Genomic DNA, 57671 nt, shown 5'->3' with positions numbered 1-57671 from the left:
CCGGTAATTTCATTCAATGCATCTTGCCCGAATGTGGTATCTGCCAAGATCCCAGCCTGATTTTGCGGTAATCCTGCTTCTACAGCGGTCTGCTCCATCGCTTTTAACAGAAGCTGCTTGAGCTTCGGAATACGAGCGACATCTGCCCCGACTTTGTTTGCCATATCCACCAACTGTTTACGGTGATCAAAAGCAAAAATACAGAGATTTTCCCACGATTTTTTACGGGTAGTAACACGGTGTAAGTGATTCAAGCGTTCATCTAAATCTGGACGTGGCACACTTTCTGCACGGGTTAAGTAATCATCCAACTCACGTTTGGTCGGCATTGCCGGCGAACAGCCATGACGAGAAACCACCAACGCCCCGCATGCATTTGCATAACGGCAGGCTTGTTCCCAACCTTCATTATTTAAGTAGCCACGAAGTAAGCCCGACATAAACGCATCGCCTGCACCCAGTACATTCAGCACTTCGACACGCACGCCATACACATTCAAACCGCCGTCTAAATCGTTCGGTAGTTCGCCTTCAAACACCGAACAGCCTAATGCCCCACGTTTGCAGACTAAAACCGCATTGGAAACTTTACGCACATTTTTCAGTGCGGTAAGGGTGTCGGTAGAGCCGCCTGCAATATGGAACTCTTCTTCTGTTCCCACAATCACGTCAAAATGGTGCAGCACTTCTTGTAGTGATTTTGTCACTTCTGCACTGTCGATATAACGGGTTTCGCCGTCACCGAGCGAAGTCAGCCCCCACAGCACCGGACGATAGTCAATATCCAATGCGCGTTTTACGTCATTTCTGCCCGCATATTCTAAGGCTGTCAGCACCGCTTCACGGGTTTTAGGGTTAGAAAGGTGCGTGCCGGTAATCGCCAGCGCACGGCTGGAAGCGATATAGGCTTCGCTGAAATCGTCTTTGGTGATCGCCATATCCGCACAGTTATCACGGTAGAAAATCAGTGGGAAAGTCTCTTTATCCTTAATCCCCAAAATCACCAGCGCCGTTAAACGCTCTTTATCGGTAATCAAGTGGCTGGTGTCCACGCCGACACTTTGTAGCTCTTCACGTAGGAAACGTCCCATATGTTCGTCACCCACACGCGCCAACATCGATGAACGCAAGCCTTGCACCGCCGTACCATACGCCACGTTACCGGATGAACCGCCGAGATATTTTGAGAATGTGGTCATCTCTTCTAAACGAGAACCGATCTGTTGCCCGTAGAGATCCACCGCCACACGTCCTAAACAAATAAGATCGAGAGGACGATCTTGATGATTTACAGTAGCCATAACCTGCTCCTTTCAACAAAAATTTATTTCTACTTCACTTATAATACAAAAATGAAATTTTTATTTCAATTTTATTCTATTTAAATTATCATTTCTGTGATCTTGTTCTCACTTTGAACAGCAATATTACTAATTAGCAGAAATGTGAGCTTGCTCACATCTTTTTTTAAATTTTACTGATAAAATAATGGAACAAAATTTTCATTTTGCATATTTTTAAGAAAAAATAACCGCTTGTAGCGGTTGCCACATCAAGGGGGCTTTATGAAAACAACGCGTTTAACCGTTGCACAAGCACTAGTGCAATTCTTAGATAATCAGTATCTAGAAGTAGATGGTAAAGAGATCAAGTTTGTGCACGGTGTTGCTGCGATTTTCGGACACGGCAACGTATTAGGAATGGGGCAAGCACTTGAACAAAACTCAGGAAACTTAACCCTCTATCAAGGGAAAAATGAGCAAGGTATGGCTCATTTAGCAATGGGCTTTGCAAAACAGAATTTACGCCAAAGAATTATTGCCTGTACTTCTTCTGTTGGACCTGGTGCTGCTAATATGATTACAGCTGCCGCCACAGCAACTGCTAACCGAATTCCACTTCTATTATTACCGGGCGATGTGTTTGCTACCCGCCAGCCAGACCCTGTACTGCAACAAATCGAGCAATCTTACGATTTAAGCATCAGCACTAACGATGCATTCCGTGCAGTCAGCAAATACTGGGATCGTGTGCAACGTCCAGAGCAGTTGATGAGCGCCTGTATCAATGCGTTCCGTGTTTTAACTGATCCGGCCGAAACCGGTGCTGTGACCATTGCACTACCACAAGACGTGCAAGCAGAAAGCTTCGACTTCCCGAACAGCTTCCTACAAAAACGCGTTCACCGTTTGGAGCGTAATCTGCCAACCGAAGCGATGCTAAATGATGCCGTGAAATTGATTACCGCCAAGAAAAAACCGCTGATCGTCTGCGGGGGTGGTGTACGCTACTCACAAGCGGGTCAAATCCTGCAAAAATTTGCAAAACAGTTTGGTATTCCATTTGCAGAAACCCAAGCGGGTAAAAGTGCGGTGGTGTCTGACTACGAATTGAATGTCGGCGGCGTCGGTGAAACCGGCTGCTTGGCGGCAAACCGCCTGGCGAAAGAAGCCGATTTAGTCATCGGTATCGGCACACGCTACACCGACTTCACCACTTCTTCGAAATGGATATTCCAAAATCCGGACGTGCAGTTCTTAAATATCAACGTGGCACGTTTCGATGCCTATAAATTAGACGGCGTACAAATTGTGGCTGATGCCAAAGCAACACTCGAAGCCTTGCTGACCAAGCTACCAACAAGCTACCAAGCACAATGGGGCAATGAAATTGCCACCGCCAAAGCGGACTTTGCGGAAGAAATCAAACGCCTGCGTGCGGTGCAATACAGCCCGGATTTCACCCCGGAAATCAACGATAACTTGGAGCACAAAGCGGTTCATAACGAATTTATCAAGCTCACCGGCTCACAATTAACCCAATCCCAAGTACTCGGTATCGTGAACGAAACCATTGAAAACGATGGCATTATCGTCGCTGCCGCCGGTAGCTTGCCGGGCGATTTACAGCGTACTTGGTTGAGCAAAGGCGAAGAAACTTATCACCTTGAATACGGCTACTCCTGTATGGGCTATGAAGTCAGTGCAGCGGTCGGGGTGAAAATCGCCCGTCCTGAGCAAGAAGTTTACGCCTTACTTGGCGACGGCTCTTACTTAATGGCGCACACCGAGTTAGTGACTTCTATCCAAGAAGGTAAAAAAATCAACGTGGTGCTGTTCGACAATATGGCGAACGGTTGTATCAACAACCTGCAAATCGGCAACGGCATGGACAGCTTCGGCACGGAATTCCGCTTCCGCAACACACAAAGCAACCAGCTCAACGGCGGTTTAGTGCCGATTGACTTCGCGAAAAACGCCGAAGCCTATGGTTGTAAAACTTACCGTGTGACCAACGAAGCCGAGCTTCGCGCCGCCCTTCAAGACGCGAAACAGCAAACCGTTTCAACGCTAATTGATATTAAAGTGTTGCCGAAAACCATGGCTCACGGCTACGGCTGTTGGTGGCACGTTGGCGTGGCGGAAGTGTCGGAAAGCGAACGCATTCAACAAGCCCGCCAACGCTCCGAAGAGCAGTTAGCGAAAGCAAGAAAATACTAATTTTGCAAAAAATTCACAAAAAATCACCGCTTGTAGGGGCAAATCATTATTTGCCCCTACGGAAAATAAATTAACTCAATCAAACGAGGTTTCTCAATGAAAGCAGAAAACATTCAATTAGGTATCGCTCCTATCGGCTGGACAAACGATGACTTGCCTGAACTGGGTGCAGAAAATACGTTCGAACAATGCGTGAGCGAAATGGCATTAGCAGGCTACACCGGCTGCGAAGTGGGTAACAAATACCCGCGTGATGTCGAAGTGCTAAAACGCAAATTAGAGGTGCGCGGCATTCAAATCTGTAATGCCTGGTTCAGCACCTTCTTTGTGGACGGCAAACGCGAAGAGACCATCGCCGAGTTCATCAAACACCGCGATTTCTTACACGCGATGGGCGCAAAAGTGATCGGCTGTTCAGAGCAGAGCCGTAGTATTCAAGGCACAACCAAATCGGTCTTCAAAGAAAAACCGGTGTTTGATGATGCCGACTGGAAACGTATGGCAGAAGGCTATAACGAGCTGGCAAAACTGGCCGCGGAAAAAGGCATGAAAGTCTGCTTACATCACCATATGGGTACAGGTATCCAAACCCCGGAAGAAGTCGATCGCTATATGGCAGAAGTGAATGACGATGTCTATCTGTTATTCGATTCAGGCCACCTTTACTACTCCGAAGGCTGCCAAAAAGCGATGCTCGGCGTGTTAGAAAAATACATCGACCGCATTATTCACGTTCACTTAAAAGATGTGCGTGATGAAGTGGTTGCCGAAGTGAAAGCGAAAGATTTGAGCTTCTTAGAAGGCGTGAAAAAAGGCACCTTTACCGTCCCGGGCGATGGCGTAATCGACTTCAAACCAATTTTTGAGATTCTCGAAAAACACGATTACAAAGGCTGGATGGTGGTAGAAGCTGAGCAAGACCCGGCACTCGCTAACCCATTTGAATACGCCCTCAAAGGCAGAAAATATATCCGTGAAACCGCAGGAGTTTAAGATGTTAAAAGTAGGAATTATCGGCGCAGGCCGTATCGGTCGCGTACACTCAGAAAGTATCAGCAAATATGTGAAAGGCGCAGAAATCAAAGCGATTTCAGACGTTCGTATCACCGATGAACTGACCACTTGGGCGAAATCCATGGGCATTCCGCACGTTTATGATGACTACAAACAAATCCTGCAAGATCCAGAAATCGATGCAGTGTTAGTCTGCTCGTCCACCAACACCCACGCACCAATCTCAATCGAAGCAGCACAAGCGGGTAAACACGTCTTCTGTGAAAAACCGGTGGATGCAGATCCGGCAAGAATTCATGAAGTGTTAGCTGCGGTAGAAAAAGCAGGCGTGAAATTCCAAGTAGGTTTCAACCGCCGTTTTGACCACAACTTCAAAGCGATTAAAGATCGCGTTGCCGCCGGCGACATCGGCGAACCGCACGTTATTCGAGTCACCTCTCGTGACCCGGATGCACCACCAATTGAATACGTAAAAGTTTCTGGCGGTATGTTCTTCGATATGACCATTCACGACTTCGATATGATTCGTTACTTATCAGGCAGCGAAGTGGAAGAAGTGTTTGCAGTGGGAACCGTGCTGGTCAATCCTGAAATCGGCAAAGCGGGCGACATCGACACCGCTGTCATCACCTTGAAACTGAAAAACGGCGCAATCGGCGTGATCGATAACAGCCGTAAAGCGGCTTACGGCTACGACCAACGTGCCGAAGTCTTCGGTTCAAAAGGCGCAATCCACATCACCAACGACACCGGCTCAACCGCCGTGTTCTCGGGCGAAAACGGCGTGATTGCAGAAAAACCGAAATACTTCTTCTTAGAGCGTTATATGCAATCTTTCGCAGACGAAATCAGCTGCTTCGTGGATTCAGTCGTGAATGACAAACCAACGCTCGTAAACGGCAACGACGGCTTACAACCGGTGTTAATCGCCTTAGCTGCGAAAAAATCATTGGAAGAAAACCGCCCAGTTAAATTAAGCGAAGTGGCTTAATTTTATTCACTGATAAACAAGCGGTCTGTTTTGCAAATTTTTCTGCAAACACGACCGCTTGTAATTTAATAAATACCTTTCCCTTTCCACATATCCAAATGCGTTTCTAACTCACCATTGAACAACGCAGAACCTGAAACCAACCAATCAATAAGATGGCTGCTGTTTCTAAAGTCCTCTGCTAGTTCAAGTGTCATTGCACCATCAATATTCAGCAATTTCTCAGAAGATTTGTCACCAAGCAGAGTTTTTACCTCGGTAACTCGCTCTAAAATTAGTTTAGATGGATATTTCTCCCCCGTTCTTGGATCAAGTGTCAATAATTGAATGATATCCACGTCATCTAAATAAGGTTGTAATTTGGAAATTGGTGTTTCAGGACATAAACTGATACCGATTAGTAAAGGATATGTTTGATCGACATAAGTTACTCGTTGTCTGGCTAGCCATTCAATAGTAGGGGCTAAGTCATTGCATTGTTCTAACTGCAACGTTACTAAATTTGCCCCATTAGCAACTACTGCTTTTGCTACTTCCAACTGGTTTTGTACCATTAAATGTACATCTTTAAAATAACGTGGAGGGAAGGATTTAAGACCCATTGCACCTACGGTAAATAATGGGCTGAATTGCCCATCGGCAATATCAAAGTGCAATATATTAAGGCGGTATTTTTCCAAACTTGCTAAAGCCTCATTGAGCTGCAACCAGTTTGCTGACAAAATACCGACACTTAATTTCTGCTGTTTCAACTGTTGAATAAGTGCTGATTTAGACATAAGGTTTCGGTAATATCCATTCAAAGATTTTCTTACTTCTTGAGCCGGTCATCAGTGCCTCAAGCTCTTTGACACAGCGGTGATAATGTGAGGTTTGGCGATGAGCCTCTAGAGCCTCCTCATTTTCATAGACTTCATAAGCATAAAAACGGGTGCGTATTTCAGGATCTCGTAATACATCAAACCGCAAGTTTCCCGGTTCTTGGCGAGTACCGATGTGATTACGCTCAAAAACCTCTAGAAACTCTTGCTCTTTACCTTCTTTTACATTGATTTCAACAAGCATCGCAAACATAAGTTTCTCCTTATCATAGAAAGCGTGGAAAAGTAGGTTGGCCTGTTAGCCAACCTGACTAACTTAGCTATTTTTCTCACTTAGATAGAGTTGGTAAGCATCTTTTGCACTTTCCCCACCGTGAACAACTGCTTGTACTGCTTTAATCATCGCAATTGGTGCTTCAGATTGGAAAATATTTCTGCCCATATCTACACCGGCTGCACCTTGATCAATTGCTTGATAGCACATTTCAAGTGCCTCCAATTCCGGTAACTTTTTACCTCCGGCAATCACAATTGGTACAGGGCAGCCTGCTGTGACTCTCTCAAATCCTTTATCAACATAGTAGGTTTTGATAATGTGAGCCCCCATTTCTGCGGCAATACGGGTAGAAAGTGAGAAGTAGCGTTGATCACGAGCCATATCTTTCCCTACACCAGTTACTGCCATCACAGGCATTCCATATCGATTACCTTGATCGACTAATTGAATAATATTTTTAATCGATTGGTGTTCATATTCAGAGCCGATATAAACCTGTGCGGCCATCGCCGATACATTTAATCTCAAAGCATCCTCAATACTGACTGCAACCGCTTCATTAGAAAGCTCTGTTAAAATGGAGTTTGCCCCCGAAGCACGTAGTGCGATCGGCTTTCGGGTATCCGGTGGGACAACGCTTCTTAAAATACCACGGGTACACATCAATACATCGGTATAATCAAAGAGAGGGGCAATATTGAGATCAATTCGCTCCAGCCCTGTTGTCGGACCTTGGAAATAACCGTGATCAAAGGCTAACATAATTGTCTTACCTGTTTTCGGGTTAAAGATATTGGCAAGACGTGATTGCATTCCCCAATCTAATGCTCCAGACCCCTTAACGAAAAAAGGCTTATTGGTTTGAGAAATACCAATCCCAAAATCTTTACCGTCTTTAATATCATCTAAATCTGCCATAGATCGCCTCCTATATCGTTAAAAATCATAGTTATCAATATTGTCTTTGGTGAATACAACACGCTCTGGTAATAACACAATGCCATTCCCCTCAGCTTCAAACTCATAGCCCTGTACTTTATTTGGCGAAACCTCTACTTCACCGATCCCATCGACATTCAGTTTATCACCAACCTTGAGAGACTGCCCTTTTAACAATTCATTGGCAACTGCAACAGATAGTTGTCCTTGCTTCACAACATCCCATAAACCAAATTGATTTACAGTGCCACGTTTTACATAAGGACGCATTACATTCGGCGTACTAAATCCGACAACAACAGTGCCTTGTCGTTTAAGATTTTCCACCGCCTGAGCTGCTGCTGGTAATGCATTGGCATCAGGTGCAATAATCGCATCTAAATCAGGATAGGCTTTTAAAATCCCCTCGGCGGTTTGCAGTGATTTAATTGCATCGTTATAGCCAAATTGTGTCGTCACAATTTCCCACTCAGGCTGCTCTTTTTCAATTTTTGCTTTTGCCTCTTTAACCCATTGGTTTTGGTCGGTTACCGTTGGGCTGGAATAGAAAAATGCAACCTTGGCTTTTGGTTTAGTAATTTGGCTTGATGCCATTTCAACTAACATCGAGCCAAGTTGAACTGGTGTACCTTGATTAATATAGTGGCTACGGCATTCAGGCTGAGTATCAGAGTCCCAAGTTAATACTTTTACACCTTTTTTCATTGCTCTTTTTAAAGTCGAGCATAATCCATCAGGTGATACCGCCGAGACGATAATGGCGTTATAACCTTGATTCACAAAGTTATTAATCATCTGAACTTGGTTCGAGACACTCGGTTCTGCCGGACCGTCATAGGTCACATCCAGACCTAATTTTTTTCCCATTTCGACCGCACCTTGCCCGCCACTAGTAAAGAAACCAACACCAACTAATTTCGGGATAAATGCTACTTTATCCGCAGCCTGTGCTGTACTAAAACCAGCAAGACCTAGTGCAGCGACAAGAACGGTTGTTTTTAAAAGTGAGTGTTTCATAAAACGTCTCCTCAATTGAGTTTGTGATTAAAAACATACTAAAACAGCAAGTATGTGGGGTTTTATTGCAGTCAGTTTTGCAAAAAATCATCATAAACAGACCGCTTGTTTTAGGCTGAACGAGCTCGATTCCACCATTGAATTACTACTGCCCGATGGGTATTGAGCGATTTCCCGATCAGTACGATAATCAGCAATGCTCCAGACAAAGCACTGGATGTTTCATTCGAAATGCCGACCATCTGTAAACCTTGTTGTAAATAGCCGATCAATAATGCTGCTATTGCTGTACCAATCACGGAGCCTGAACCACCATAAATATTCGCTCCACCAAGCACAACTGCAGTTAGTGCGGGCATTAACAACGAGCTTCCTAAGTCCGATCGAGCAGAACCGAAGTAGGACACCAGTAACACACCAACAAAAGCTGCAACCAGACCAATTAACGGATAGATAATAAATAGAGTCTGATTAATCGGTATGGCACTGTATTTAGAGACCCGTAAATTTTGCCCAATTAAAAACGTACTACGGCCAATACGAGTACGGTGCATCAATAGCCAAAACAGCAATGTCATTATTAAGAAATAAATAATAGGAGTGGGGACAATTCCAAGACTGTGGTTTGCAAAATCCAGTAATACATCAGGAAATCCACCAATGCCCTCATAACCTGTTGCACCAGCAAAACCTGATAATAACAATGCTCCACCACCAAACAGATACATTGTGCCAAGCGTAATAACCAATGGATTAACTTGAGTATAGATAATGAGTACCGCATTAATTGCACCACACAATGCTCCAACCACAAATGTCACCGCAATGGCTACACTTAACGGCATTCCTAATTTAAATAATACGCCGAGGGTAATGGCACATAAGCCCACCACTGCTCCAAATGAAATATCCATTCCACCACTGACTATAATCAGTGTTAGAGGCAAGGCCAACATTCCGATGTAAATAAAATCGCTGGTGCTGTTGAATAAAACATTGATGTCCAGTAACCGAGGATTAACCAAACCAAATCCAATAATTTCCAGTATCAGTAGACAAAAGAGGGCTATTTCCCAACTGTATTTCTTAATCATTTTTGATTCTCCTACGGTGAATTACCTTTAAGAAAGCGGGCGTAACGCTGTTGTTTGATATTATTGGCAATCATTACTCGGATTCTTCCGTCAAATACCAATACAGCTAATAACACCACACCAGCTACAAAGTTATTCCAATAGGCAGGTACTTTCATCAGCACTAAAATCGTATCGATTTGAATCAGGAAGTATGCCCCCAATACAGCACCGATAATATTGCCTGCTCCTCCCAGTAAACTGATTCCGCCTAATACGCAAGCTGCTATTGCTTTCATTTCTAATCCATTACCGGTTGAATTTGGTACAAAGCCGATTTGAGAAGCAAAGATAATTCCGGCTAAAGCGGCCATTAGACCGTTTACTGCAAAAGCACTAATGCGGATAGCATTCACCTTTACACCTAATTGCAAGGCACCTTGTAAATTATCACCTACTGCATAAAAGCAGCGACCAAGCTGGGTGTGAGTAAAAAAGTAGTATGTAGCTAAAACGAGGAAGAGAACAGCTAATCCAATAGGTGAGAACCCTAATAAAATCGGTTCTGACAGTGTTTTCAAGGATTGTGGCAAACCCTCAATCCACTTACCGCCAGTTAATACCAACATTAAACCTTTGTATAAACCTAATGTACCTAGTGTCGCAACAATAGCCGGTATTCTAAGTACGGAGACTAATACACCATTTACTCCACCTACAAGAATTCCGCACAGTAAAGTAATTGTGCACGCAAGCGGTAAGGAATAGCCGGAATTTAGCAATAGACCGACAATAACTGCACTTAATCCCATAATTGAGCCAACAGAGACATCAATATTACGAGTTAAGATCACAAAGGTTGCACCGATTGCTAACAAAGCTAATATTTGAGTTGAGTTAAAAATCATCGTGAGAGTTTGTAAACTAAAATCCCCGACTACACTTAGTAATCCAAATAACAATAAAATGGCAGCTAAAATAGTTAATTCACGGTTGTTCTGAATAAATTTCCACATAATACCTCCTAACCACTGAATGCCAATCGCATAATATTGTCGGTATTGATCTCTTCACCTTTCAGCGATTGACTAAGCTTACCGTCGTGCATTACCAAAACCCGGCTAGACATTTGTTCTATCTCCTCCAAGTCAGACGAAATGAACAACACCGCTACATTTTGTTTAGCAATACTTTTTATCAATTGATAAATATCTGCTCTCGCTCCAATATCAACGCCACGAGTGGGCTCATCAACAATCAATAACTTAGGATTGGCCTCTAAGCATTTGGCGATTAGAATTTTCTGCTGATTACCGCCAGATAGGGTACGCACTGCTTGTTCGGAATGATTAAATTTGATTCCGATAGCCCGGTAATAACGCTCTAAAATCGCTTTTTCTTTAGACTCATCAATCCAAAACCCCATATCGTGATAGGTTAATCCACAGGTATTCCAACTTAGTGGTGCATCTAAATGTAATCCTGAGGCTTGACGATCTTCGGGTAAATAGACCAAACCTCGTTCAAGCCGCTGCTTAACAGAAAGTAAATTAATTAGCTCATCACAAAATATCACTTTACCGGACGTAGCTTGACGTAAACCATACAGCGTTTCAGCTAATTCAGTTCTCCCTGAGCCAACTACGCCTGCTAATCCTAAAATCTCACCAGGATAAATTTCAAAGCTGATACCTCTGAATCCTTCACCAGTGAGATTTTCTACTGTCAATAGCGGAAATTCGGTCAATTTCACCCGCTTGTGTCCTGGTAAATCCAGCCACAACTGCTGACTTTCTGTTAATTGTGTATTTTTAGCTCGAGGGGTAATTGCTTGAATAACCTCATCGTGATTGATCTTGTCAATTGACTCACTTAAAGCAATATAACCATCTCGCATTACGCTCACCCAAGCAGCGATTTGCCAGACTTCAGGCAATTTATGTGAAATAAATACAATACCTACACCTTTGGCGAGCAAGGAATCTATCTGCCTAAATAAATTTTCGGTTTCCGCTGGTGTTAGTGACGCTGTGGGTTCATCTAAAATCAGAATCGAAGCATCCCTCATTAAGCCTCGCATAATTTCAACCAATTGCTGATCTGCAACATCCAGCAACCCAGCTTGCATATCTAAATTTAAATGTGAGTTTAGCTCCGCTAACAAGGATGTAAGCTTTAACTGTAAGTCCATTGTTCTTGGTAAACCAAATAGAATATTCTCTTTGACACTCAGATTAGGAAACAGCAAGGGTTCTTGCGGAACAAGGTAAATACCTAATTGATGTGCTTTACTTGGTGTTAAATTAGTCTGGACTTTACCGTGAATTTTTAACATTCCGGTATCTTGTGACTGAATACCAGCAATAATTTTCATCAAAGTTGATTTACCAGCACCATTTCCACCAAGCAAAGCGTGGACTTGTCCAGAATAAAGGGAAAAGTTAATGGCTTTTAGCACTTCAACACCAGAAAAAGCTTTACTTACATCACAAACTTCCAGTAAAGGTGTAGATTTGGATTGTTTCTCTTTCATTGCTACCCTCTTCAAGATGAACAAATGAATAAATAAATAATCACTTGTTCCGAATCATAAAGTAAAAAATATACTTTGTTTGTGATCAACTTCACATTTTTGAGAATTTTCTGCCATTTTTTCAGCGTTAAATGTAAAATGTGATCGAATTCACATTTTATAAATAGAACATTTGATTTAAATAAAAATCAGATGAATAATAAAAATAGGATCAAAAATGATAAATCTAGATAATCACTATGAAGCCGGCTTTAACGAGGAAGAGCTGTTAGCACGCATTGCGTGGTTCTACTACCACGATAATTTGACACAAAATGAAATTGGTGAAAAATTAGGCTTGCCACGTTTAAAAGTGTCACGCCTACTGGAAAAAGGTCGGCAAATCGGCTTAATCAAAGTTCAGATCAACTCTCGTTATAAAGGGTGCTTGGAACTGGAAGAAGCCTTAAAACAGCGATTTCATTTACAACATATTCGTGTGTTACCAGAGTTACAGAATTATGAGGTCAATGCCCGCTTGGGTGTCGGAGCTTCTCAAATGCTGATAGGATTACTTAAACCGAAACAAGTTCTCTCTTTTGGGTTTGGCGACACCGTGATGCATACGGTTAAACACTGCAATGATTTTATTAAACAAAACCAGATTAAATTAATCACATTAACCGGCGGAGTTGGGCCTTATATGCAAAGTATTGGACAGCTTGATAGCAGCTGTTCCGTCAGCATTATTCCTGCCCCTTTACGTGCATCTTCACCTGAAGCCGCACAACTATTCCAAAAAGAGGGGTATGTACGAGATATTATGTTAGCAGCCAGTATGGCTGATGTTGCTGTTGTGGGTATCGGCTCTACTGTTCAGAAAACACGTTCTACTTTGCTTCAAACGGGTTATATCATCAATGAAAAACAACTGGATGAATTTCGCCAAAAAGGAGCTGTAGGAGATATTTTAGGCTATTTCTTACAAGAAAACGGCAATATCCAACCGGATATGCCGATTCACGAAGAGTTAATCAGCGTTTCTTTAGACAATCTCAAGCGAATACCCACTATTATTGGTGTTGCCGGTGGTGAAGATAAGGTTGAGGCAATTATTGCCGCACTTTTAGGACAGCATATCAATTCATTAGTCACAGAGGAAAAAACCGCACGCACTATTTTAGCTAAAGTAGTGTAACGATTTTCCTCAGATAATCGGAGGAAAACAAAATGCAATTATCTCGTTATTTAATGGCATTAGATGCAGGAACAGGTAGTATTCGAGCAGTAATTTTTGACCTAGAGGGCAATCAGATCGCTGCCTCACAGCAAGAATGGACTCACACAACCGAGCAGAATATTCCTGGCTCTATGAATTTTGATCTGCAAACCAACTGGCAACTCGCCTGTTTATGTATTCAAGAAGTATTAGCAGAGTCTCAAATTAGTGCAACACAGATTGCAGCAATATCAACTTGCTCGATGCGTGAAGGCATTGTGTTATACGATGCCGATAAAAAACCTATTTGGGCCTGTGGTAATGTAGATGCAAGAGCTGTAGAAGAAGTCGTCCAATTAAAAGCACTTAATCACGCCCAATTCGAAAAACAGGTCTATCACGCCTCAGGCCAAACTCTGGCGTTAAGTGCCATACCCCGCTTACTTTGGCTAGCACACCATCAACCAGAACTTTATGCCAAAGTCTGTTCTATGTCTATGATTAGCGATTGGCTGGGCTTTATGCTCAGTGGTGAATTAGCCGTTGAGCCGTCAAACGCTGGCACAACCGGTATAATAAACCTAAAAACCCGAAAATGGGATCATGCCTTACTCGAAATAGCCGGGCTTAATCCTTCTATTTTGCCGCAAGTAAAAGAAACAGGTGAAATACTCGGTCAAGTAACTGCCTCTTCTGCACAACAAACAGGGTTAGCCGCTGGTACTCCTGTTATTGTTGGAGGAGGTGATGTGCAATTAGGCTGTATCGGATTGGGGATTACAGAACCAAGTCAAGCCGCCATTATTGGTGGAACATTCTGGCAACAAGTGGTCAATTTACCGCAAGCAATGACTGATCCCGATATGAATATACGGGTTAATCCCCACGTAATTGCACCAATGGTACAAGCCGAATCTATCAGTTTCTTCACTGGATTAACTATGCGTTGGTTTAGAGATGCTTTCTGTGAGGAGGAAAAAGCTGTTGCCCATCGCCTAGGTATTGATACTTATACGTTACTAGAACAGATGGCAGAAAAAGTACCTGTAGGTTCAAATGACATCATTCCTGTATTCTCTGATGCGATGCATTTCAAATCTTGGTATCACGCTGCACCATCATTCATCAACCTTTCTATTGATCCTGAAAAATGTAATAAATCGGTACTATTTAGAGCATTACAGGAAAATGCAGCCATTGTTTCATCGTGTAATCTAGATCAAGTCCAACAATTTAGCAAAGTGAAACTATCTAGTATTGTCTTTGCCGGTGGCGGCTCAAAAGGAAAATTATGGAGCCAAATTTTAGCTGATGTAACTGGATTAACTGTCAATATACCTGTTGTAAAAGAAGCAACTGCTCTCGGTTGTGCAATTGCTGCCGGTGTTGGTGTGGGTATTTACTCATCACTAAATGAAGCAGGTAAAAAATTAGTAAAATTCGAACGCCAACATCAACCAAATCAAGCCAATCATCTGTTTTATCAAAAACATAAAGAAAAATGGCAGGATATTTATCAACAACAACTCACATTAGTTGATAAAGGATTAACCAAGTCATTATGGAAAGCACCGGGTATCAAATAAAACCTAATCCTAATAAAAATAGCGTAAACCTAATGAGATTTACGCTATTTTTATTAAATTTCTTCCACCTCTACCCACCGTTCCTCTTCCGCTGATTTCGCAATGGCTTCCAACACACGGGAGATTTTATAGCCTTCTTCAAAATCAGGGAACATTCGATCATCGGCAGCGATGCCATTGATGAGATCACGAATTTCCACCGCTTTTTGATCGTTGAAACCAATGCCGTGTCCTGCACTCACGCAGAAAGCAGCATAATCGGGGTGTTCTGGTCCGACGAGAATGGTTTTGAAGCCTTGGCGAGGTTTGTCGTCATCGTGCAGGTAGAGTTTCAGTTCCGCCATTCGTTCTTGGGTGTAGCTGAGCGAGCCTTTGGTTCCCGTAACCACATAGGTGAGCCCCATTTTACGTCCGCAGGCGATGCGGGAACTTTCAATCGTACCCATAACGCCGTTGGCAAAACGGACGATGGCGGTGGCTTGGTCTTCGTTTTCAACCTTCACTTTTTCCGCCAAATTGTGTGGATTTGGGCGTTCGGTGATCACGGTTTGCATATCGCCGACCACGCTCACAATCTCTTCGCCGACTAAATAGTGAGCCATACTCACGATGTGTGCCGCCAAGTCGCCTAGCGTACCTAAACCGGCTTTGGCTTTGTAACAGTGCCAGTCAATTGGCGTGTTTGGGTTGGCTAGATAGTCTTCGTTGTGTGTACCGTAGAAATGTACCACCTCGCCGATTTCGCCGTTTTGGATAATTTGACGAGCCAGTTGTGAAGTCGGATTTTTCATATAGTTAAAGCCAACTAAGGTTTTTACCCCTGCTTTTTGTGCCGCTTCCACCATCTCTTTAGCATCCGCCGCAGTCAGTGCCAACGGTTTTTCGGAATAGACGTGCTTGCCGTGTTTAATCGCTTCAAGTGCAATTTCTTTGTGCAAGAAATTTGGGGTACAGATATCAACCACATCGACATTTCGATCAGCTACTAGTTTTCGCCAATCGTCCGTGGCTCGGTTAAAACCAAATTCTTGGGCTTTCTGTTCAGCAAGTGCTTGGTTAATTTCGGCAAGGTATTCGAGTTGAAGTTTTCCTTTAAGTGGGAAAAGGGTTGGAGCTTGTGCATAGGCAATGGCGTGGCAACGACCGATATATCCTGTACCCACTAAGCCAATTTTGACAGTTTTCATTCTAATTTCCTCTAACAAGCGGTTGTTTTTCGCTAATTTTTTGCAAAATAAAGGCGGACATAAGTCCGCCTTATAAATTATCTATAACGCTCCTCTTCGGCTCTTCGCATAAGTATCAAAGGCTACAGCGAGGATAATGATAATACCCATAATAATTTGTTGATAGTAAGCTGAGACATCCATCAATACTAAGCCGTTAATCAACACCCCCATAATAATCGAACCGATGATTGTGCCTGTAATGCGTCCGTAACCACCCATTAAGGAAGTACCACCGATAACTACCGAGGCAATGACACGTAATTCAAACGATACACCGGCAACGGATTCCGCACTACCTAAACGAGCGGAGAGAATAAAACCGGCTAAACCTGCTAATGCACCAATAACAACATAAACACTCACTAACGTACGATTGATATTTACCCCTGCAAGACGAGCTGCTTCTGGGTTACCACCAACTGAGTACACATAGCGTCCCCAGCGAGTTTTGTGCAGGGCGAAGTAACCAATAATCGCTACTACTGCAAAAATCACAACAGGAACAGGCACACCGAGAATATCTCCACGTCCCCACCAGCGGTAGCCTTCATCAAAACCAGCAATTGGTGATCCGTTATTCAGTACTAAAGTTACACCACGCCAAATTGTCATACCACCTAATGTGATAATAAATGGAGGTAACTTAAGTTTAGTTACACCTAAACCGTGTAGCCAACCGATAAAAGTACCTAGAGCCAAACAGATACCTAAGCCAATCAACCAGCTCATTCCACCCCACGCACCGGGTTCAACAGTAACCGTATTATCGCCCTTAATAATATAAGCAGCGAACATCGCGGTAACTGCCAAAATTGAACCTACAGAGAGATCGATCCCCGCGGTTAAAATGACGAAGGTCATACCTACAGCCATAATGCCAAAAATCGATACTTCGGTTAAGACATTATAGATATTCCGTTGAGATAGGAATGCACTGTTTTGTGAAGTGAAGAAAATCACTAATAAAATCAAGAAAATCAGAACCCCGAAGCGTTCAAAGAAGGCGATAAAATCAATTTTGCCTTTGTCATCGACCATTCCTAGATTTTTTAAAAATTGTGTTGCCATACAAACCTCTCTTACACTGTGTGCTCACGCTGAACACCAACAGCCATCATTGACATTAATTTTTCTTCGGTCGCATCATCGCCGTGAATCTCACCCGTTACCCGTCCTTCAGAAAGAGTAATAATACGGTCTGAAATTGCCATAATTTCCGGCAAGTCAGACGAAATCACTAAAACCGCCACACCTTGTTTTGCCATATCAAATAAAACTTGGTGAACTTCTGATTTCGCCCCCACATCAATACCGCGTGTTGGTTCATCAACAATTAGTACTTTGGGATTTAATGCCATACAACGTGCCAAAATCACTTTTTGCTGATTACCACCTGATAATTTGCGAGCTTCTAGCTCGCTACTTGCCATTTTAATTCTTAGTGCTTGGCGATAAGTTTCGATTAAATCATCTTCTTTTTGATTATCGACGAACAGATTACCTTTAAGCAATTTACCTAAAATCGGCAACGTCATATTGGTTTTAATCGGTAAGCCCAGTACTAAACCTTCTTTCTTACGGTCTTCCGGTACTAATGCTACACCTTTTTCTAACGCATCCAATGGAGATGTTGCCGCATAAGGTTTACCATCTAAGCTGATTTCATCAGCGGTATAGTTTTCGACACCAAACAAACAGCGAGCAATTTCGGTACGACCTGCACCTACTAAGCCTGCAATTCCTAAAATTTCGCCTTCGTGAATATTAAATGACACGCCGTGCAATGCAATGCCGTGAGGATCAAGTGCTGGCTTTTCACGATGTAAATTTTTTACTGCTAAACGTACAGGACGATGGGTATGATGAGTTTCCTCAGCCGGGCGACGAGTAAAAGCAACTTCACGCCCCACCATCATTCTAATGATGTCATCAACTGTTACATTTTTCACTTCACCTTCGCCAGAATAACGACCGTCTTGGAAAACGGTAAACCGATCACATAACGCAAATACTTCATTTAGGCGGTGGGTAACATAGATAACACTCACACCACGACTTTTGAGATCTCTTACAATTTGATGAAGCTTTTCAACTTCTTTATCACTTAATGCTGCAGACGGTTCATCCATAATGATTAATTTCGCGTTTAAGGTCATTGCTCTGGCAATCTCCACCATCTGTTGTTGAGCAACACTTAAACGGGAAACTTGGGTATCAGGTTTAATGTTTAAGCCAAGATTATCCAGCACTATTTGTGCTTCATCATTCACTGCTTTTTCATTGACAAACAAGCCATTGACAGGCTCTCTGCCCAAGAAAAAATTTTCTGCTACTGTCATATTTGGCAGTAAATTGAATTCTTGATAAATGGTAACAATGCCTTTAAGTTGGCGATCAAAAGGTGAGTCATTTAAATTGAGTTTTTCGCCGTTAAAAATAATCTCACCGCTCGTTTGAGGCTGAGCACCTGAAAGAGCTTTCAATAATGTAGATTTCCCCGCACCATTTTCCCCAAGTAGGGCGTGAACCTCGCCTTTTTCTACCGTGAGTTTTACTCCGTTAAGAGCCATTATGCCAGAGAAGCTTTTGGTAAGATCTTTAACTTCAAGTAAAGGAGTGGACATACAACCTCCGTAAGAAAAACCTCCCTGCCTCTACAGGGAGGTAATAAAATATTATTCACTGATTTCCGCAAAGCGTTCCGCTTCTTGCAAGTTATCTTTAAGAATAATTTTTGGTGGATAATCTGCACCCGTTACTTCTTTACTATCACGAATATTACCAACTACTTGCTCTAATGCAGAACTAACCGCAAAACTTGGACGTTGGTCAGCCGTTAAATATAACCAACCATCTTTCACACGAGCTAGAGCTTCCGGTGTAGAATCAAAGCCTGTTACTAAAATATCTCCAGCTTTTAAGCCTTGACTGCGTAATGCTTCAATCGCACCTAACGCCATATCATCGTTTGCAGAAATAATTACATCCGGTCTTTCTTTCAGGGTTGGTAGTACGCTTTCAATAATGCGTAAACCTTCCGAACGTAACCAGTTACCTGTTTGATCGACTACGATTTTGTATTTATCTCCACCGGCAGATAATTCATCACGAATACCTTTAGTACGCTCAATATTTGACGTTGAACCCGGCTGACCGGTTAACAAAATAATTTTTGCACCGTCCGGATATTTCGCTTTGATTGCTTTCGCTACTTCTTGACCACCGGTGTAGTTATTTGCACCAAAGTGCGGAACCGGTTTGCTGCTTTCAACTTTACGATCTAATGTCGCTGCAGGAATTTTCTCTTGAATAATTTCTTCCACCGCACCTGAAATTGCATTCACATCATTTGGAGAAATAATGATACCTTTTGCCCCACGCGTAATCGCATTTTCTAAGTCCGAAGCCTGTTTGGTTGATGAACTCTGCCCATCTAACACTTGCAATTTAATCTCTAACTTCTTACTGGTTTCCACCGCTACTTTTTGTAGCTGAACCTCAAATGGGCTAGATAGGTTTGGTAAGCTAAATACAACAAGTTCATCTTTCGCAAAGCTGTTCATTGCTAAGCCTAACGTTAAAGCACTTAATGCAAATTTAATACGCTTTTTCATACAAAATCCTCTTGTGAGATTAGAATTAACGGCATAATTGCCAGTACCGCTTCAAACTACGAAGGAGAAATGAAGTCTTATTTCAAATATAAAAAAATGAAATAAATTTTTCAAAAAGAAATATAACATTCTAAATTTACCTCTCCAAACACTTTGTTTCAAATTTGTTACTCAGATCACATTTTTAAGAGAAAATAATAGGAATAAAAACAAGCGGTCAAAATTAGAGAATTTTTTACAAAAATAAAAAAGCGGTGATTTCTCACCGCTAAACAATCAAAAAAGGAAGAATATTTATAATTATAATGTTGGGAAGTTAAATGCTGCTTGACTACGAACAGCACTATCCGGCCAACGGGTTGTAATTGTTTTCATACGGGTATAGAAACGTACACCATCTGTACCATAAACATTTAATGGTCCAAAAATAGAGGCTTTCCAGCCACCAAAGCAGTGGAATGCCATTGGTACTGGGATTGGAATATTCACGCCAACCATACCGGCTTGGACATCTTGGGTAAATTGACGAGCTGAATCACCGTCTGCAGTGAAGATCGCACTACCGTTGCCGTACTGGTGGCTGTTGATAATCGCTATACCTTCGGCATAATCTTTCACACGTACTACTGATAACACAGGTCCGAAAATCTCATCTTTCCAGATCGTCATCTCAGGGGTGACATTATCAAATAATGTTCCACCAACAAAATAACCATTTTCGTATCCTGAGGCTTTATATCCACGACCATCAACACAAAGTTTTGCACCTTGCTCTACACCCTGATCGATATAACTTTCGATTTTTGCTTTATGCTCTTTGGAAATGACCGGTCCCATATCGTTTTCAGTTTCACCTTCTGGCAATAAGCCTGCACCGATTTTCAATGCTTTTACTTTTGGAATCAGCTCTTCAACAATTTTGTCAGCTAGCTCATCACCTACAACTACTGCTACAGACAATGCCATACAACGCTCACCTGCCGCACCGAATGCTGCACCGAGTAAGGCGTTCACTGTGCCCTGTACATCCGCATCCGGCATAATCAATGCGTGGTTTTTCGCACCACCCAAGGCTTGAACACGTTTACCGTTCGCTGAGCCTTTCTCATAAATATATTGAGCAATCGGCGTTGAACCCACAAAGCTGACCGCTTGAATGCGTGGATCGGTTAAAAGAATATCCACCGCTTCTTTATCACCTTGTACCACGTTAAACACACCGTCCGGCAAGCCTGCTTCTTTTAATAATTCTGCTAAACGAATAGATACACTAGGATCTTTTTCAGATGGTTTTAAAACAAAAGTATTGCCACAAGCAAGTGCAACCGGGAACATCCACATTGGCACCATTGCCGGGAAGTTAAATGGCGTAATACCTGCTACAACCCCTAATGGCTGTTGAATAGAGTGAATATCAATGCCACGCCCTGCATTGGCAGAAAATTCACCTTTTTGTAAGTGCGGAATACCCGTTGCAAACTCAACCACCTCTAAACCACGCGTTAATTCGCCAATTGCATCTGAATAGACTTTTCCGTGTTCAGAACTTATAAGACGAGCTAACTCTTCAAAGTTTACTTCTAGTAACTCTTTGAATTTAAATAAAATTCTAGCACGGCGAAGTGGTGATTGTTGCGACCAACTCTTGAATGCCTCATCCGCAGCGGCAATAGCAGAATCCACTTCAGTAGCGGTACTTAATTTCACTTTTTTTGTTTCTTCACCGGTTGCCGGGTTAAATACAGAAGTAATACGTTGGCTCTGGCTTTCAACTGCCGTACCATTAATAAAGTTTTGCACAAATTGTTGGCTCATCGAAAACTCCTTATTAGATTATAAATCGAGAATAGACAAAAGATATTCCATAAACTACTCCCAAAAATAGAAAATATCAATACAAAAATAATAAAAATGAAAAATTTATTTCATTTTTGTGATCTTGATAACAACTTTGAAGATTACTTATCCCCAAAAACAACTATCTAGGCTATAGTAGGAGCTATCAATATTACGTACATACACAGGAGATATTATGAGTTTTTTACTTTCTAAACCACAGGTTCAGCCAAGTGGTTTAATTCAAGACATCACACCACAAAATGCTAACTGGGAATATGTTGGCTTTGCCGTTTATCAGCTGGATAATCAATCTATTACCTTAGAGAGTGGAGAAAATGAACTCTGCCTCGTTTTTGTTGCAGGAAAAGGATCTGTATTTGTCGATGAGCATCGTTTTGAAAATATCGGTAATCGTTCGAATCCATTTGAAAAAATCCCACCTTATTCCGTCTATATTCCGCCACACAAGCAAGTGAAAGTGGAAACAAGCGGTCAATTAGAACTTGCGGTTTGCAAAGCACCAAGTCAGGGGAACTATCCTGTACGACTGATTAGCCCAGAAGATGTCGGGGTTGAAAAACGAGGTTTCGGCAATAATCAACGCTTAGTACATAATATTCTGCCAGAAACAGAACCTGCAGATAGCTTATTAGTTGTAGAAGTATTTACTGATGAAGGCAATACCAGTTCTTACCCAAGCCATAAACACGATGACAAAAATTCCGAACAAGAAACCTATTTAGAAGAGACTTATTACCATCGCTTCGATCCACCACAAGGTTTTGCTTTACAGCGAGTTTATACCGATGATCGTACCCTAGACGAATGTATGGCAGTTTATGATAAGAACGTGGTAAAAGTACCAAAAGGCTACCACCCTGTTGCCACTATTGCCGGTTATAACAACTATTATCTGAATGTAATGGCAGGCCCTGTTCGCAAGTGGAAATTCACTTGGGAGCAAGATCATTTATGGGTTAATAGTGAAACCTATAAAGAAAAATTTGAATAATACAAGCGGTCATATTTCTGCTATTTTTTGCAAAAAAATCGGGACGCTATTTGCGTCCCGAACTGTTAAATTTTCATACAGAGATATTTCATCTCTAAAAATTCGTCCAGCCCATATTTTGAGCCTTCTCGTCCGATTCCAGACTCTTTGACCCCGCCGAATGGGGCAATTTCGTTGCTAATCAGTCCTTCATTTATACCAACAATGCCGTATTCCAGCTGTTCAGATACCCTCCAAATACGGGAAAGATTTTCACTAAAGAGATAAGAGGCTAAACCGAATTCGGTGTCATTTGCCCATTGAATAACCTCTTCTTCCGTTTCAAATTTGAAAATTGGCGCAAGTGGAGCAAAAGTTTCTTCACGAGCTACCTTCATCTTTTGTGTTACATTTTTCAAAATGGTGGGTTGGAAAAAAGTACCGCCAAGCTCGTGGCGTTTACCGCCCATCACTAACTCCGCACCAAGAGAAAGAGCATTTTCAATATGATCTTCCACTTTTTCAAGAGCTCGTTTGCTAATTAATGCCCCCATTGTCACATCGGGTTCAGTTGGTGCTCCGAGTTTAATTTGCTCGACTTTTTGTTGGAATTTTGCAAGAAATTGCTCATAAATACCCGCTTGCACATAAATGCGGTTAGCACAAACACAGGTTTGTCCTGCATTGCGGAATTTTGAGGCAAACACGCCTTCAACCGCTTTATCTAAATCTGCATCGTCAAACACGATTGCCGGGGCATTACCACCTAATTCTAAGGCTAATTTTTTAACGGTGCTTGCCGATTGTTCCATCAAAATCTTACCCACACGCGTTGAGCCTGTGAAAGTGACTTTTCTTACGTTTGGATTAGTGGTTAATTCCTTGCCAATATCTTCTGATTTCTCCGCAGTAACAATGTTAAACACTCCTGCTGGAATTCCTGCCTGCTCAGCTAATTTTGCTAAAGCGATAGCTGAAAGTGGCGTTTCTGCCGCAGGTTTAAAAATAATCGTACAGCCGGCTGCTAGTGCTGGAGCGGCTTTGCGGGTAATCATTGCACTAGGAAAATTCCAAGGGGTAATCGCGGCTACTACACCAATAGGTTGTTTGATAACCATTAAACGATGATCAGGCTTATCTTGTGGCAACACATCACCATAAATTCGTTTGCACTCTTCCGCATAAAATTCAACAAAACTTGCTCCATAGGTAATTTCATTACGGCTTTCAGTAATCGGTTTTCCTTGTTCCAAACTCAAAATTTGAGCCAGCTCTTCTTTATTCTGAATGATGAGATCAAACCATTTGCGTAAAATCGTTGATCTTTCTTTTGGTAATAATGCCTGCCATTTTTTCTGTGCGATAACTGCTTTTTCAATCGCTAAACGGGCTTCTTCCGCCTCTAAATCTGCAACCTTACCGATTAATTCACCATTAGTTGGATTAGTAACGTCAAAGGTTCTCTTACCTTCGACAAACTCCCCGTTAATATAGGCTCTGAAGTCCAGTAAAGAAAATTGGGTGTTTGGCATAATCACTCCTGTTAAATGATTAAAAATAGAACGGAACGTCTATAATCTACTCCAATTAAAGGGAAAATTCCAATAGTTATATAAAAAAACAAGCGGTCGATTTTCCTATCTATTTTGCAAAATTCTGAAGAAAATCGACCGCTTGTAAGAGTTAAATTAGAGTAACCAGCTACCAATTAATGCACAGGCGAAACCGGTTAAACCAATTGACGTTTCAAGCATTGTCCAAGTTTTCAGTGTGGTTTTTTCGTCCATTTCTAGGAAGCGGCTGATAAGCCAGAAGCCTGAGTCGTTCACGTGAGAAAGCACTGTTGCACCTGAAGCAATTGAGATTACGATAAAGCAAAGGTCAAACTGGCTTAAGTCTGGAGCAGCTGCCACCATTGGTGCAATCAGTGCCGCAGTTGTGGTTAAAGCAACAGTTGCTGAACCCTGTGCGACACGGAACACTGTAGCAATAATAAAGGCTGCAACAACAATCGGCATTCCAGTATCTGCCATCATTTCAGATAATACATCTCCAATACCACTTGCACGCAACACACCACCAAACATACCACCAGCACCCGTTACTAACACGATAGAACAAATTGGGCCAAGTGCGTTGTTACAAATTTTTTCGATTTGGTCGAGACTACGATTATCACGCAGAAGAATAATTGCCACAATCAGGGTAATCAATAATGCTACTGGCGTTTTTCCAATTAAACGTAGGCTTTGCACCCAAAGTTCGTTGCCGTCCACTACTTTCGCAACAGAGAGCGTGTTTAAACCTGTATCAAATAAAATTAAGATAATTGGCAGTAATAGTACTGTTAGCACTTTACCAAAACTCGGTGGATTTTGTACTGCCATTTCATTTGCGGATAAGCCGTTCAAAAATGCTTTTGGCAAATCAACGTGAATACGTTTGCTGATAAATTGGCTGAATATATAAGTACCAATGTACCAAGTTGGAATTGCACAAACTAAACCCACTAATACCAATAAACCCATATTTACGCCAAGTAAATCACCCGAAGCGACTGGACCCGGGTGCGGAGGAAGGAAAGCGTGCATTACCGCAAATGCCCCTGCAGAAGGGAAAGCATAACGCAGAACTGAGCCGCCAAACTGTTTCGCTACGCTGAAAATAATTGGCAACATCACGACTAAACCCGCATCAAAGAAAATCGGGAAACCGAATAGCAATGATGCCACACCCAACGCAAATGGTGCTTTCTCTTTACCGAATTTATTGATAAGCGTGTCTGCCAATACTTTTGCACCCCCCGTGATTTCGAGTAAACGACCAATCATCGCTCCCAAACCTACTAGCAATGCAACAGAAGCAAGCGTACCACCAAAGCCGTTTAATAAGGTTGGCAAGATTTTATCCACAGGAATACCTGCTGCTAATGCCGTGAGTAAACTCACAATAATTAAGGCGACAAAGGCGTGAACCTTAAATTTAATAATTAATACCAGCAATAATAAAATTGCGGCAAACATAATGAAAAGTAACATACTATTTTCTCCACAATGAAATTGTTATCGGTAACATAGCGATAAAAACTAAACTTGTAAATAATTCGTTATTTTTTATTTTAAATTTGTGATCTACTTCAAATTTTGCGTAAATATCAGATGATTTTTCGTTTTAAACTGCTAAATTAAGCTCAAACAAGAGTTACCGATAACATAGGAGCAGACAAATGTCTCAAGGAAAAGCATTTATCTTAATGGGGGTATCCAGCACCGGTAAAACCTCTGTTGGTACGGCTGTTGCACAGAAATTAGGGTTGAAATTGATTGATGGGGACGATCTTCACCCTCGTGCGAATATAGTGAAAATGGCAAGTGGTACACCGCTAAATGATGATGACCGCCGACCTTGGTTAGAGCGGATTAACGATGCCGCTTTCAGCCTAGAACAGAAAAGCGAAAAAGGGATTATTGTCTGCTCGGCATTAAAGAAAAAATATCGTGATCAAATCCGCGGGGGCAATGCCGATGTAAAATTCCTATTCCTAAACGGCTCATTTGAGCTGGTGCTGGAACGAATGAAACAACGCAAAGGACATTTTATGAAACCCGAAATGTTGCAAAGCCAGTTCAATACTCTCGAAATCCCACAAGCAGACGAACCGGATATAATCTTTATTGATATTGACGGCAGTTTTGAAGAAGTAGTGGAGAGATGTGTGGAGGCGGTTAAACCATTGTTAGCAAAATAACACCGTAGGGGAAAATTACAATTTGCCCCTACACACTCTCTCCCAAATGAATCTGATAGCCCAAATTGATAATCGGGCTTTGTTGCGGAATGCCGTGAATGCGGTTGAGCAATTCTTGTGCTGCTACTCTGCCCATTTGTAAGCGAGGGGTAATCACGCTGGCAAGCTGTGGAGTAAGGGACTGCCCAACATCGTGTCCGTGAAAGCCTGCGATTTTGATCTGTTCCGGCACAGCGATGCCCAAACGTTGGCATTCAAATAATGCTCCGATGGCTAAGTCGTCATTGGTGCAGAACACACCGTCTAGCTGTGGTTGTTGAGCTAGAGCTTGGCGGAGTTGTTCTGCTCCGAGCGTAAAAGAGGAATGCTCTTCGGTCGTGATATTCAATGGTGTCAAACTGTGTTTCTGCATCGCCTGCTCGTAGCCCTGCATTTTAAGCTGAGAGCGTTTGTCCATTCTCGCCCCGAAATAGGCGATGTAGCGGCTGCCTCGATTGATCATCGTTTCCACCATTGCTTGTGCTGCAGAAATATTGTCAAATCCGACCGCTTGTTGAATGCTACCTTCGCACTCCATTATCTCAATCACTGGAATACGAGCTACTTCCAGCATTTTTAGCGTGCGGGCAGAATGGTGATTTTCAGAGAGAATAATGCCATCAATATTATAAGAAAGCAGCGATTCAATCCGTTTCTCTTCTTTCTCTTCGCTATAACCGTAGTGAGCAAGCATTGTCTGATAACCTGCCTGGTCGGTAATCTGTTCAATGCCTTTGATCACATCCGCAAATACTTGGTTGGTAAGAGAGGGAACAAGCACGCCTATCGCCCTACTTTTGGCGTTCGAAAGAATATCAGGGGCACGATTAGGAATGTAACCAAACTGCTCAATCGCTTGTGCAATACGTTCTCCCGTCTCTTTCGCTACCATGTTCGGATCTCGCAGAAAACGGCTGACGGTCATTTTGGTAATGCCGAGATGGGAGGCAATATCTTGCAAAGTAGGGCGTTTGTGTTTGGTCATTTAGAATACGTTAAGGGATAAATCAAATATAGTTCATTATAACTGATGTTTAAAATCGAGGATGCAAAATTTTGCAAAAAACAACCGCTTGTTTCCCCCTAATTTTCTGTCCAAGCTGTGCTACAATCTTTTCAGTTCAATCATAATTAGGAGTGAAAAATGGCACAGGTTTATATCGTACACGGCTATACGGCAAATGCCGATAAGCATTGGTTTCCTTGGTTGGAGCAGCAATTAGGTGAGATTGGGGTGATTTGTGAGCGGCTGAATATGCCTAATTCGGAAAATCCGTCATTAGATGGTTGGTTAAATCATCTTGAGCAAAATGTGGAGTTGAACGATCAAACCATTTTTGTCGGGCATAGTTTAGGTTGTATCGCCATTTTGAATTTTTTAGCCAAAAAATACGCCTCAATTAAAGGGGCGGTATTTGTGTCCGGCTTTTATCAACCGTTAGAAAATTTACCCGAGCTTTCCACTTTTACCAACTATTATGCTATTTTGCCGAGCGTCTCCCATTTTCCAAGCTATGTGGTGAGTGCGTTAGACGATACAGTCGTTAATCATAAATATAGCGACGACCTCGCTCAGCATTTGCAAGCAGACTATATTCGCTTAAATCAAGGAGGGCATTTCTTGGATCGGGAAGGCTTTACCGAATTGCCTATCGTGCTGGAATTAGTGAAGAAATTACTCTAAACAAAAACGGTATCCATGAAAAGATACCGTTTTTTTATACCTTATAACTTAATAAAACCGTCATAGATATGAGTAGCATCGCCGGTCATATAAAGCGGATGCCCTACGCCTTGCCATTCAATAATGAGTGAACCACCCGGCAAATCCACCTGTACTTTATTATCCAACAAGCCTTGCATAATACCGACCGCTACCGTGCCGCACGCCCCGCTGCCACAAGCTTGGGTTTCGCCTGCTCCACGCTCATATACCCGTAATTTGACGTGATTGCGATTCACCACTTGCATAAAGCTGATATTCGCTCGTTCAGGGAAGCGTTCGTGGCTTTCGAGCAAAGGTCCAAGTTCATTCACTGGTGCAGTTTTTACATCATCTACTTGTAGCACACAATGTGGATTACCCATCGACACCACCCCACATAGAACGGTTTGCAAATCAGTGCGTAAAATATAGTTTTTCTCAAATTTATTCGCCGTAAATGGGATTTGTGCAGGTTCCCAAATCGGCTCGCCCATATTCACTCGCACTTTGTCGTCATCTTGCACCGTCAGCACCATTTTGCCTTTTGCGGTGCTAACATAAATATCTTTTTTGCTAGTTAAACCCTTTAAGGTTACAAAACGGGCAAAACATCTCGCCCCATTTCCACATTGTGAAACTTCACTGCCATCGGCATTGAAAATGCGGTAATGAAAGTCCAATTCCGGATCGTAAGGCGGTTCGACTAATAAAAGTTGGTCAAACCCGATTCCGCGATGTCGGTCTGATAAAGTGCGGATCATCTCCTCTGTCAGGTACACATTTTGGGTTACACCATCAACCACCACAAAATCATTACCAAGTCCGTGCATTTTTGAAAATTGCATACTTTTCCTTAAATTTTTTAAAGCTTTTATTGATTTAGATTATAGAGATTACTTTGCTTTATTGATATAGTAGCCGTCGATTAATTTAAGAAGAAATATCAATTTCTTTTGTGATCGATTTCATTTTTTAATATAAAGGAGTCAGATTATGTCTGCTATGTTTATTATCCAATTTGCTATAGTGTTACTGTGCATTTTGGTCGGTGCTCGCGTTGGTGGTATCGGATTAGGGGTATTTGGTGGTTTAGGTTTAGCCATTTTGTCATTTGGCTTTGGCTTAAAACCGGCAGGATTACCGATTGATGTAATGTTTATGATTATGGCGGTAGTTGCAGCAGCGGCTGCAATGCAAGCCGCTGGTGGTTTAGATTATATGATCAAAATCGCCACTCGTATTTTGCGTAAAAATCCAAAACACATTACCTTTATCGCACCACTTGTAACTTGGACATTTACTGTGCTTGCAGGTACAGGACACGTTGCTTACTCTGTATTACCTGTAATCGCTGAGGTAAGCCGCCATAACGGTATTCGCCCTGAGCGTCCTCTCTCAATGGCGGTAATTGCCTCACAATTTGCGATTGTAGCAAGCCCGATTGCAGCGGCAGTCGTCGCAGTGGTAGCATTCCTTGAACCACAAGGCATTCACTTAGGCGATGTATTAAGTGTAACTATTCCTTCAACATTATTAGGTTTAGGCTTAGCTTGCGTATTTGTGAATAAAATGGGTAAAGAGTTGAAAGACGACCCACACTATCAAAAATTATTGCAAGATCCTGAGTATGTGAAAGCAAACCACATCACCGCAAACCCAACCGAATTACCGTTAAAACCAACTGCAAAATTATCCGTTGGCTTATTCTTATTCGGTGCATTATTAGTGGTTTTAATGGGTGCAATGCCTTCACTTCGCCCTGTGTTTGACGGCAAACCGATGGGTATGGCTCACACCATTGAAATCGTAATGTTAAGCGTAGGTGCATTAATCATTTTACTCTGCAAGCCGGACGGCAATGAAATTACCAAAGGCTCAGTATTCCACGCTGGTATGCGTGCGGTAATTGCGATTTTCGGTATTGCGTGGTTAGGCGATACCTTAATGCAAGGTCATATGGATGAAGTAAAATCTATGGTGTCAGGCTTAGTTGAAACTGCACCTTGGGCATTTGCATTCGCACTATTCGTACTTTCTGTATTAGTAAATAGCCAAGGGGCAACGGTTGCAACTCTATTCCCTGTGGCGATTGCAATCGGTATTCCTGCACCGGTATTAATCGGGGTATTTGTTGCCGTAAACGGCTACTTCTTCATTCCGAACTATGGTCCGATTATTGCTTCAATCGACTTTGATACAACGGGTACAACTCGCATTGGTAAGTTTATTTTCAACCATAGCTTTATGTTACCGGGCTTACTCAGTATGATTTTCAGTATCGGCTTTGGTTTATTACTATCGAATATGTTACTGTAAAAGTTCCACGAAAAACCTCCCGATTGGGAGGTTTTTTATTTGCAAATTTTTCAGCAAATTTAACCGCTTGTAAGACAACGAGTGAGCAAAATGCCACAAATTGTGAGTACAATGCCGCCCACTAAATGCAGGCTTAATACCGTGATAAATTCTCCCCATTTTTCCGCTAATAATTTCTCGCTTAACTCTGCGGAAAAACTTGAAAAGGTGGTGAAACTGCCGAGAAAGCCTGTAATAAATAATAATTTTTGGCTATCGCCTAAATTAAACCCCATCGCAATACCAATCAGAAAGCAACCGGCCCAATTTGCTAACAATGTGCCTAATGCAAGCTGATTAAGTAATGGATTAACCCACACGCCTAATTGCCAACGAGACAATGCCCCAAGTACTGCACCGGTTGAAAGTATAAAAACTGAGTACATATTTTGCCCTAAAAAATGATTTGTAAAATTATACCTAGAAATAGTTGATTTAAAAAAATAATGTGATGGATTTCACAAATTTAAAATTTCCCATTTGCTTAAAAAATGGTGTTTTGGCAATATCAGCTCGAAAATATTTTCATTTTCAAACATTTCTTTATTGGTTTTCAATCATTTCTTCTTAAGGGGAACGTTATGGACAGAACCTTACGCAATGCTTGTATCGGCGAATTTATCGGTACAGCTTTCATTCTCTTCTTTGGTGCCGGCTGCGTAGCGGCTGCACAAGTTGCTGGTGCAAGTTTCGGTTTATGGGAAATTGCAATTGTTTGGGGTATTGGGGTCTCAATGGCAATTTATATTTCTGCCGGGATTTCCGGTGCTCACCTTAACCCAGCTGTAACTATCGCACTCGCTGCATTTTACGGTTTTGAAAAACACAAAATTCTACCCTATATCATCGCTCAAGTAGCAGGTGCTTTCTGCTCTGTTGCACTTATCTATTTTATGTATAGCGATCTCTTTGCAGCAGCCGAAGCAGCTCAAGGGATTGTACGTGGTGAAACTGTTGGTTTTGCCGGTGTGTTCTCAACTTATCCAAACCCAAATATTACATTATTAACGGCATTTATTGTGGAATTTGTGATTACTGCCGTGTTAATGTCTACCATTTTAGCAATCGGTGATGATAAAAACGGCTTACCAAATAAAGCTTTAGCGGCATTGCTCATCGGTTTATTAATCGCTGTTATCGGTGGGGCAACCGGTCCATTAACAGGCTTTGCGATGAACCCGGCTCGTGATTTTGGACCTAAACTCTTTGCTTTCCTTGCAGGTTGGGGCGAAATTGCACTCACCGGCGGTAAAGAAATCCCTTATTTCATTATTCCAATTGTTGCTCCAATCTGCGGTGCGTTATTCGGTGCTTGGGGCTATAAAAATCTTATTCACAAAAACCTTCCGGCAAATATTCAGGAGTAATCTATGGACAAACAATATATCATCGCCCTTGATCAAGGCACAACAAGCTCCCGTGCGGTATTACTAGATAAAAATGCCAATGTTGTTGAAGTGGCACAACGTGAATTTACCCAAATTTATCCACAAGCTGGTTGGGTAGAACATAACCCGATGGAAATTTGGGCTACCCAAAGTTCGACCTTAAATGAAGTGGTGGCAAAGGCAGGTATTAGCCCTGATAGTATTGCTGCAATTGGTATTACTAACCAGCGTGAAACTACCATTGTGTGGGAAAAAGAGAGCGGTAAACCTGTTTATAATGCGATTGTATGGCAATGCCGCCGTACCTCTGATATTACCGATAAATTAAAATCAGACGGACACGAAGAGTATATTCGTAAAACCACAGGCTTAGTTGTCGATCCATACTTCTCCGGCACAAAAGTAAAATGGATTTTAGATAACGTAGAAGGAGCAAGAGAAAAAGCAGAACGAGGTGAGTTATTATTTGGTACGGTCGATACTTGGCTGGTATGGAAATTAACTCAAGGGCGTGTGCATATTACCGATTACACCAATGCTTCTCGTACGATGTTATTTAACATTCACACCAAGCAGTGGGACGATAAGATGCTGGAATTACTGAATATTCCACGATCAATGTTACCGGAAGTGAAAAATTCCTCTGAAATTTACGGCAAAACCAATATCGGCGGACAAGGCGGTGTGCGTATTCCAATTGCAGGTATCGCAGGCGACCAACAAGCGGCTCTTTATGGTCATTTATGTGTTAAGGAAGGACAAGCGAAAAATACCTACGGCACAGGCTGTTTTATGCTGATGCACACAGGTAATACTGCGATTCAGTCCGAAAACGGCTTATTAACCACCATTGCTTGTAATGCGAAAGGCGAGCCTGAATATGCGTTAGAAGGTTCTGTCTTTATTGCGGGAGCCTCCATTCAATGGTTGCGTGATGAGCTGAAAATTGTTCACGACAGTTTCGATAGCGAATATTTTGCAACGAAAGAAGATAGCTCAAACGGCGTTTACGTTGTACCGGCATTTACCGGCTTAGGTGCACCATATTGGGATCCGTATGCACGAGGCTCAATTTTCGGTTTAACTCGTGGGGCAAACCGCAATCATATCGTGCGTGCAACTTTGGAATCTATCGCTTACCAAACTCGAGATGTGTTAGAAGCAATGCAGTCTGATTCAAAAGCGAAACTGCAAGCATTGCGTGTTGATGGCGGTGCGACAGCAAACAACTTCTTAATGCAATTCCAAGCAGATATTTTAGACACCAAAGTTGAGCGTCCAAAAGTGAAAGAAGTTACTGCGTTAGGAGCTGCTTATCTTGCCGGTATTGCCGTTGGTTTCTGGAAAGATTTGGAGGAGCTAAAAGATAAAGCAGAAATTGAACGAACCTTCACACCGGATGGCGACCAAGAAAAACGAGCTAAACGCTATAAAGGCTGGAAAAAAGCGGTTCGCCGTTCATTAGAATGGGCGAAAGAAGACGCTGAAGAGTAATTTCCAACTTAAACTAAACAGAAAGGGAGTATCGGCAACTATACTCCCTTTTAAGATCTTTTAGTTATATCACATAGTCATTTTGATTTGTTGTAGAAGAATGTTTTATTTATGATTAGCCTATTCAACCCATAAATTGATAAGGAATAATTATGTCAAAATTTCAAATTCACACTATTGAATCTGCACCGGAAGCCGCACAAGAAGCATTAAAAGCGGTACAACAAGCAAATGGCTTTATCCCAAATCTTATCGGCGTGTTAGCAAATGCCCCGACTGCGTTAGAAACCTACCGCACAGTAGGCGGTATTAACGGTCGCAACAGCTTAACTGCAGAGGAACGTGAAGTGGTACAAATTACTGCAGCAGTGGTAAACGGTTGTGGATTCTGTGTGGCAGGTCATACTAAAATCGCGTTAAAATTGTTAAAAATGCCTGAAGAAGTCGTAAATGCGTTGCGTGCAACCTCTCGCATTGATTCTGATGATAAATTAGACACTTTAGCTCGTTTCACTCTTGCAGTAATGCTACAAAAAGCAAAATTGACCGAAGCACAACTCAATGAGTTTTTTGCTGCAGGTTATAATCAACAAAATGCAATTGACGTGATTTTAGGTGTGAGTTTGGCAACGTTATGCAACTATGTAAACAACATTGCAGAAACTCCAATTAACCCAGAGTTACAGCCTTTTGCGTAATAGGGATCAAATCAAATTAGGACGCTTTCAATGCGTCCTTTTTTATATCTACAAGCGGTTCTTTTTATCTCATTTTTTGCAAATAAAAAAGAGGCAAACATTTGCCTCTCCATTTCTTAACAATTCGCCAATACTATTCTTAACTGCACCGCACTTGGGGTAACAACGGGTAAGAATGCGGCTTCTTTCCAACGACGGCTGAAGCCTGAGGTATCATTTTTCAAATAGCCACGCCCACCGCTGGCTTGTAGTTCTAACAAAATGGCTTGTGCAACCACATTCACAATATCGATTCTGGCTTGAAATAGCTCTTTCGGGTGGCGAACGAAATAGCCTTCGTCATTTAAGCCATTAAATAGACGAGTTTTAATATCGTTTAAAGCATCAACTTGAGTTTGCCATTCAGAAGTGAGAATCGCTCGGAATGAGAGCGATTTTTCAATTTCCGCTAAACTTTTTTCCACTAAACCAAAAGGTAAACCAAATTGTAAACCTAAGAACGCAGGGCGAGTTGCTGCTAAAAACTCCGGAGCGTTATCAGCCAGAATCCATTCATCTAGTAATTCCACATTTTCAAATATGAGAGCGGTAGTATTCGTCCCTTGTAACGACATAAACTCCAATTCTTTGGTGCGGGTTAAACCTTGAGCCGTAGAAGGAATCGCAATCACAATCGGTTTACGCTCATCTTCAAAACCCGCCACAAAACTTGCTACAAAGCGGTCTGAACGTAAATTCGTTACCCACGGCAGGCGACCATTTAAATAACGTTTGCCGTTTTCTTCACTAATTTTGACATTTAACTCTTCGATGCCAGCCAGAAATTTCATCGCGTTCGATAACCCAGTGCCGGCAGTTAAATTGCCACTCAGCAAATCTGCCAAATAGATTTCTCTAGGAATAGGATTTTTCGAAGCAATAATATGCTCAATAAAAGTACGATGTCCCCACGAAACAAAAGCCGCCGCTAATGAGTGATTACCCAGCTCAGAAATCGCTTTAATCGCATCAACTAAATTACCGCCATTGCCCCCCAATTCTGTCGGCACCCCAATTTTGAACAGATTTTCAGCCGCAATTTTGCGAATTAACAAATCAGCGTGCTGGTTAGATTGATCTAAACTCTCTGCGTTTTCTTGCAGCCATTCAATAAAAGATGTCGAAAGTACTGACATTGTGTTTACCCCTTATAATGTGTTATTAAGGTTATCTTAATAGGCTTTTTTATTGCGATGAAATAAAAGAAAGGAAAGTAATATGCTTTTTTGGAATAAACAAGCGGTTATATTTTGCAATTTTTTTGCAAAAAACAACCGCTTGTAAATGATGAAATTATTTTCCGCCTTTCGCTAACGCTAAGCGAATTAAACTATCCAATGCCCAGCCAATTAAGCCAATGATGACAATTACTGCCATTAATTCAGAATAGGCTAATCTATCGCGAGTGTCTAAAATGAAATAGCCTAAGCCTTCGTTTACGCCTAACATTTCACAAGGTACAAGCACCACCCACGCAATACCAACCGCCACTCGTAAGCCCGTTAGAACGTGTCCTGTAATAGCAGGCACAACAATTTTACACAACAATTCTTTGCGAGAGGCTGACATCACTTTACCCAGTTGTAGCCATTGCGAGTCGATATTTTTCACCCCTGAGGCGGTGGAAATAATTAATGACCATACCGTTGCAAAAGCGAGTAAGAAATAGATCGGCAAATCACCTACGCCTAATAACATTACGATAATGGGCATCCACGAAAGTGGAGAAATCATTCTCAGCAGCTGAAATGATGGCGTGCAAAGCATTTCCAAATGGCGGGAAAAGCCAAGTAATAACCCAACGGGTACACCAATCAACAATGCTGTCGCTAATCCTACAACAATTCTTTTTAAACTTGCCAATAAGTGCGGAAAAATTTCACCCGAAGAAATCAGCCAACCAAAACTCTCCCACGTTTTGGCTGGAGCTAACATTGATGCCATCGGTAATCTTTGGCTTAATAACGTTGTGCCTAATTGCCAACTTAAAAGCAGTAGCAATAAACCTGCTAAGCCATAAATATATTTCTGTTTCATACTGTTCCTTAATCTCTATATGCTGATTTCTTCCGTTCTTGTCCAACCTGCTTGTAAGTTGAAGGTTTCAATCCAACCTCCTTCTTCAATAGCTTTTCGCACAAACTTTGGTTCGTTAATCGCTTTTGCGGCTTCTACAGGATCAAGCGGTTGTAAAAAGGCGTTATTGCCTGCGATGTGTGTTTCTTTCAGCATTTTCACCAACTCTTCCATATAAGAATCAAACGGATAAGGTTGAAAGCCGATGCGTTCTTGGTGCCACTGCGGATTAACAATCGCCCCCGTTTCCACATATTTATCCATCTGTGCTTGACTTGGAGCTAGCACGTTTTCCAACACTTTTTGATCGTGCGGCGTATAGCCACTGCCTCTAGCCAATAATTTAGCAGTTTCCGCACGGTTGGCGAGAGTAAAAACCTGAGCTTCGGTTAAAGCATTCACCACTTTTTGCACCCATTCGGGGCGATGTTGAATGTCGTATTCGTGCATTAAGGTTAAGCAACAGGCGTGATCTTTCCACACATCGCCGCTAAAACGCAGTACTTTGCCGACCCCTTTAGCTTCTGCTAATGCATTGAAAGGTTCTGCAACAATAAAGCCGGAAATAGCTTCACTTGCAAGTGCCGCCACCATATCAGAAGGAGCCATCACACTTAAACGCACTTCACCGCTTTTCGGCTCTTTTTCGGTAATTTTCAAGCCATTTTCACGCAATAAACGTTGCAATACGATGTTGTGAATCGAATACCAAAACGGAATTGCTACCGTTTTGCCCGATAACTCTGCAATGCTATTAATTTCAGGGCGAACCGTGAGAGCTGAACCTGCTAAGTGATTCCACATCACCGCTTTCACCGGAGCATTTGCCCCATATTTCGCCCATAAACTCATCGGCGAAAGCAGGTGCACCACATTCACATTGCCGCTTAAAAAGGCTTCTACCAACTGTGCCCAACTGCGGAACATCACCGGCTTTTCCACCTTCACGCCGTGCTTTTCAAATAATCCTTTCGCGTGAGCGACAAGCAACGGGGTTGCATCGGTAATCGGTAAATAGCCAATCACAAGCGGTCGATTTTCCGCATTTTTTTGCACCTGCTCACAGGCTTGTAATAACGGAAAGCTCCCTGCAACCGAAAACAGGCTGAGTAATTTCATAAAATCTCTGCGTTGCTGATCCATAAATCCCCCTAAATCACGAAATCAATCGCTGGCTCCGGCTGATTTTTCTGCTGAGCCTGCTTAAGAGATTGTAAAATATCCACTCGAATATGATTTAAACTAAGCAAATCGGTACGAGGGAATAGATCAGACAAATGCCATTTCCCAACAATATGAGCAGGTGTGCCACCAAGTAATAGCACATCATCAGAAACTAATAAGGCTTCATCAATATCGTGCGTTACCATAATTGCCGCGGCATTATGGTGACGAACAATATCGTGTAATAAGGTTTGCATTTGGCTGCGAATGACTTCATCAAGGGCAGAAAACGGCTCATCGAGCAAAATCACTTTCGGCTGACGAGCTAAGGCTCGAGCTAAATTCACACGCTGAGCCATACCGCCCGAAAGTTCGTGCGGCATCGCATCAATAGCGTGGCTTAAACCGACTTCCTCTAATGCTTCTTCTACCCGTTTTTGAATATCTGCTTTTGAAAGTGGCGTGCGGCATTTAAAATCCAGCCCAAATGCCACATTATTTCTGACCGAAAGCCAAGGCAATAATGTGGCAGATTGGAACACAAAACCGACATCCGGGTGTGGCTGACTGATTTGCTCCCCAAACAATGCGACATTACCACTTAATGGTTTATCTAAACCTGCAATCACACGCAGTAATGATGATTTACCCACACCGCTCGGACCTAAAATAGAAGTCAGCGTACCGCTATTTACCTCAAAATTCACATCTTGCAAAATTGTCTTGGTTTGCCTGTTTTTCTCATAGCCAAGAGAAAGATCAGTAACAATAAGGCTCATAAATCCTCTTTTTAATTGTTTATTTGGAATGCAGAAAAAATAGAGGAAATTGTCTATAAAAGAAAAGAATTAGAAATTTTGATATAGAACGATTTGTTATAAAAGTGTAAAAAAACCTCTTTTTTTAACCGCTTGTGATGCTAAAAATCTATTTATGCATATAAAAGTAAAGCCATAATAGCTGCAAAATGGCTATTATGGCTTTGTTTAGGTTCGATTTAGCGTTCCCTTAAACTTTCTGTAACAGATTCCTCCAATGGACTGAGCAAATAGCTCATTACACTTCGCTCACCTGTTTTGATTTCAGCGGTAATCGTCATACCTGAGCCGAGCTCTATTTTATGACCGTCCGGAGATGAGAGTGCTTGTTTGTCTATACTGATAGTTGCATTAAACACCAATCCTAAATTAGGTTGTTCGATAGCATCCGGGCTGATGTGTTTAATCCTTCCGGTAATATAGCCGTATCGGGTATAAGGGAAAGTTTCTACTTTAATAATCACCTCTTGCCCTGCAGCAACAAAGCCGATGTCTTTATTTTGAATCAGAGCGGTAGCTTCTAATACATCATCTTCCGGCACAATAATCATCAAGGTTTCAGCTGTGGTAACAACACCACCTATAGTATGAATTTTCAGCTGTTGCACCGTACCGGAAACCGGAGCTCTGATCATAGAAGCTTGTCTACGTTGGTCATTTTTTTCCAACTCAAGCCGGAGCTGACGCTCATTTTCAATATGCTGTTTTAATTTTTCCAATACATCGCTTTTAAAGAATTGTGTGATCAATTCAAGTTCTTCTTTCACATTGAGAAGATCACTTTCTAATTCATTTAATTTTGAACGATAAACCGCCAACTCGTTTTGTGCTTCAATGGCTTTATTTTCTTGCGAGAGAAGTTCGTGTTTAGATAAAGACTTTTGTTGATAAAGTTTTCTAAAGTCCTTTAACTTTTCTTGCTCAATACGAGTTGCACCTTCATATTTACGAACGTAAGCAGATATGGTCTGTTTTTCTGCATCTTTACGTTTATAAGCTAAGGTTTTCTGCGTTTTTTGTTTTTGCCAAGTCGTGTATTGCTCTTCGATTAAATGCTTAATACGTAACCTGTCTTCCTCCGATGAATCTTTAAATTCGGTGTTGGATAAATCGATAACCGGTAATGACTCTTTTTCAATGGCAGTAAGTAGGGTTTGGTAGCGATAGTTCTCTAGTTTTGCCAAAGAGAGTGAAGTAATGGTCTTTTTGATATCTGCATCAGAGCCCAAAGCAGTTAAACTGACTAATAATTGACCTTTTTCTACAAATTGCCCGTCCTTAACAAAAATTTCTTGTACGATCGTATTTTCAATCGGTTTAATTTCTTTACTTCTACCACTAAAGGTTAATTTACCAGGTGCAGTCGCCACAATTTCCACTTTACTGACACTTGCAAGCACAATTGCCACCGCTAAAAACAGCATAATTAAATAGGCAATTAGGCGTGGCTTTTTAGAAACCGGGGTTTCAATCAGCTCTAAATGTGCCGGTAAAAACTCACTTTCATCTTTTTTTCTGTTTGGGTGGTCTAATTCTTTACGAATTTTCCATACTTCTACCCAAATATTTTTATAGCGTAGGAAAAATTCATAAATACCACTAAGCCATATTTTCATTGTTTTCCTTCTTAATTCAGTTGTAATTGATGTAAGTAGGAGTAAAGCCCGTTATTGTTTTGCAGCAATTCGTGATGCTTACCTTGTTCTACAATTTCCCCTTTTTCCATCACAATAATTCGGTCGGCATTTTTGACTGTTGATAACCGATGTGCAATCAAAATCACAGTTCTTCCTTGGCATATTTTTTGCATATTTTTCATAATAATATGTTCAGATTCGTAATCGAGGGCACTAGTCGCTTCATCAAAAATCAGGATTTTCGGGTTGTTCACTAAAGCTCGTGCAATCGCAATCCGTTGTCGCTGTCCGCCGGAAAGCCCTGTGCCTTGTTCACCAACAATAGTGTTATAACCTTCACGTAGCTCTGAAATGAAATCATGAGCACCAGCTAATTTTGCTGCATAAATCACACGTTCCATTGACATTCCCGGTTCGGATAGGGCTATATTTTCTCGGATACTACGGTTTAACAGGACGTTATCTTGCAAAACCACCCCGATTTGACGGCGTAGCCAGTTTGGGTCAGCTAATGCAAGATCGTGCCCATCAATAAGCACCTGACCGTTTTCAGGAATATAAAAACGTTGCAGTAATTTTGTTAATGTACTTTTACCTGAGCCTGAACGCCCAACAATCCCGATTACTTCCCCTTTTTTAATCTCTAAATTCACATTATTTAAAATCGTAGGAGCATCCGGTTTATATCTAAAACGAATATTTTTAAACGCGATGTCGCCTTGTATTTCAGGTAGTGATAATTTTCCTTGATATTGTTCGGTCGGGGAATTTAAAACATCACCTAAACGTGTAACAGAAATACCAACTTGTTGGAAATCTTGCCAGAGTTGTGCCAAGCGGATTACCGGTGCAATCACTTGCCCGGAAAGCATATTAAAGGCAATTAATTGTCCTATGCTAAGATCACCTGAGATCACTAAGTGTGCTCCCAACCAAAGGTTGATTACCATTACGGTTTTTTGAATAAGCTGAACTCCCTGTTGCCCAATGGTTGCCAATACGGTTACACGGAAACTTGATGAAACATAGCTTGCCAATTGTTTATCCCACGTATCGGTCATTTGTGGAGTAACCGCCATAGCTTTAATCATATTGATAGCAGTTACTGATTCAACCAAGAATGATTGGTTATCAGCACTTCGAGCAAATTTATCGTCTAAACGTCGCCTTAAAATCGGACTAATAAAAATCGACCATAAAATATAGCAGGGTAATGAGCCGAGAACTACTAGAGTTAATTTCGGGCTGTAATACCACATCACCGCAAAAAAGACAAAAGAGAACAGTAAATCCAAGACCGAAGTTAGTGCTTGTCCGGTAAGAAAATTCCGAATTTGATCTAATTCTCTAACTCGTGCAACCGTATCGCCAACCCGTCTGTTCTCAAAATAAGAAATAGGTAGCGATAACAAATGCCGAAATAATTTAGCCCCTAATTCCACATCAATCCGGCTAGTACTGTGGGCAAAAATATAGGTCCGTAAACCGCTTAACACAATTTCAAATATGATCACAATAGCTAAGGCAACAGTAATGATATTCAAGGTTGAAAAACCTCGATGTACCAATACTTTATCCATTACCACTTGGAAGAATAGCGGTGTAATTAGGGCAAAAATTTGCAAAAAGATTGAAACAATTAAGGTTTCTAGAAAGATTTTTCGGTATTTGATCACCGCAGGAATAAACCAAGTGAAATCAAATTTTGCTAACTGCCCCACGACAGAGGCTCTGGAAGTAACCAGAATTAACTGCCCTTGATAGCAAGCTTCAAACTCGTCTCGTGATAAAATTTGCGGTGTATCTTTTTCCAAATCGTAAGTTAAATAGCGGTTATTATCGGTATCCACTTTTACCAATAAAAAATGTTTACCGTTATCTTGCCAAACTAAGGCAGGTAAATTAACCAAATGTAAGCGGGAAATCTCTTTTTTAATGTGTTTTGCTTTCAACGCTAACGATTTTGCGGCTAAAAGCCAAGAGGTTAAAGAAAGCCCTTTTCCATCAATATCAAATTTATGTTTTATTTCTTCCGGATTAAGCGAAATATTATGATATTGTGCTAACATCGTAAGAGCGACTAAACCAAGATCACTCCTTTGATGATTTGCTTCCATATTGTCTCCTTTTATAAAATAAAAGGGCAACTCCATAATGTGCAAAACAATATAGAGTTGCCAATCATTAAAAATTAAGCTGCTCTAGCAAATTGAAGAGAAGATAAATTTTGATCTGACATTGAAGTCGGATTCACTAATACATTTCTCGAATCATTAGACGAAGTAAACGAGCTCACAGATGAAATCAATTTATCTAAGCTATTTGTTACATTTCGACTACGCTTAAGCAATTCATAGTTATCAACTACTTTTGTCAGTTCATTCTGATCGATTTTACCGTTACCTTTTGCGATAAGATCATCGACTTGACTTGAGGTAATCCGCTCACCATTTCGCCCGATGATTTCTTCAATTTTCTCATCTTTAGTTGCTTGATAATTACGCACTTCTTTAGCAAGATCAGCTTCACGGAACCAGTTTTGAATAGTAACTTTCTCTTTCTTAGTATTCGTAATGACAAGATTATATTTAACTTTTTCGAACGTTAAATCTTTTAAGTTTGAATCAGAGAACGATAATTTATCATTACCCTCAGAATCACTAATAACGTCATTACCATCGCCTTGACGGTGAACAAAAATATCATCGCCTTTATCGCCATATAAGAGGTCGTTACCTTTACCCCCATCGATAAAGTCATTGCCATCACCACCATCAATGACATCGTCTCCTTTGCCTCCGAGTAAGATATCATTACCACCGTTACCGTTAATAGTATCTACACCATCACCACCGTGGAAAATATCATTAAATTTACTTCCTTTAAAAATATCGTTATGCGATGTGCCGATAATTTCTTCAACGGATTTTAAAGTATCTTGAGTGTAATAACCGGCGTGTTGTGTATTATCACTATGACGATACTCTATTTTCTCTTCACGACTACCTACTAACGCCGTATGTGTTGAAGTAACTTCATGTAATGCTTTTCCTGTTTCAACAAAACGTTTTACTGTATAGCTACCTTTTTGCGTTTCTTGGGTTGCATCAATAGTAAGTGCACCATAATTACCTCTACTATAGTGAACGCGATCGTGCCCTTCCCCTCCATCAATTTCTGTTGTACCGGAACCAACAAAGACATTATCATCGCCTGCTCCAAGTTGAGCGACAATTTTTGTTTCTTTGGTTTTAGTTACATTACCTGCTTGATCTAGCTCAATACCGATACGTTGCACCACATTTGTGAGATCTAAAGTAGAACTTGCTGCCCCATCTTTAATTTGCCAGCTATCTACACGATTAATATTGAGCTTAGTAATGTATTCATACTTACCGGTTTGTACTCGCTCACGATGCTCAGTACCTGGTGTTAATAATGGCGTTCTGAATAAAATATGTTGTGTTTTTGCTCCTCCAGTATTACTTACATCAATAATACCTTTTGCCGAGTCTAGTTGTACCAGCTTGTCGGCTTTAAGGTGTTTACCCTCTTCAAAAGCATCAACATAGGCTTTACCGCTGATAACTTTGTCCCCTAATCGGCTAATACCGGCTAAATCACCAATATTTTTGTCCCATTGTTGCTGAGTAATAGCAATGACACGTTCAGCTTGTAATTCTTGATTTAAGCTGAGTAAGAATTTCATATTATCTTGTAATCCGGCTAGGTAACGTGCATCGTAGCCATTTTCAAAGTAATTCTTACCTGGATTATTTTTTTCCCATTCCACAATTTTATTGTGAATTTTGTTTGCAACGTGTTCAAACATCGCTTGTTTAGAATACTGCAAAATGGTTGAAATAACACCGGTAATACCAGATACAAGTAAAGCAATAGGAGCACCAACTAAAGAACCTGCAGCAGCGGCAGAAACACCACCTGAAATTGCAGCCAATGCTGTATTGATTGCCGTTACAGACGCATCGATCGTACCTGTTCCTCTTTGATATTGAGCAAGTAAATCATCCCCATCGTAACCTAATTTTTTGAAACGCTCAGCGTAACTTTCTAATGCTTTGGCGTGATTAAATTTATCAGCGATCCCTGCAAATGCTAGAGGGCTGATAGCAAGTGATACTGTAGAGGCGATCAATGCAGCAACAGGACCCGTAGAAGATAAACCAGCCGCAACACGTTGAGCTAAAATATAAGAGGAAACAGCTTTGGTGATGTTACCAACAACTTGGTTTACAAGTTCAAAGCCAGCACCTACTTTCTTACCTGTAGAGGCATTTTTATCTGCTAGAACGAGAGCTGCTGTTGCACCGGAAAGTAAACCGGAAATCACTTCTAAACCAAGACCGGCTTTACTGAAGCCACTAAAGTTTTTAAGTTTATCTCCTAAAGCACCTAAACCTTTTACATTCTGCAATTTTGAACCAAATTGATTAATTTTATCTGCAAAGGTATCAAATGTTTGCAAAGAATTTGCAATATTTTCAATCAAGGAATTTGTCAAGTCCAGACCGGCTTTAGCTAACTCAAGCTCACTTCCTTTATTTTTCAAGATTTCATCTAAATCCATTCCAGCAAGAACTGAGCCAAGGATAGATTGAATACCCGATAATAAAGTTTGTGCATTACCCAAATTTTTAGCTACATTTTCTGATGAACCGGGTGCTTTACTGATTTTGTATTTTTGAAGCAGTTTATCAAGTTGAGGAGCAGACAATACAATTCCACGCTCGCTAAACCCAAGAATATTTTGAATTGTACTTAAACTGTTTTGAGCGGTAGCAATACCATTACGCTCTTCTCTTTGTACTTCAATACCTAATTCGTGAGCAGCTTTGACTAAATCCTGTAAACCGTTTCCTCTTCCTGAATCATATTCATAATCTTTTGGAATATAGAGGATGAGCTTTTTCGCTCCGGCTTTTAAAGATTGACCGGCTTGGTTTAAAGATTGCCCTGTTTTATGCAAACCGGATTGCAATGAATTTTTTAAGTTTGTTGAAATATTAGCAAGTTTACCCATAAGGGATGTCTCCTTTTATTTAGTAAAATTAAACTCATTTTTAAGAGCTGCCCCCAGCTCTTCTTGATATGTATCGAAACGTTTTTTTGCTGTTTTTTTATCTAAGTTACCCCCTTTAAAATAGGCAATTTTGCCCAGTTCTTTTTGTTTTGGATAAAAACGTATAGATCTGACGAGAGTATCAGGGTATTTCTGACACATTTTTTTATAAAGTAGCTGGGAGTGCCCGAATGGTGCTACCCAATCAATAATCCAACGTCTATCGCCAGACTGCCATTCTTCCGGTGTTAATGAACTAATATCCTTAATATATTTCACTTCAGCCTCAAGGCTTAAATCTGCCCAACTGCAATATGCAATTGGAACATTATTATCAATAAGTAGCATATATTGTTCATTTTCAATTGCCGGAATCACATTACGAGCTAATAGCTCACAATTCCACTCTCTATGAAGAGGTGAGTTCATCCATAACCAAGTAATATTTCCTAATAGATTAAAGTAATGTTGATTCATAATTCACACTCGATAATGATTCTAAATTAGAATTGAAATTATAGCATAATATATTAATTAAACTATAATTTAGCAGAATTTATTGCTGAAATTATAGCTTTAAGTATATTTTTTGTCTTTTATATAAACTAATTGTAAAATAAAATGTTTTAAAACCATACAAAATGTGTGGAAAATAAACAAAATAGTTACATTGTGAAATTAATGTAATATTTACTTTTCATTTTATTTAAGAAATAGATATCGTTTTATAAAATAGCGGTGAGGGATAAAATTTTCTAAAAAAAGATGGGTACTAAATAAAATGCAAGCGGTCTGATTTATGCAAAGTTTTGCAAGAATCAGACCGCTTATTTTAAGCTTCTGGGATTAATATGGCTTTCATCGCTGACTTTAAATTCTCCAGCATTTCATAGCGTTTGCGGTACATTGAGCGTTTTTTGCTTGGAATTTCGTCCATTTTTTTACTTTTCAATTCCAGTGGTAATTGCCAATATTTTCTGTTCTCACCGTTTGATTCAGCAAAAATTGCATCATAATCCACCACATAACGTTTGCTTTGCACTAGGCGGGATTTGTTTTGATATTTCTGTGGAATACCCAACAAACTCTCGTAGCCCAATACAGAAGTCAAGGCTTTCATTGCTTCCACCATTAAATAAGCAGGACGTAAGCCATAACAGTCTTTGGTGAGTTGTTTTACTAATTCTTTTGAACCATCAAAATTCGGACCTTGAATTACCGCAATTAAAAGTGCGTTATTTAATTTTCCGAAAGCTAATAAATAGACAAGCTGATCGGCAGGTTTATAGCGGAGTTCTAATGCCCAAAAACCTTCCATTGGTTGATACTCGTTAATATTTAATATCAGCTCAAAATCAGAAATAACCTCACCGAAACTGACTTTTTGTTCCCATAATGGTGGAAGATGGCTAAGCTGTTGTGGTAAAAACAACAAATTATCACACATCTGCTCTAAGCGTTGCGTAGAGGAAAAACGCTTGTCTAAAAATCGATGAGCGAGTGGGTAACTGTAATTCAGTCTTGCATTTAAAAGCGGTATTAACTGAGGATGTTGAGCGACAAATTGTTCAAATTGCTTGATTTTGAAATAGTGCAACCAGGAGCGGAGGTTGTAGCGTAATCGCTTTCCTGCATACGATTTTTTACCACGATTAGGATAAATTGCCTTCGCAGCAGGCCATTTATATTGACTTTTCATTTCTACAACGATATTTCACTACAAGCGGTCAAATTCGCAAAAAATTTTGCAAAAATAACCGCTTGCATACTTACTACTATAAAATAAAACGACTTAAATCTTCATTTTCCACCACATCATTTAACGCTTCAGAAACGTAGTTTTCGTCAATTACAATTTTCTCTCCACGACGCTCGCTCGCATCAAACGAAATGCCGTCCATTAAGCGTTCAAGCACGGTGTGTAAACGTCTTGCCCCGATGTTTTCGGTTTTCTCATTCACTCGGAAAGCACTTTCCGCAATGCGGCTGATGCCTTCTTTGGTAAACTCAATTTCAACGCCTTCGGTTTTCATTAGCTCACGATATTGCAGCGTTAATGAGGCGTTTGGCTCGGTTAAAATTCGCTCGAAATCTTCTTTGGTTAATGATTTTAATTCCACACGAATCGGTAAACGACCTTGTAACTCCGGTAATAAATCAGATGGGCGAGCTACTTGGAACGCACCTGAGCAGATAAACAGAATGTGGTCGGTTTTCACCATACCGTGTTTAGTGTTTACAGTTGAGCCTTCAATAATCGGCAGTAAATCACGTTGAACCCCTTCACGGGAAACATCGCCGCCCGAGTGTTCGCCTTTTTTGCAGATCTTGTCGATCTCATCAATAAACACAATCCCGTGCTGCTCTACAGCTTCGATTGCTTGTTGTTTGAGTTCTTCAGGGTTTACTAATTTCGCCGCTTCTTCATCTAACATAATTTTTAACGCATCTTTAATTTTCATTTTGCGTTTTTTGGTTTTGTTCGGCGACATTCCCTCGAACAGCGATTGTAACTGCGAAGTCATCTCTTCCATACCCGGTGGCGTCATAATTTCCACACTCACTTGAGCTGCTACATCGATTTCAATCTCTTTATCGTCCAGCTGACCTTCACGCAATTTTTTGCGGAAAGTTTGGCGAGTAGATTGATTATCTGACTCTTGAACATTACCCCATTGATCTTTCGCCGGTGGCAATAACACATCTAAAATGCGATCTTCCGCCGCATCTTGGGCTCGCATTTTGTTTTTTTCTACCGCTTGTTGGCGAACCAATTTCATCGAAACGTCCGCTAAATCACGGATAATCGAATCCACTTCTTTACCCACATAGCCGACTTCGGTAAATTTAGTTGCTTCCACTTTAATGAACGGGGCATTCGCTAATTTTGCCAAACGGCGAGCAATTTCTGTTTTACCCACACCGGTTGGACCAATCATTAAAATGTTTTTCGGCGTAACTTCTTGGCGAAGATCTTCAGGTAACTGCATTCTTCTCCAACGGTTACGCAAAGCGATTGCCACCGCACGTTTTGCATCTTTTTGTCCGATAATATGAGCGTCTAATTCTGAGACGATTTCACGAGGGGTCATTGACATATATTTTTCCTTAAACAGTTCCCCCTTTTAGAAAAAAGGGGAGTAAAATTTAAACTTCTTCGATAACGTGATTATGATTACTGTAAATATCAATATCGCCGGCGATTTTTAACGCTTCGGCGACGATCTCTTTCGCAGAGAGGTTATTTTCGGTGCGAAGTAATGCGAGAGCGGCGGCTTTGGCGTAGTTTCCGCCTGAGCCGATTGCCAGTACATCTTGTTCCGGCTCAATCACATCACCTGAACCTGAAACCAGCAGGAACTCACTTTCATTTGCTACGATCATCATTGCTTCTAAACGGCGTAAAGCACGCTCAGTACGCCACTCTTTTGCCAATTCCACCGCTGATTTCACCAAATGCCCTTGATGTAATTCTAATTTTTTCTCGAATAAATCACGTAGAATAAAGGCATCAGCCGTTGAACCGGCAAAGCCTGTTACCACTTTGTCTTTATATAAACGGCGAACTTTACGCACTGTGCCTTTTTCAATGCAGTTGCCAAGTGTTGCCTGACCATCGCCACCGATAGCCACTTTTCCGTCTTTTCGCACACATACAATTGTTGTCATTTTAAATCCTTCTTTTTAGAAAACTTTCGCTTATATGGGGCTCATTCTCTGCATTTCAATTACAAGCGGTCGTTTTTACTGAATTTTTTGCAAAAAAATGGCTTGAATTTCTTCAAGCCATCTTCTTTTTTATTTTAGTGAGCCATACGGTTTAAAATCTTTTTACCTTTAATTTGGTGGTAAATCGCCATCACAATATGACCAGCCGATAACACAAATAGCCCCCACGCAAGTTCGCCGTGAAAGTTGTTACCCAGTGAGACCGCCCATTCGATTTTTTCTGTAGAGCCTTCCATCACTTTCACACCAAACACTTCTAACGGACCTCGTGCTGCCCCATATTGGCGGATTAAAGCAATGGTTGGTACAGCAAGCATTAACACATAAAGTGCAAAATGTCCGAGTGTAACAAAAATATTATCAGGTGCAGGGCGGTTATTTCGATTGATGATCGCCCAAATCACTCGAATAACGATAAGCAACATTAAAATTGCCCCAACAGATTTGTGATAAGGCAACCACTCACGAAACGCCTCTCCCTGAAGCCCTGTATAAAGCATAAAACCAAAGCAAATTGCCATCGTCCAATGTAATGTACGGCTGATTGTGCCGTAAACTTGTGAATTATCTGAACGCATAAGTTCTCCTAGTAAATGTTCGGGCGAAGTATAATAGAAAAAGTACTTTTATACACAAGCTATTTCCGATTATTGCAATTTTCGATTTAATCGTATTCCGTACGGCTTACCGTTTTCAAATATCACATCTACTTTATAAGTCAAAACTTTCACATTTTGTTTTTTAGCTCGCTCAAACAATTCTGCATATTTAGGGTCGATTTGTTTTGCCACTTCAAATTTATCAATGCCAGTGTGCAAAATGGCGAAAAAAATGACCGCTTGTAGCCCTTGTTCGGCAATAGTTGCCAGTTCTCGCAAGTGTTTTTGACCTCGTTCGGTTTTCGCATCGGGAAACATTCCCACCCCGTTTTCCATTAACAATGTGGTGGATTTCACTTCTACAAAACAATCCTGCAAGCGGTCAGATTTTAATAAAAAATCGACACGGCTGTTCTCATTTCCATATTTTTGCTCGGGTAAAATTTGCTGATACTCAGCAAGCTCGCTAATCCATTGATTTTCCAACGCTTCTTGCACAAGCTGATTAGCTCTCAAAGTATTTACGCAAATGAAATCGCCCGATTGCGTTTGGGTCAGCTCCCAAGTGTGGGCGTATTTACGTTTTGGGTTATTGGAAGTGGAAAACCAAACCGTATCGCCTACATTAGCACAACCTGTCATCGCTCCGGTATTCGGGCAATGAATGGTAATTTGATCGCCGTGAGGTAGCTGAATATCGGCAAGAAAACGCTTATAACGACGAAGCAAAATGCCACTAGAAAGAGGAGGAAATTGCATTAGTAAAAAATCCTTTTAAAATGACCGCTTGTATCTTTTCATCATCGGCAGAAAAACAGAAAGTAACGCTGTGCAAATGACGATAATAATACCAATCCAAGTGATAAAGCTCAGTTGCTCCGATAAAAAGAGTAACGCCATTAATAATCCAAACACAGGCTCAAGAGCAAGCAGAATGCCTGCGAGAATAGGGGATGATTGGCTAATGCCTTTGTTCCACAACAACATTGCCAAACTGGTACAAATAATACCGAGATACATCACACTCGCCCACGCCGACAATCCGGTTGGCAATTGCCAATCTTCGGCGAAGAATAATGTGATGGGTAAAGCGGTAATTGCCCCTTGTACTAGTGTGATATTGGTTAAATCTATAACTTTAACGGATTGTAAAATGTCTTTGCTGAGATACATTCCAACAATAAAACTCAAACTGCCTAACGTTACGAGCAATAGCCCCAGCATATTAATTGAACCGCTATCATCACTCCCTGCTGCCATAATTAGAATGCCGACACAAGCGAACAAACTTAAGATAAAATCCAGCCTTGTTGCCCGTTTTTTAAAGCAGAAATAGCCCACCAATACCGTTAAAAGCGGATTTAGCCCAAGTAATGCAACCGCACTCGCCGCTGAAGTTAATTTCAAGCCTGAAAATTGTAAGATTACACAGAGCGGAAAAGTAAGAAAACTAATCAACCAAACTTTAATTTGCTGATTTTGCTGAATTTTTCGATAGGCTCGCATAAAAAATGGCAGAGCGATAAATGCCGCCAGCGTCAGCCGAATTTGCATAATTTGCACAGGGTCAAATTCGGCAATCGCCACTTTACCCACAATAAATGAACTTGCCCAAATTAAGGTTGCGATCAGTAAATATACCATTTTAGATCTCGTAAAATTCTAGCGGTAGATCGTCAGGATCTCGGAAAAAGGTGAAACGTTTGCCGGTAAGATCATCAAGGCGAATGCCTTCGTGTGCCAAATTGTGCTGTTCTAAAAAGGCGATGGCTTGTTCAATATTTTCCACCTTGAATGCTAAATGGCGTAACCCGCAAGCTTCAGGCGAGGTAAAGCGAGGTGGCGTAACCGGAAAGCTAAATAATTCAATTTGCGAGCCATCTTGAAAACGTAAGTCTAATTTGTAACTATCTCGTGCGGTTCTGTAGGTTTCTTCAATAATTTCCGCACCTAAAATCTGGGTGTAGAAATGTTTGGATTTTTCATAATCCGACACAATCATAGCAACGTGGTGGAAGCCTAGAATAGGAGATTTCATTTTTTCCTCGATATGTAAAATTTTTGGCAAAAACAACCGCTTGCAGTATGATGATTTCTTTTTTTGATTTCAAGATGTTTAATGAATAGCAATTCTTCACAATATCCGTTAGCGACAGCGAAAGTGTCTGATCCATTTGCAAAATCTGTATTAGCGTGGTTTGAGCAATACGGGCGTAAACATTTGCCTTGGCAACAAAATAAAACCTTGTATAAAGTTTGGTTGTCAGAAGTGATGTTGCAACAAACTCAAGTTGCCACCGTTATTCCTTATTTTGCACGTTTTACGGAACGATTTCCAACTGTTACTGACTTAGCTAATGGCTCTATTGATGAAGTGCTGCATTTATGGACGGGCTTGGGCTACTACGCACGAGCGAGAAACTTGCATAAAGCGGCAATTCAAATTCGAGATGAATTTGGTGGCGAGTTTCCCACAACATTTGATGATGTACTGGCATTGTCCGGTGTGGGGAGAAGTACGGCTGGGGCGATTTTGTCTTCGGTGTTAGATGCTCCGCACCCGATTTTAGATGGCAACGTTAAACGTGTGTTAAGCCGCTATTTTGCGGTGGAAGGCTGGGCTGGCGAAAAGGCGGTTGAAAACCAACTTTGGCAGTTAAGTGAAAGTGTTACGCCAACAGAACAGGTGGCTGATTTTAACCAAGCAATGATGGATTTAGGGGCGATGATTTGTACTCGCTCTAAGCCAAAATGCCTGCTCTGCCCATTACAAGAACATTGCCAAACAAATGCAATGCAAGCGTGGGATAAATTCCCAGCCAAGAAGCCAAAGAAAACGCTCCCCGAACGCCAAGCCTATTTTTTAATTCTGAAAAACGGCTCAAAAGTGTTATTACAAAAGCGGGAAGCAAAAGGTATTTGGGGTGGATTATTTGCCTTTCCACAATTTGGTAGTTTAGAGGAACTCAAGCGGTCAGATTTAGTAGGAAATTTACAAATTTCGCAACAATTAACCACTTTTAGACACACATTCAGCCATTTTCATTTAGATATCACCCCCATTTTGGTAGATCTAAATGTGCAAAAAATAGCTAAAATCTTACCGCTTGTGGCAGAAGAAAACGCAGGAAATTACCTTTCTACTGTATCTTCAAAGGCGGATTATTGGTATGATTTCAGCCAACATAATGAAATAGGTTTAGCCACGCCGGTTAAACGCATTTTAGATGAACTGGCGTTTAGCGTAACAAACAAAAATTAAGGATTAGATTATGGCTCGTACCGTATTTTGCGAATACCTAAAACAAGATGCCGAAGGCTTAGACTTTCAACTGTATCCGGGCGAACTCGGCAAACGTATTTTTGATACTATCAGCAAACAAGCTTGGTCTGAGTGGATCAAAAAACAAACAATGATCGTTAATGAAAAAAAACTCAGTATGATGAATCCGGAACATCGCAAATTACTTGAAGAAGAGATGGTCAATTTCTTGTTTGAAGGTAAAGAAATCGTCATTGAAGGCTACAAGCCAATCGAATAATTCAAGGTTAAATTCAAAATGAAAAAATATGCAAAATATTTGCCAATGCTGGCAATTATTCCTTTTCTTATTGCCTGTGGAAGCAATAAATCTTCCAGTGGTAAAAAACCGAAATCTACTCGTGTAGATTATTCAAAAGATACTAATGGGTTAGATATTTTAACCGGTCAGTTTTCTCATAATATTGATGATATTTGGGGAAGTAATGAGCTTTTAGTGGCGAGTAAAAAAGATTACGTAAAATATACGGATAAATTCTACACTCGTAGCCACATTTCCTTTGAAGAAGGGGTGATTACTATTGAGACCTTAGGCGATCAAAATCATCTCCGTAACTCCATTGTTCACACTTTATTAATGGGTCGAGATCCTAAAGGCATTGACTTGTTTGCATCAGGCGATGTGCCAATTAGTACAAATCCGTTCTTAAAAGGTCAGATAAAAGATCAATTCGGTCGTGATATTACTAATGTCGCTCTTGCAAATGATTTTGCTACCTATCTTATTCAACATAAAGCCCAAACTCGTCGCTTAAAAAATGGTCGAAATGCGATGTATGTAGCGATTAAAATGGTGGAAGGGCACGTTGAAGTCCGTGCAAGACAATACTTACCGCTTGTGCGTAAAATGGCGAGACAATATGGTATTGAGCCAAGCCTCATTTTAGGGATTATGGAAGTGGAATCAGCATTCAACCCTTATGCGGTAAGTTATGCGAATGCAATTGGTTTGATGCAGGTTGTGCCTCGTACTGCCGGACGTGATATTTTTGCCCGTAAAGGTATGGGGGGGCAACCAAGCCGTGAATATCTGTACAATCCATCAAATAATATTGATGCCGGTACGCTCTACTTAACTATTTTGCGTGATGAATACTTAGATGGCATTGCTGACCCTGTTGCAAAACGTTATGCGATGATCTCCGCTTATAACAGTGGTGCCGGTGCGGTATTGCGGGTGTTTGATTCCGATAAGTATGAAGCGATTGATAGAATTAACGATTTATCTGCCGATGCGGTTTATCGTATTTTAACCACCGCTCACCCATCTTCTCAAGCAAGAAATTATTTAAGAAAAGTAACAACAGCGAGAGAAAAATATCGAAATATTCGATAATACGTGAATTATGTTGTTTTTTAGCCTAAAAGTATAAAAAAAGCACATTTAAACAGGCATTTTTTTAAATTCAGCAAAAAGTGTTTGACGTTGAGGACTGAAATCAGCATAATGCACCACGCAACGACGTTGCCTCGATAGCTCAGTCGGTAGAGCAGGGGATTGAAAATCCCCGTGTCGGTGGTTCGATTCCGCCTCGAGGCACCATCTATTCCTCCTTAGTTCAGTCGGTAGAACGGTGGACTGTTAATCCATATGTCGCAGGTTCGAGTCCCGCAGGAGGAGCCATATTTGGAAACCCTGATAAGAAATTATCGGGGTTTTTACTTTTTATAAATGCTCAATTAAATGAGATTGTTCAATTTTTAGTATTATGCGATCAAAAAGGTTAAATTTCTGATAATTATATTTGACGAAGCCCTAAAAAATCAGCATAATGCACTCCGCAAATGACGAGTTGCCTCGATAGCTCAGTCGGTAGAGCAGGGGATTGAAAATCCCCGTGTCGGTGGTTCGATTCCGCCTCGAGGCACCATCTATTCCTCCTTAGTTCAGTCGGTAGAACGGTGGACTGTTAATCCATATGTCGCAGGTTCGAGTCCCGCAGGAGGAGCCATATTTTGAAGCCCTGATAAGAAATTATCGGGGCTTTTTCCTTTTTCGCACTTTCTTTTAATCGTTCTAACTGCTGTGCATAAAATTATAAAAAATTATGTGATTTACCTCTCATTTCTGAAACAAATATGAAAATTTTACTTCACTTTTAAGAAGTATTCGGAGTATTATCCTCAACACAATAATTAAATAATAATGATTCCTCGAATATCGTCAAATTTTACGACATAGCCTAAACCCCTATGTCGTTTTTTTATTTCCCTATAATCCCACCGCTTTTTTTTGTATAATGTCCGTAATTTCCCGCTTGCAAGCGGTCATTTTTTTCTAAAATTTTGCAAATTGAGAACCCAATATGTTTGAGAACCTATCCGATAGACTTTCCAAAACCCTGCGTAACATTACGGGTAAAGGTCGTTTGACCGAAGAGAATATTAAAGACACCCTGCGTGAAGTGCGTATGGCATTGCTTGAAGCGGACGTTGCCCTACCTGTGGTGCGTGATTTTATCAATAAGGTCAAAGAGCGTGCGGTAGGCGTTGAGGTAAACAAAAGCCTCACTCCGGGTCAAGAATTCTTAAAAATCGTCCAAAGCGAATTAGAAAGTGCGATGGGCGAAGCCAATGAGGAACTCAACCTTGCGGCTCAACCGCCTGCGGTCATTTTAATGGCGGGTTTACAAGGTGCGGGTAAAACCACCTCGGTCGGCAAATTGGCGAAATTCTTAAAAGAACGCCACAAGAAAAAAGTATTAGTGGTCTCTGCCGACGTTTACCGCCCGGCGGCGATTAAACAGCTCCAAACGCTTGCTGAAGCGTTAAAAGTGGACTTCTTCCCTACCGAAACCAGTCAAAAGCCGGTAGCGATTGCTGAAGCTGCACTCAAACACGCTAAACTCAATTTCTTTGATGTGTTGATTGTCGATACCGCCGGTCGTTTGCATGTTGATGGCGAGATGATGGAAGAGATCCAACAAATTCACGCTGTGCTGAACCCGATTGAAACCTTGTTTACCGTTGATGCGATGACCGGTCAAGATGCGGCAAATACAGCAAAAGCGTTCAATGAAGCATTACCGCTCACCGGGGTAATTCTCACCAAAGTGGATGGTGATGCTCGTGGTGGTGCGGCACTTTCTATCCGCCAAATCACCGGCAAACCGATTAAATTCTTGGGTGTGGGCGAGAAAACCGATGCGTTAGAGCCGTTCCATCCTGATCGTGTTGCCTCCCGTATTTTAGGTATGGGCGATGTAATGTCGTTAATTGAAGACTTACAACGTTCGGTCGATCAAGAAAAAGCCGAGAAAATGGCGGCAAAATTCAAGAAAGGGGACGATTTCACCCTTGAAGATTTCCGTGAGCAGCTTATCGAAATGAAGAAAATGGGCGGTATGATGTCAATGCTCGACAAATTACCGGGTGCGAAAAATTTACCTGACCACGTTAAAAATCAAGTGGACGACAAAATGTTCGTGAAAATGGAAGCGATCATCAACTCTATGACGCTAAAAGAGCGAGCTAACCCGGATATTATCAAAGGCTCACGCCGTCGCCGTATCGCACTCGGTTCAGGTACGCAGGTACAAGATGTCAATAAACTACTCAAACAATTTGACGATATGCAGCGTATGATGAAAAAAATGCGTAAAGGCGGAATGTCGAAAATGATGCGTGGAATGAAAGGCTTAATGGGCGGAGGAATGGGTGGCTTAGGTGGTCTTGGCAGCTTAGGCGGAATGTTCGGCAAGCGGTAAGATTTTCACATTTTTTTGCAAAACACAAAGGCACAAATTCAGTTTTGTGCCTTTTTCATTGAAGAGTTTTAAAGATTAATATACATCTCGCATTAAACGCCCTTCTGCCACAAGCTGTGCAATGATATTATTAAAATCATCCACATAAGGCTGATCGCCGATTTCTTCCGCAATTTTAATGATTTCCGCATCAATAGCTTTGCTCATTGCCTTACTTCCACAAATGTAGAAATAAGCCCCTTGTTGAATCAATTTCCAAACGAGTTCGGCTTGGTTAGCTAAAGCGTTTTGCACATAAAACTTCTCCGCCTGATCGCGTGAGAATGCAGTAAATAGTTGCGTTAATGTGCCGTTGGCGAGATAGTTTTCCAATTCTGCTTGATAGAGAAAATCTTTCGAACGATAACGCTCCCCAAAAAATAGGTAGCTTTCCACATTTTGATATTGGCTTTCTAACGCTTGTAAAAAGGCAATATGCGGTGCAATACCTGTACCGGAACCAATCATTACTACAGGAGCATTTAAATGTTCAGGTAAACGGAAGTTTGGATTTGCTTTTGCAAAAATTGAAACAAATTCACCCGCTTGTAATTTGGCTAGATAGTCGCTCGCTGTGCCTTGGTAAGCTCTGCCGTTTAAATCATAATAGACGTGTCGAACGCATAAATCCACGTAATCAGAGTGCGTTTTACCACAAGAGCTAATTGAATAAGCACGAGCGGATAAGTTGGATAACATCGGCTCTAAATCCGCTAATGTAACGGTTTTGTTCGGGTCAAAATCTTGTAGCACATCTAATAAATCTCGTCCGTATAAATATTGTTCTAGTGCTTTTTTGTTGGAAATTTTCGTTAAGTCTTTTAACGCTTGGCTGCCACAAATTTTTTGAATATCACGCAGCACATTTTTACTTAATAAGCGTAATTCTTTATTGCGTAGTACATCAAGAGCCTGTGTATCATCAAACCACTCAGCATATTGGTTTAACAGCTGTTCAGGCTGGTTTACTTTGATATAAATTAAATCCCCTGCTTGATAGAAAATACCGCTATCCTTAAGCGATAATCGAAGATGATAAACAGGCGGATTTGAATTGGCTAAATGCTTAATTTCTAGCACTTCTGCTTGATAAGTAGCATCCTCTCCATACACTTGAACTGAAAGTTGATGGGTTAGCGGAGCTTCATTAGGCTGAGTTAAAACCTGCTGCACAAGTGGCAACCACTGTTTAAAGATTTCTTGATAATTTAGGTCTGCATCTACCCTTTCAATCACGGCTTGGACTTGTTTTGCCTGCAATAAGCAGTCTAATTGTTTGCTATAGCCACAGAATTTATCGTAAGTAATATCACCCAGTCCGAAAATGGCATATTTCACATTACAAGCGGTCAAATTTTCCAATTTTTCTGCAAATTCATCGGCATTTTCAGGTGGTTCGCCATCACCAAATG

At 41.1% G+C, this 57671-nt stretch carries 50 protein-coding genes and 4 tRNA genes (2 of these 54 cut by a window edge); 20 read left to right on the top strand and 34 right to left on the bottom strand.

The features are described 5' to 3' along the window. Window positions 1–1301, bottom strand: the 5' portion of a protein-coding gene (locus tag V6W77_RS09210) for a bifunctional 5-dehydro-2-deoxygluconokinase/5-dehydro-2-deoxyphosphogluconate aldolase (RefSeq protein ID WP_334254466.1). The gene continues 616 nt to the left of window position 1, outside the view; only the first 1301 of its 1917 coding nucleotides appear in the window; it begins with the start codon at window positions 1299–1301; its stop codon lies off the left edge, out of view. A gap of 264 nt (window positions 1302–1565) precedes the next feature. On the opposite strand from V6W77_RS09210, the gene iolD reads away from it, so the two are divergent. The 3 genes from iolD to iolG all read left to right on the top strand — a co-directional run bounded on the left by iolD (window position 1566) and on the right by iolG (window position 5505). Then, entirely contained in the window at window positions 1566–3500 is a 1935-nt protein-coding gene (gene iolD / locus V6W77_RS09205) for a 3D-(3,5/4)-trihydroxycyclohexane-1,2-dione acylhydrolase (decyclizing) (protein ID WP_334254465.1), read from the top strand. A gap of 96 nt (window positions 3501–3596) precedes the next feature. Then, window positions 3597–4493: a myo-inosose-2 dehydratase gene (gene iolE, locus V6W77_RS09200; RefSeq protein ID WP_334254464.1), complete on the top strand. Its 897-nt coding sequence runs from the start codon at window positions 3597–3599 to the stop codon at window positions 4491–4493. A 1-nt stretch (window position 4494) separates the two neighbouring features. Further along, the gene (gene iolG / locus V6W77_RS09195; protein WP_334254463.1) at window positions 4495–5505 is read left to right on the top strand and encodes an inositol 2-dehydrogenase; all 1011 of its coding nucleotides are present in this window, start codon (window positions 4495–4497) and stop codon (window positions 5503–5505) included. A 65-nt stretch (window positions 5506–5570) separates the two neighbouring features. Here the strand turns inward: iolG and V6W77_RS09190 are convergent, their stop codons facing one another. The 7 genes from V6W77_RS09190 to lsrA all read right to left on the bottom strand — a co-directional run bounded on the left by V6W77_RS09190 (window position 5571) and on the right by lsrA (window position 12165). After that, window positions 5571–6284: a beta/alpha barrel domain-containing protein gene (locus V6W77_RS09190; RefSeq protein WP_334254462.1), complete on the bottom strand. Its 714-nt coding sequence runs from the start codon at window positions 6282–6284 to the stop codon at window positions 5571–5573. Then, complete coding sequence (gene lsrG / locus V6W77_RS09185; RefSeq protein ID WP_334254461.1) at window positions 6277–6579, bottom strand: (4S)-4-hydroxy-5-phosphonooxypentane-2,3-dione isomerase; 303 nt, start codon at window positions 6577–6579, stop codon at window positions 6277–6279. The genes V6W77_RS09190 and lsrG overlap by 8 nt, the downstream gene beginning before the upstream one ends. Before the next feature lie 63 nt (window positions 6580–6642). After that, complete coding sequence (gene lsrF, locus V6W77_RS09180; RefSeq protein WP_334254460.1) at window positions 6643–7521, bottom strand: 3-hydroxy-5-phosphonooxypentane-2,4-dione thiolase; 879 nt, start codon at window positions 7519–7521, stop codon at window positions 6643–6645. Between the two features lie 18 nt (window positions 7522–7539). Then, complete coding sequence (gene lsrB / locus V6W77_RS09175; RefSeq protein WP_334254459.1) at window positions 7540–8559, bottom strand: autoinducer 2 ABC transporter substrate-binding protein LsrB; 1020 nt, start codon at window positions 8557–8559, stop codon at window positions 7540–7542. 110 nt (window positions 8560–8669) lie between these two features. Further along, window positions 8670–9653 (bottom strand): autoinducer 2 ABC transporter permease LsrD, encoded by a 984-nt coding sequence (gene lsrD, locus V6W77_RS09170; protein ID WP_334254458.1) that lies wholly within the window; start codon window positions 9651–9653, stop codon window positions 8670–8672. An 11-nt stretch (window positions 9654–9664) separates the two neighbouring features. Further along, the gene (lsrC, locus tag V6W77_RS09165; RefSeq protein ID WP_334254457.1) at window positions 9665–10648 is read right to left on the bottom strand and encodes an autoinducer 2 ABC transporter permease LsrC; all 984 of its coding nucleotides are present in this window, start codon (window positions 10646–10648) and stop codon (window positions 9665–9667) included. Between the two features lie 8 nt (window positions 10649–10656). Further along, a complete protein-coding gene (gene lsrA / locus V6W77_RS09160; RefSeq protein WP_334254488.1) occupies window positions 10657–12165 on the bottom strand; it encodes an autoinducer 2 ABC transporter ATP-binding protein LsrA in 1509 nt (502 codons plus the stop codon). A 217-nt stretch (window positions 12166–12382) separates the two neighbouring features. On the opposite strand from lsrA, the gene lsrR reads away from it, so the two are divergent. Next, window positions 12383–13342 carry a transcriptional regulator LsrR gene (lsrR, locus tag V6W77_RS09155; protein WP_334254456.1) on the top strand — a complete coding sequence of 320 codons (960 nt, stop codon included), beginning with the start codon at window positions 12383–12385 and terminating at the stop codon, window positions 13340–13342. Window positions 13343–13395: 53 nt separating this feature from the next. Then, window positions 13396–14949: an autoinducer-2 kinase gene (gene lsrK, locus V6W77_RS09150; protein WP_334254487.1), complete on the top strand. Its 1554-nt coding sequence runs from the start codon at window positions 13396–13398 to the stop codon at window positions 14947–14949. A gap of 53 nt (window positions 14950–15002) precedes the next feature. Here the strand turns inward: lsrK and V6W77_RS09145 are convergent, their stop codons facing one another. The 5 genes from V6W77_RS09145 to V6W77_RS09125 all read right to left on the bottom strand — a co-directional run bounded on the left by V6W77_RS09145 (window position 15003) and on the right by V6W77_RS09125 (window position 21607). Continuing rightward, complete coding sequence (locus V6W77_RS09145) at window positions 15003–16136, bottom strand: Gfo/Idh/MocA family protein (RefSeq protein ID WP_334254455.1); 1134 nt, start codon at window positions 16134–16136, stop codon at window positions 15003–15005. Window positions 16137–16217: 81 nt separating this feature from the next. Beyond that, the gene (locus tag V6W77_RS09140; RefSeq protein ID WP_334235522.1) at window positions 16218–17246 is read right to left on the bottom strand and encodes an ABC transporter permease; all 1029 of its coding nucleotides are present in this window, start codon (window positions 17244–17246) and stop codon (window positions 16218–16220) included. Between the two features lie 11 nt (window positions 17247–17257). After that, a complete protein-coding gene (locus V6W77_RS09135) occupies window positions 17258–18802 on the bottom strand; it encodes a sugar ABC transporter ATP-binding protein (protein WP_334254454.1) in 1545 nt (514 codons plus the stop codon). A 51-nt stretch (window positions 18803–18853) separates the two neighbouring features. Next, a complete protein-coding gene (locus V6W77_RS09130; protein WP_334254453.1) occupies window positions 18854–19792 on the bottom strand; it encodes a sugar ABC transporter substrate-binding protein in 939 nt (312 codons plus the stop codon). Between the two features lie 300 nt (window positions 19793–20092). After that, window positions 20093–21607: a CoA-acylating methylmalonate-semialdehyde dehydrogenase gene (locus V6W77_RS09125; RefSeq protein WP_334254452.1), complete on the bottom strand. Its 1515-nt coding sequence runs from the start codon at window positions 21605–21607 to the stop codon at window positions 20093–20095. 217 nt (window positions 21608–21824) lie between these two features. Here V6W77_RS09125 and iolB point away from each other — a divergent pair, with 217 nt between their 5' ends. Next, window positions 21825–22643 (top strand): 5-deoxy-glucuronate isomerase, encoded by an 819-nt coding sequence (iolB, locus tag V6W77_RS09120; protein ID WP_334254451.1) that lies wholly within the window; start codon window positions 21825–21827, stop codon window positions 22641–22643. Between the two features lie 65 nt (window positions 22644–22708). On the opposite strand, the gene V6W77_RS09115 is transcribed toward iolB, so the two are convergent. After that, the gene (locus tag V6W77_RS09115) at window positions 22709–24154 is read right to left on the bottom strand and encodes an NAD-dependent succinate-semialdehyde dehydrogenase (protein ID WP_334254450.1); all 1446 of its coding nucleotides are present in this window, start codon (window positions 24152–24154) and stop codon (window positions 22709–22711) included. Window positions 24155–24310: 156 nt separating this feature from the next. After that, window positions 24311–25660: a GntP family permease gene (locus V6W77_RS09110; RefSeq protein WP_334254449.1), complete on the bottom strand. Its 1350-nt coding sequence runs from the start codon at window positions 25658–25660 to the stop codon at window positions 24311–24313. 188 nt (window positions 25661–25848) lie between these two features. Between V6W77_RS09110 and V6W77_RS09105 the strand changes: the two genes are divergently transcribed. After that, window positions 25849–26370, top strand: coding sequence for a gluconokinase (locus V6W77_RS09105; RefSeq protein WP_334254448.1), 522 nt, complete (start codon window positions 25849–25851; stop codon window positions 26368–26370). 28 nt (window positions 26371–26398) lie between these two features. Here V6W77_RS09105 and gntR read toward each other — a convergent pair whose 3' ends face one another. Then, entirely contained in the window at window positions 26399–27394 is a 996-nt protein-coding gene (gene gntR, locus V6W77_RS09100; protein ID WP_334254447.1) for a gluconate operon transcriptional repressor GntR, read from the bottom strand. A 159-nt stretch (window positions 27395–27553) separates the two neighbouring features. Between gntR and V6W77_RS09095 the strand changes: the two genes are divergently transcribed. Continuing rightward, window positions 27554–28093 (top strand): RBBP9/YdeN family alpha/beta hydrolase, encoded by a 540-nt coding sequence (locus V6W77_RS09095; RefSeq protein ID WP_334254446.1) that lies wholly within the window; start codon window positions 27554–27556, stop codon window positions 28091–28093. 41 nt (window positions 28094–28134) lie between these two features. Here the strand turns inward: V6W77_RS09095 and dapF are convergent, their stop codons facing one another. Continuing rightward, on the bottom strand, window positions 28135–28959 hold the full coding sequence (dapF, locus tag V6W77_RS09090) for a diaminopimelate epimerase (protein ID WP_025235116.1): 825 nt from the start codon (window positions 28957–28959) through the stop codon (window positions 28135–28137). Between the two features lie 148 nt (window positions 28960–29107). Here dapF and V6W77_RS09085 point away from each other — a divergent pair, with 148 nt between their 5' ends. Further along, the gene (locus V6W77_RS09085; protein ID WP_334254445.1) at window positions 29108–30430 is read left to right on the top strand and encodes an anaerobic C4-dicarboxylate transporter; all 1323 of its coding nucleotides are present in this window, start codon (window positions 29108–29110) and stop codon (window positions 30428–30430) included. Window positions 30431–30489: 59 nt separating this feature from the next. Here the strand turns inward: V6W77_RS09085 and V6W77_RS09080 are convergent, their stop codons facing one another. Next, a complete protein-coding gene (locus V6W77_RS09080; RefSeq protein ID WP_334254444.1) occupies window positions 30490–30855 on the bottom strand; it encodes a CrcB family protein in 366 nt (121 codons plus the stop codon). Between the two features lie 195 nt (window positions 30856–31050). Between V6W77_RS09080 and V6W77_RS09075 the strand changes: the two genes are divergently transcribed. The 3 genes from V6W77_RS09075 to V6W77_RS09065 all read left to right on the top strand — a co-directional run bounded on the left by V6W77_RS09075 (window position 31051) and on the right by V6W77_RS09065 (window position 34049). Next, a complete protein-coding gene (locus tag V6W77_RS09075) occupies window positions 31051–31836 on the top strand; it encodes an MIP/aquaporin family protein (protein ID WP_188157048.1) in 786 nt (261 codons plus the stop codon). A 3-nt stretch (window positions 31837–31839) separates the two neighbouring features. Continuing rightward, window positions 31840–33351 carry a glycerol kinase GlpK gene (gene glpK / locus V6W77_RS09070; protein ID WP_334254443.1) on the top strand — a complete coding sequence of 504 codons (1512 nt, stop codon included), beginning with the start codon at window positions 31840–31842 and terminating at the stop codon, window positions 33349–33351. A 152-nt stretch (window positions 33352–33503) separates the two neighbouring features. Continuing rightward, window positions 33504–34049, top strand: coding sequence for a carboxymuconolactone decarboxylase family protein (locus V6W77_RS09065; protein ID WP_188157050.1), 546 nt, complete (start codon window positions 33504–33506; stop codon window positions 34047–34049). A 116-nt stretch (window positions 34050–34165) separates the two neighbouring features. Here the strand turns inward: V6W77_RS09065 and V6W77_RS09060 are convergent, their stop codons facing one another. The 15 genes from V6W77_RS09060 to gloA2 form a co-directional block, all read right to left on the bottom strand. Continuing rightward, on the bottom strand, window positions 34166–35224 hold the full coding sequence (locus V6W77_RS09060; RefSeq protein ID WP_334254442.1) for an acyl-CoA dehydrogenase family protein: 1059 nt from the start codon (window positions 35222–35224) through the stop codon (window positions 34166–34168). 157 nt (window positions 35225–35381) lie between these two features. Continuing rightward, the gene (locus V6W77_RS09055) at window positions 35382–36125 is read right to left on the bottom strand and encodes an ABC transporter permease (RefSeq protein WP_334254441.1); all 744 of its coding nucleotides are present in this window, start codon (window positions 36123–36125) and stop codon (window positions 35382–35384) included. 15 nt (window positions 36126–36140) lie between these two features. Next, complete coding sequence (locus tag V6W77_RS09050; protein WP_334254440.1) at window positions 36141–37307, bottom strand: ABC transporter substrate-binding protein; 1167 nt, start codon at window positions 37305–37307, stop codon at window positions 36141–36143. Between the two features lie 8 nt (window positions 37308–37315). Further along, window positions 37316–38107, bottom strand: a complete 792-nt coding sequence (locus tag V6W77_RS09045) for an ABC transporter ATP-binding protein (protein WP_334254439.1) — start codon at window positions 38105–38107, stop codon at window positions 37316–37318. Between the two features lie 218 nt (window positions 38108–38325). Next, the gene (locus V6W77_RS09040; protein ID WP_025235106.1) at window positions 38326–39762 is read right to left on the bottom strand and encodes an HlyD family type I secretion periplasmic adaptor subunit; all 1437 of its coding nucleotides are present in this window, start codon (window positions 39760–39762) and stop codon (window positions 38326–38328) included. A gap of 11 nt (window positions 39763–39773) precedes the next feature. Further along, window positions 39774–41900 carry a type I secretion system permease/ATPase gene (locus V6W77_RS09035; protein WP_334254438.1) on the bottom strand — a complete coding sequence of 709 codons (2127 nt, stop codon included), beginning with the start codon at window positions 41898–41900 and terminating at the stop codon, window positions 39774–39776. 74 nt (window positions 41901–41974) lie between these two features. Continuing rightward, the gene (locus tag V6W77_RS09030; RefSeq protein ID WP_334254437.1) at window positions 41975–44824 is read right to left on the bottom strand and encodes an RTX family hemolysin; all 2850 of its coding nucleotides are present in this window, start codon (window positions 44822–44824) and stop codon (window positions 41975–41977) included. 15 nt (window positions 44825–44839) lie between these two features. Beyond that, window positions 44840–45340 carry a toxin-activating lysine-acyltransferase gene (locus V6W77_RS09025; RefSeq protein WP_334235496.1) on the bottom strand — a complete coding sequence of 167 codons (501 nt, stop codon included), beginning with the start codon at window positions 45338–45340 and terminating at the stop codon, window positions 44840–44842. Window positions 45341–45695: 355 nt separating this feature from the next. Then, the gene (locus V6W77_RS09020) at window positions 45696–46562 is read right to left on the bottom strand and encodes a VirK/YbjX family protein (protein ID WP_334254436.1); all 867 of its coding nucleotides are present in this window, start codon (window positions 46560–46562) and stop codon (window positions 45696–45698) included. A 76-nt stretch (window positions 46563–46638) separates the two neighbouring features. After that, entirely contained in the window at window positions 46639–47961 is a 1323-nt protein-coding gene (gene hslU, locus V6W77_RS09015) for an ATP-dependent protease ATPase subunit HslU (RefSeq protein ID WP_334229517.1), read from the bottom strand. A 49-nt stretch (window positions 47962–48010) separates the two neighbouring features. After that, window positions 48011–48532, bottom strand: coding sequence for an ATP-dependent protease subunit HslV (gene hslV / locus V6W77_RS09010; protein WP_025216430.1), 522 nt, complete (start codon window positions 48530–48532; stop codon window positions 48011–48013). Between the two features lie 134 nt (window positions 48533–48666). Then, window positions 48667–49170, bottom strand: a complete 504-nt coding sequence (locus tag V6W77_RS09005; RefSeq protein ID WP_188157057.1) for a cytochrome b — start codon at window positions 49168–49170, stop codon at window positions 48667–48669. A 69-nt stretch (window positions 49171–49239) separates the two neighbouring features. After that, complete coding sequence (gene sfsA, locus V6W77_RS09000; RefSeq protein WP_334254435.1) at window positions 49240–49950, bottom strand: DNA/RNA nuclease SfsA; 711 nt, start codon at window positions 49948–49950, stop codon at window positions 49240–49242. A gap of 15 nt (window positions 49951–49965) precedes the next feature. Next, the gene (locus V6W77_RS08995; RefSeq protein ID WP_334254434.1) at window positions 49966–50835 is read right to left on the bottom strand and encodes a DMT family transporter; all 870 of its coding nucleotides are present in this window, start codon (window positions 50833–50835) and stop codon (window positions 49966–49968) included. 1 nt (window position 50836) lies between these two features. Then, entirely contained in the window at window positions 50837–51229 is a 393-nt protein-coding gene (gene gloA2 / locus V6W77_RS08990) for an SMU1112c/YaeR family gloxylase I-like metalloprotein (protein WP_334229521.1), read from the bottom strand. 81 nt (window positions 51230–51310) lie between these two features. Here gloA2 and mutY point away from each other — a divergent pair, with 81 nt between their 5' ends. The 8 genes from mutY to ffh all read left to right on the top strand — a co-directional run bounded on the left by mutY (window position 51311) and on the right by ffh (window position 56220). Then, a complete protein-coding gene (mutY, locus tag V6W77_RS08985) occupies window positions 51311–52453 on the top strand; it encodes an A/G-specific adenine glycosylase (RefSeq protein ID WP_334254433.1) in 1143 nt (380 codons plus the stop codon). 10 nt (window positions 52454–52463) lie between these two features. Then, entirely contained in the window at window positions 52464–52733 is a 270-nt protein-coding gene (locus V6W77_RS08980; protein ID WP_025235094.1) for an oxidative damage protection protein, read from the top strand. Window positions 52734–52751: 18 nt separating this feature from the next. Continuing rightward, on the top strand, window positions 52752–53849 hold the full coding sequence (mltC, locus tag V6W77_RS08975; protein WP_025235093.1) for a membrane-bound lytic murein transglycosylase MltC: 1098 nt from the start codon (window positions 52752–52754) through the stop codon (window positions 53847–53849). Between the two features lie 131 nt (window positions 53850–53980). Continuing rightward, a tRNA-Phe gene (locus V6W77_RS08970) sits at window positions 53981–54056 on the top strand. A 5-nt stretch (window positions 54057–54061) separates the two neighbouring features. Then, a tRNA-Asn gene (locus V6W77_RS08965) sits at window positions 54062–54137 on the top strand. Between the two features lie 171 nt (window positions 54138–54308). Next, a tRNA-Phe gene (locus V6W77_RS08960) sits at window positions 54309–54384 on the top strand. Between the two features lie 5 nt (window positions 54385–54389). Continuing rightward, window positions 54390–54465 (top strand) — tRNA-Asn (locus V6W77_RS08955). A gap of 354 nt (window positions 54466–54819) precedes the next feature. Continuing rightward, window positions 54820–56220, top strand: a complete 1401-nt coding sequence (gene ffh / locus V6W77_RS08950) for a signal recognition particle protein (protein ID WP_334254432.1) — start codon at window positions 54820–54822, stop codon at window positions 56218–56220. Between the two features lie 75 nt (window positions 56221–56295). Here the strand turns inward: ffh and V6W77_RS08945 are convergent, their stop codons facing one another. Continuing rightward, a protein-coding gene (locus V6W77_RS08945; RefSeq protein ID WP_334254431.1) for a diflavin oxidoreductase crosses the window boundary here: on the bottom strand, window positions 56296–57671 show its 3' portion. 181 nt of this gene lie beyond the right edge of the window; 1376 of the gene's 1557 nt are visible here — the last part of the coding sequence; its start codon lies beyond the right edge, outside the window — the gene reads right to left on this strand; its stop codon occupies window positions 56296–56298.

The sequence above is a fragment of the Mannheimia indoligenes genome (assembly GCF_036880405.1).
Lineage (GTDB): Bacteria > Pseudomonadota > Gammaproteobacteria > Enterobacterales > Pasteurellaceae > Mannheimia > Mannheimia indoligenes.
This window is presented reverse-complemented; position numbering and strand designations above follow the sequence as displayed.

Excerpts from the sequence above, each read along its gene's own strand:
- V6W77_RS09055 (WP_334254441.1), bottom strand. The coding sequence starts at position 36,125 with ATGAAACAGAAATATATTTATGGCTTAGCAGGTTTATTGCTACTGCTT.
- V6W77_RS09080 (WP_334254444.1), bottom strand. The coding sequence starts at position 30,855 with ATGTACTCAGTTTTTATACTTTCAACCGGTGCAGTACTTGGGGCATTG.
- lsrG (WP_334254461.1), bottom strand. The coding sequence starts at position 6,579 with ATGTTTGCGATGCTTGTTGAAATCAATGTAAAAGAAGGTAAAGAGCAA.
- V6W77_RS09190 (WP_334254462.1), bottom strand. The coding sequence starts at position 6,284 with ATGTCTAAATCAGCACTTATTCAACAGTTGAAACAGCAGAAATTAAGT.
- V6W77_RS09050 (WP_334254440.1), bottom strand. The coding sequence starts at position 37,307 with ATGGATCAGCAACGCAGAGATTTTATGAAATTACTCAGCCTGTTTTCG.
- iolD (WP_334254465.1), top strand. The coding sequence starts at position 1,566 with ATGAAAACAACGCGTTTAACCGTTGCACAAGCACTAGTGCAATTCTTA.
- V6W77_RS09110 (WP_334254449.1), bottom strand. The coding sequence starts at position 25,660 with ATGTTACTTTTCATTATGTTTGCCGCAATTTTATTATTGCTGGTATTA.
- gloA2 (WP_334229521.1), bottom strand. The coding sequence starts at position 51,229 with ATGAAATCTCCTATTCTAGGCTTCCACCACGTTGCTATGATTGTGTCG.
- V6W77_RS08980 (WP_025235094.1), top strand. The coding sequence starts at position 52,464 with ATGGCTCGTACCGTATTTTGCGAATACCTAAAACAAGATGCCGAAGGC.
- sfsA (WP_334254435.1), bottom strand. The coding sequence starts at position 49,950 with ATGCAATTTCCTCCTCTTTCTAGTGGCATTTTGCTTCGTCGTTATAAG.
- iolG (WP_334254463.1), top strand. The coding sequence starts at position 4,495 with ATGTTAAAAGTAGGAATTATCGGCGCAGGCCGTATCGGTCGCGTACAC.
- mltC (WP_025235093.1), top strand. The coding sequence starts at position 52,752 with ATGAAAAAATATGCAAAATATTTGCCAATGCTGGCAATTATTCCTTTT.
- V6W77_RS09115 (WP_334254450.1), bottom strand. The coding sequence starts at position 24,154 with ATGCCAAACACCCAATTTTCTTTACTGGACTTCAGAGCCTATATTAAC.
- V6W77_RS09045 (WP_334254439.1), bottom strand. The coding sequence starts at position 38,107 with ATGAGCCTTATTGTTACTGATCTTTCTCTTGGCTATGAGAAAAACAGG.
- V6W77_RS09145 (WP_334254455.1), bottom strand. The coding sequence starts at position 16,136 with ATGAAAACTGTCAAAATTGGCTTAGTGGGTACAGGATATATCGGTCGT.
- V6W77_RS09125 (WP_334254452.1), bottom strand. The coding sequence starts at position 21,607 with ATGAGCCAACAATTTGTGCAAAACTTTATTAATGGTACGGCAGTTGAA.
- lsrK (WP_334254487.1), top strand. The coding sequence starts at position 13,396 with ATGGCATTAGATGCAGGAACAGGTAGTATTCGAGCAGTAATTTTTGAC.
- V6W77_RS09140 (WP_334235522.1), bottom strand. The coding sequence starts at position 17,246 with ATGGCAACACAATTTTTAAAAAATCTAGGAATGGTCGATGACAAAGGC.
- mutY (WP_334254433.1), top strand. The coding sequence starts at position 51,311 with ATGAATAGCAATTCTTCACAATATCCGTTAGCGACAGCGAAAGTGTCT.
- ffh (WP_334254432.1), top strand. The coding sequence starts at position 54,820 with ATGTTTGAGAACCTATCCGATAGACTTTCCAAAACCCTGCGTAACATT.
- V6W77_RS09085 (WP_334254445.1), top strand. The coding sequence starts at position 29,108 with ATGTCTGCTATGTTTATTATCCAATTTGCTATAGTGTTACTGTGCATT.
- V6W77_RS09105 (WP_334254448.1), top strand. The coding sequence starts at position 25,849 with ATGTCTCAAGGAAAAGCATTTATCTTAATGGGGGTATCCAGCACCGGT.
- V6W77_RS09025 (WP_334235496.1), bottom strand. The coding sequence starts at position 45,340 with ATGAATCAACATTACTTTAATCTATTAGGAAATATTACTTGGTTATGG.
- lsrF (WP_334254460.1), bottom strand. The coding sequence starts at position 7,521 with ATGGCAGATTTAGATGATATTAAAGACGGTAAAGATTTTGGGATTGGT.
- V6W77_RS09005 (WP_188157057.1), bottom strand. The coding sequence starts at position 49,170 with ATGCGTTCAGATAATTCACAAGTTTACGGCACAATCAGCCGTACATTA.
- lsrC (WP_334254457.1), bottom strand. The coding sequence starts at position 10,648 with ATGTGGAAATTTATTCAGAACAACCGTGAATTAACTATTTTAGCTGCC.
- V6W77_RS09135 (WP_334254454.1), bottom strand. The coding sequence starts at position 18,802 with ATGTCCACTCCTTTACTTGAAGTTAAAGATCTTACCAAAAGCTTCTCT.
- V6W77_RS09040 (WP_025235106.1), bottom strand. The coding sequence starts at position 39,762 with ATGAAAATATGGCTTAGTGGTATTTATGAATTTTTCCTACGCTATAAA.
- V6W77_RS09075 (WP_188157048.1), top strand. The coding sequence starts at position 31,051 with ATGGACAGAACCTTACGCAATGCTTGTATCGGCGAATTTATCGGTACA.
- V6W77_RS09020 (WP_334254436.1), bottom strand. The coding sequence starts at position 46,562 with ATGAAAAGTCAATATAAATGGCCTGCTGCGAAGGCAATTTATCCTAAT.
- V6W77_RS09130 (WP_334254453.1), bottom strand. The coding sequence starts at position 19,792 with ATGAAAAAGCGTATTAAATTTGCATTAAGTGCTTTAACGTTAGGCTTA.
- V6W77_RS09095 (WP_334254446.1), top strand. The coding sequence starts at position 27,554 with ATGGCACAGGTTTATATCGTACACGGCTATACGGCAAATGCCGATAAG.
- gntR (WP_334254447.1), bottom strand. The coding sequence starts at position 27,394 with ATGACCAAACACAAACGCCCTACTTTGCAAGATATTGCCTCCCATCTC.
- V6W77_RS08995 (WP_334254434.1), bottom strand. The coding sequence starts at position 50,835 with ATGGTATATTTACTGATCGCAACCTTAATTTGGGCAAGTTCATTTATT.
- hslV (WP_025216430.1), bottom strand. The coding sequence starts at position 48,532 with ATGACAACAATTGTATGTGTGCGAAAAGACGGAAAAGTGGCTATCGGT.
- lsrB (WP_334254459.1), bottom strand. The coding sequence starts at position 8,559 with ATGAAACACTCACTTTTAAAAACAACCGTTCTTGTCGCTGCACTAGGT.
- iolE (WP_334254464.1), top strand. The coding sequence starts at position 3,597 with ATGAAAGCAGAAAACATTCAATTAGGTATCGCTCCTATCGGCTGGACA.
- lsrA (WP_334254488.1), bottom strand. The coding sequence starts at position 12,165 with ATGAAAGAGAAACAATCCAAATCTACACCTTTACTGGAAGTTTGTGAT.
- dapF (WP_025235116.1), bottom strand. The coding sequence starts at position 28,959 with ATGCAATTTTCAAAAATGCACGGACTTGGTAATGATTTTGTGGTGGTT.
- hslU (WP_334229517.1), bottom strand. The coding sequence starts at position 47,961 with ATGTCAATGACCCCTCGTGAAATCGTCTCAGAATTAGACGCTCATATT.
- V6W77_RS09065 (WP_188157050.1), top strand. The coding sequence starts at position 33,504 with ATGTCAAAATTTCAAATTCACACTATTGAATCTGCACCGGAAGCCGCA.
- lsrD (WP_334254458.1), bottom strand. The coding sequence starts at position 9,653 with ATGATTAAGAAATACAGTTGGGAAATAGCCCTCTTTTGTCTACTGATA.
- iolB (WP_334254451.1), top strand. The coding sequence starts at position 21,825 with ATGAGTTTTTTACTTTCTAAACCACAGGTTCAGCCAAGTGGTTTAATT.
- lsrR (WP_334254456.1), top strand. The coding sequence starts at position 12,383 with ATGATAAATCTAGATAATCACTATGAAGCCGGCTTTAACGAGGAAGAG.
- V6W77_RS09030 (WP_334254437.1), bottom strand. The coding sequence starts at position 44,824 with ATGGGTAAACTTGCTAATATTTCAACAAACTTAAAAAATTCATTGCAA.
- V6W77_RS09035 (WP_334254438.1), bottom strand. The coding sequence starts at position 41,900 with ATGGAAGCAAATCATCAAAGGAGTGATCTTGGTTTAGTCGCTCTTACG.
- V6W77_RS09060 (WP_334254442.1), bottom strand. The coding sequence starts at position 35,224 with ATGTCAGTACTTTCGACATCTTTTATTGAATGGCTGCAAGAAAACGCA.
- glpK (WP_334254443.1), top strand. The coding sequence starts at position 31,840 with ATGGACAAACAATATATCATCGCCCTTGATCAAGGCACAACAAGCTCC.